Below are 56,493 nucleotides of genomic sequence, written 5' to 3'. Positions count from 1 at the left end.
CGATGCCCGCATCAACGAAGCTTTTCAGCCAGGCAGCACCGGCGCGACCTTGGAAGAGGTCCGGGCCACCGTCTTGCAGGTCGATGCGCAGCTTGTTGTCGTAGTTGTCGGCGGGGATGCGGACGAAGTTGATCGTCACACCGTCGATGAGGTTGTTTTGCGAGATGTGCTCCCAGAGCGGGATCTCCTGCTCACGCCAGGAGTAGAGGGTCAGGTCCTGGGCCGCGGCCTCTACGGCGAAGCTCGCCATAAGCCCTGCCAGAACGAGTTTGCCAGTATGTGCAGTCACGGATCGGGTCCTCCCTTGGATCTAATTGGCATTACAAAGGTATCTAATTTGTGCAATCACGCAAGCGGGAGGTTTCCGGCGCTGCCTGAATTGGCGCTTTACCACTGTTTTGAAAGAAAATAATTCAACGTCAACTTGGCCGCAAGAGACATCCCCGCGACCTATTGGTATTTCTTTTTGCCATATTGGTATTTATTCACAAGAAGCTGTCACGAGGTGAGGCGGCGGAATCAATCACCAATTTCAACGTCAGGTTGGGCCGCCAGATCCCGCGCAACGAAGCAGGCCTCAGCGTTGTCCAAACCGGGCACAGGGGCGAAGCCGAGCTTACCGTAGAAGCGCAGCGCACGGGCATTCTGCGCGGCGACGCCAAGGTGGATGCCCCCGGCCCCGGCCTGCGCAAGGGTCTGCATCAACTGCAGCATCAGGGGCGCGGCGACGCCTTTGCCTTGGGCGCGGGGCAGCAGGTCGATGTGCCCATGGGCAGGCCAGCGCGAAAGCGATGCCGGGGCCTGCGGTGGGCGGTGCACCCAGTTGCGCAGCCAATCGCTGCGCCCCCAGGCAGCAGGGTCTGCACCGGGGTCAACGCAACCCGCGCGCAAGGAAGGCCACCAGTGCTCCGCCTGCCAGGCCTCGAAGGCCCCGGTATCAGCCACCCCCACCGTATAGCCGCAGGGGCCCAGCGCATCCTCCAACACGAAGGCGAACTGAGGCGCGAAGGCCAGATAGGGGTCGAGAAAGATCGCGGGCAAAAGTTCCGGCGCTTCTTCGACAGCGCGCGCATCCTCTCCGGCGGCACCGGTGCGGATGCAGATGTCGGACAGCGCCTCTGCATCCCCCGCCTGAAACACACGTATCTGGCTCGCCATAGCGCCCCCTTTCGTCCAATCACCCCCGCTCCATCCGCCCAGCGCCGCGCGGTGTCAACCGGCAGGGGGAGGACCGCTTTGCCAACAGACGGGCATGGGATAGCCTCTCCGCAGGAAGCTGACGAGGGGCAGGATATGAGCGCACGCATCGAAGATACCGACGTCCTCGTGATCGGCGGGGGCACCGCAGGCTTCGGCGCTGCCGTTGCCGCCGGACGCAGTGGGCTGAGCGTCCTGCTTCTGGAGGCAAGTTCGAAGATTGGCGGCGTGATGGCCTTTTGCCCGGGGATGCCCTGGGGCGGTGCCTATCCGGTTGACGAGATCATCGGCGGGTTGATCGAGGAGGTAACGGAGCGGCTTGCCGCAATGCGCCCGCCCGCCGCCGTCAAACGGCCCTGCAACCTCGCCAATTTCGGCCCCGAAATCCTCTATGACCACGACATCGCAACCTTCACGATGTTCGAAATGTTGGAAGAATCCGGCGTCCGCCTGCGCCTCAACGCGACAGCCGGCACCCCGATCATGGACGCAGGCCATATTACCGAGGTGCTTTGCCATGATCGCAATGGCACATTCACCGTGCGCCCGCGCATCGTGATCGATTGCTCTGGAGACGGGGACATCTCGGCCAAGGCGGGGGTGCCGTTCAGCCTGGGCGACGCCTCAGGCAATATGATGGCGGTCACGATCTCCTTCCACATGATCGGGGTGGACTGGGACGCCGCTTTCGTCGATCCCGATCCCTATTTCACCCGCTATGCATCCGCCGGCGTGGCCGATGGCAGGCTGCATCCCGATCTGTCCCAGCTCTACCTCATGAAGGGCTTCCATGCCGGAAGCGTGTTCTGCAACTCCGTGCATGTGCGCGGGGTGGATGGCACTGATCCCGTCGCGGTGGCCGCCGCAACGCAGGAAGGCCGCCGCCGCTGTGTGGCGCTGGCGCGTTTCCTGCGCAGCGATGTGCCGGGCTTTGAAGGCGCGCATATGGCGATGCTCTCGCCCACGGTCGGCGTCCGTGAAACGCGCAAATTGCGGGGCGTCTACCAACTCACAGGCACCGATCTGGCGGCCGCCGTCAAATTCCCTGACGGGATCGTCAGCTGCGACAATCCCGTGGACGACGTGATGCGCGCCGAAGGAGACATGACGAATGAGGCGGCGCTGACGGCGGGCGGCTACTACACGATCCCCTTTCGCAGCCTGCTGCCGGAGCATATCGACAACCTGATGTTTGCGGGCCGCATCCTGTCGGCGGATCCGGTGGCCTTCGCCTCGGTGCGGGGGATGCCCCAGTGCATGGCGATGGGTCAGGCCACAGGAACTGCAGCCGCGCTCGCCCTGCACCACGGATGCGCGGTGCAGGACGTCGACATCGACGCGCTGATCGCAGCGCTTCGGGCGCAGGGCGTGAACCGGATCGGCGGCGCAACGCCCTGACACCAGAAACGCGTCAGATGATCTCGTCCTCGTCGAACATCGGATCATCCTCGAGCTGGGCTTCCAGATCCTCGACCGCGCCTTCCGCGCGTTCCATGGATTTCACCCGGCCCACGTGGAACACCGCATCGCCCTCGTTGACGATGGGCATCACCGCGCGGCCCACGATGATCCCGTCGAATGTGGCGCGGATGTCGGTTTCCTCCTCGCCGAACGGGTCAGACACCGTGGCCAGCAGATCGCCTTCGCGCACCAGCGCGCCGTCGCCCTTGTAGATGCGCAGCAGCCCACCCATGGGCGCGCGCAGCCATTTGCTGGAGGGGCAGAACTGCGGCGGCGCTTTGGGTTTGGACACCCCGCGCGCCGCGATCATCCCCATCTGGCGCATCACCCGCATCACGCCGGCCACGCCCGCGCGCACGGAAAACTCGTCAAACCGCAGGCCTTCGCCCGCTTCATAGAGCAGCACCGGCGTGCCGACGCCCTTGGCCGCCTGCCGCAAGGAGCCGTCGCGCAGGGGCGAGCGGATGGTGATCGGCGCGCCAAAAACCTTCGCCAGCTCCTCCATCTGCGCGTCATCCGGCGAAATCCGCACCTGCGGGTAGTTCGTCCGGTGCACGGCGGCGGAGTGCAGATCGATCCCCATATCGGCGGGGGCCACGACCGAAGTCAGGAAGCGGTGCGCGAGCCGCGCGGCCAGCGAGCCGCCCTCGCTGCCGGGGAAGCAGCGGTTGAGATCGCGGCGGTCCGGCAGGTAGCGGGAATGGTTGATCAACCCGTAGGCGTTCACGATCGGCACCGCCAGCAGCGTGCCCTTCAGCGTTTTCAGGGCGGGCGAGGCCAGCACGCGGCGGATGATCTCCACCCCGATGACCTCGTCGCCATGAATGCCGCCCGAGACAAACAGCACCGGCCCCGCCACCTTGCCGTGCACCACATGCACCGACATGGAAACGGGCGTGTGATCCGACAGCACGCTGACGGGCAGGTCCACCGTGCGCCGGCTGCCCGGCGCAACGTTGGTGGTGCCAATCGCGAAGCCTTCGCGCTTGGCCATCAGCCCTTGCCCTTGGTGCGGGTCGCGCCGGGCTTGGCGTTCTTCTCGAGGTACTCGATCATCTTGCCCGCGATATCGAGGCCGGTGGCTTTCTCCACACCTTCGAGGCCGGGCGAGGAGTTCACCTCCATGATCACCGGGCCATGGTTGGCGCGCAGCATGTCCACACCGCAGGCGTTCAGGCCCATCGTCTTGGCGGCGCGCACGGCGGTGGCGCGTTCCTCGGCGGTGAGTTTCACAAGGTTGGCGGAGCCGCCACGGTGCAGGTTGGAGCGGAACTCGCCCTCGGCCCCGGTGCGTTTCATGGCCGCGATCACCTTGCCGCCCACCACGATGGCGCGGATGTCGGTGCCGCCGGCTTCTTTGATGAATTCCTGCAGCAGGATGTTCACGCCCGCACCGCGGAAGGCTTCCACCACGGATTTCGCCGAGCGGTCGGTGTCGGCGAGAACCACACCGATGCCCTGCGTGCCTTCCAGAAGCTTGATCACGATGGGCGCGCCACCGGCGAGCTTCAGCACTTCCTCGGTTTGCTTCGGATCATGGGCGAAGGTCGTCACCGGAAGGCCGATGCCGTCGCGCGCCAGCAGCTGCATGGAGCGCAGCTTGTCGCGCGAGCGGCCGATGGCGACGCTTTCGTTGAGCGGGTAGACGCCCATCATCTCGAACTGGCGCAGCACGGCCGTGCCGTAGAAGGTGACGGAGGCTCCGATCCGCGGGATCACGGCGTCATAGCCGGTCAGCTTTTCGCCGTTGTAGTAGATCTCGGGCCGGCGGGCGGCGATGTTCATATAGCAGCGCAGCGTGTCGATGATGTCGAGCTGGTGGCCACGCTCTTCTGCCGCCTCCTTCAGCCGCTGGTGCGAATAGAGTTTGGCGTTGCGAGCAAGCATTGCGATCTTCATCAGGTATCCTTTCTGCTTTGCTTGTGAGGGTTGTCAGAGATCAGGTAGGCCCGCTTGGTGTGAACGGCGACGGCGTGATTCTTCAGCGCCGAACGACCTATGATCATCGGAAACGTCATGTTGCTGCGATCGGCAAGCGAAAGATCGATCGTCCACAGCCGATTGCCGAATTTGGCCTTGCTGCGGATCACGATGCGCTCTTCCGGGATGCCGCTCGTGTTCTTGATCCAGCGCATACTGGCCACGCGCGCCTCGATGGTGCGCATGTGATCCGCATCGAGCGCGCCCGCAAGCGTACGGAAGCGCACCCACTCCTTGCCATCGCGCTGGAAATGCTCGATCCGGGTGGCATGGAGCGCGGTTGTGCGCGCGCCGGTGTCGATCTTGGATTTCACCCCATTGAGATCAAGTTCGGGCAGATCGATGGATTCCATCCAGCCGATCACGGTCAGATCGGTGCCCGCCGAAGGGACAGTCGTGGCCATGTCAAACATCCTTACAGCAACCAGGGCATCATGAGCGTGGCGAAGCTTAGAACGAAGAAGAAACCCGCCATATCGGTGATCGTGGTGAGCAGCGGGCCGGAGGCCGCGGCCGGATCCTGCCCGAGGCGTTTGAGCAGCAGCGGCACCACGCCACCGATGGACACGGCGAGCATGGTGTTCAGCGCCAAGGCCGCGCCGATCACAAGGCCAAGCGCGGGGTTGCCCTTCCAGATCCAGGCCACGATGCCGATCAGGATCCCAAGCGCGATGCCGTTGATCAAACCGACGGAGATTTCCTTGATCCAGACGCGGAAGGCGTCCACCGGGCGCACGAGGCCAAGGCTCAGCTCGCGCATCGTCACGCCCACGGCCTGGTTGCCCGAGCAGCCGCTCATGTCCGACACCATCGGCAGGAAGACGGCCAGCGCGATCACCGCGGCGAGCGTTTCCTCATAGGCCGAGATTACGCTAGCGGCGATCACGTTCAGCACGATATTGGCCGAAAGCCACGCCAGACGGCGGCGCGAGCGCAGCCAGAGCGGCATGGAGCGCAGCTCGTCGCCCACCACACCCTGCCGCTTCAGGCTTTCGCTCTCGCTGCGTTCCAGCACGGCATCGGCCACGGCGGAGCGCGACACGACGCCCACCAGAAGGCCCAGATCGTCCACCACGGGCACACCAAGGAAAGGGTGCTCGTCGAAGATGTCTTCCAGATCGGTCAGCAGCGTGTGCACCGTCACCGTGATCGGCTTGACCATGATCTCCGAGAGCGCCGTGCTACGCTTGGCGGTGAGCAGGCCGCGCAGCGACACCACGCCCACCGGGCGCCCCTCGGCGTCGGTGATATAGGGGTGCTGGCCCCGGTAGCGCTCGAAATCATCATCCTCGGAGGCCAGATCGCGCAGCACCTTGCCCACGGTCTGGTTGACGGTGAAGCGGAACACTTCCGACATCATCAGGCCACCGGCGGTGCCGTCGTCATAGGCGGCGAGGCGGCGCACGTCGGCGGCGTCCTCTTCGTCCATCTCCTTCAGGATGGCCTCGGCCTCTTCCTCATCCATCTCGCCGATCACGTCGGCCTGAATGTCGGAGTCGAGTTCCTCAAGGATCTCGGCGGCGCGCTCGGGCTCCATCCGCTCCACGAGGTCCACGGCCATCTCGTTGGGCGCTTCCTCGATCAGCTCGGCCGCAAGCTCTGCCGGCAGGAGGTTGAGCACCTTGTCTCGGTCTTCGCGAGGCAGGGACAGCAGTTCGCGCAGGGCCTCGCTGTAGGGCAGCGGGTCCAGCAGCTCGGCCAGCATGGCCGCGTCGTTCTCGTCCACCGCCTTGCGGATCAGCGGCGCGATGTCCTTTTGCGGGGGATCTTGAAGCTCAAGCTCGTCCATACCCTGCCCTTTCCTGTTTACGGCAGCCCTACAAGTGTGATAGTTTTTTGTCTATAGCTAATTTTTAACACGACATGGCAAAATGAACCACGAAGACACAGCCGAAAAGCTCGCCGCCCTCTACTCAACGGAATTCGGCGGCAAGCCCTCGGGGCGGTTTCGCATCCCGGAAAAACTGCTGCGGGAGATGATGGGGCGGCGGCGGCTTTATGAGAGCGACATCACCGCACTGTCCCGCGCCCTGCTGGAGCGCGGCCATGTGCTGATCGACATGGACAGCTTCTACGTGGTGATGAGCGCGAATTCCTTCGTGAACTATCGCCGCGTCGGCAAGGATCTGGTCTGAGAACGAAAAAAGCGCCGTAAAAAACGGCGCTTTTTCAATGTGGTACTCCAAGAACAGCGGCGTACTTCAAAGCCCTCGCAGATCCTCGGGCAGCAGGGCCTCGGGGATATTCTGGTAGCTGACAGGCCGCAGGAAGCGGCGGATCGCCAGCGTGCCCACGGAGGTTGCACCAAAGTTGGTGGAGGCCGGGTAAGGCCCGCCGTGCACCATCGCATCGGCCACTTCCACACCCGTGGGAAAGCCGTTGGCCAGCACCCGGCCCGCTTTACGCTCCAAGACCGGCATCAGGGCGGCGGCTTGCGCTGTGTCAGACTCCTCCATCTGCAGGGTGCAGGTGAGTTGCCCGTGCAGCGCATGGGCCACAGCCTGCATCTCTTCCCGGTCCGAGACCTCCACGACCATGCCCATCGGCCCGAAGACCTCCTCGCCCAGCGCTGCGTTGGCCAGCCACGCTGCGCCGGTGGTGGCGTAGAGATAGGGCGTGGCGTTGCGCATGTCGCAGGTGGTTGTGAGCACCTCACGCACGCCGGCGCTGGCCGCGATCTTGCTCGCGCCGGAGCGGTAGGCCGTGGCGATGCCATCGGTCAGCATCACCTGCGGGCCAACCTCAGCCAGCGCGGCGCGGGCGGTTTCAAGGAAGCTCTCAGCTTCCGCGCCTTTTTCCACAACGACAATGCCGGGATTGGTGCAGAACTGGCCCACGCCCATGGTCAGCGATCCGGCCCAGCCCTTGGCGATCTCCGCGCCGCGCGCGGCCAGAGCGCCGGGCAGCAGGAACACCGGGTTCACGCTGCCAAGCTCGCCAAAGAAGGGGATCGGCTCAGGCCGGGCGGCGCAAAGATCAAAAAGAGCGCGGCCTGCGCCGAGCGAGCCGGTGAAGCCCACGGCGCGGATCAGCGGGTGCTGTACGAGCGCGGCGCCCAGTTCGTTGGTGTTGCCCTGCACAAGGCTGAACACGCCCGGATGCACACTGCAGGAGGCGATGGCGGCGGCGATGGCCTCTGCTACGATCTCGCCGGTGCCGGGATGGGCCGGGTGGCCCTTCACCACAACGGGGCAGCCCGCCGCCAGCGCAGCCGCCGTGTCGCCCCCGGCGGTGGAGAAGGCGAGCGGGAAGTTCGATGCGCCGAACACGACGACGGGGCCGATGGGGCGCTGCACCATCTTCAGATCGGGCCGGGGCAGCGGCGCACGGTCGGGCAGCGCTGCGTCGTGGCGCACGTCGAGATATTTCCCTTCGCGCACATGGGCCGCGAAAAGGCGCAGCTGGCCCGTGGTGCGTCCGCGCTCGCCCTCAAGGCGGGCGGCAGGCAGGCCGGTTTCGCGGGTGCCGATGTCGGTGATCTGCGCACCGCGCGCTTCGATCTCGTCGGCGATGGCGTCGAGGAAGGCCGCGCGGCTTTCCCGGCTGCTATAGCCGTAGCTCACGAAAGCGGCTTCCGCCGCCTCGCAGGCCCGCGCGGCCTCCGCTGCGCCGCCATTGGCGATGTCAGAGGCCGGCCCTTCGAGCGGTTGGGAGAGGAAAGTGCCCGAAGAAGCGACCCAGTCGCCGGCGATCAGGTGTTTGCCGGTAGGCGAATACATGGAAAACCTCGTGTTACTTGCCCCAGCGCAGGGCGATCAGATCCAGTTCGCGCGAGAGCGACAGGAGCCGTTCCCTTGTGCGCGGTGTCATCGGCTTCAGCGGATGACGCACGTGATCGGATCCGATCACCCCGCCCTCCATCATCACCGTTTTTGCCGCGCGCAGACCGCATTGGCGGTTTTCGTGGTTGATCAGCGGCAGGCACAGCTTCCACTGCGCCAGTGCCGCATCCGTGTTGCCCGCGCGGAACTCGGTGACAATCGGGCGGATCTTCTCCGGCTGCAAGGCGGAAGTCATCGTGCCGGTGCACCCTGCGTCAAGATCGGCCAGCAGGGTGGCTGCTTCCTCACCGTCAAACGGCCCGACGATGTCCTTTCCGCCCGCCTCGATCAGAAGGGCGAGCTTGTCGGCGGCGAAGGGCATTTCCATCTTGAAGTAAGAGACATTCTCGATCTCCTTCGCCATACGTACCAGCAGCGGCACGGAAAGCGTGCAGCCTGAAAGCGGCGCATCCTGCACCATGATCGGGATGGAGACCGCATCCGACGCCGCAGCGAAATGCTCGAAGATTCCCGCTTCCGAGGGCACCAGCCCGACGCCGTGATAGGGCGGCATCATCATCAGCATCGACGCGCCCAGCGCCTCGGCCTGCCGCGCGCGGGCGGTGACGATCCCCGTAGCAAAATGGCTGATCGTCACGATCACCGGCACCCGGCCCGCCACATGCTCAAGGCTCACGCGGGTGAGTGTGGCGCGCTCCTCATCCGTCAGAACGAACTGTTCGGAGTAATTGGCGAGGATGCAGATCGCGTCCACCCCCTGATCGATCATGCAATCAAGCACCCGGCACATGCCTTCGGGATCGATCGATCCATCGGCATGGAAAGGCGTGGGGGCAACGGGAAGGATACCGGTGAGCGGCGTTTTCATATCAGCTCTCTTCAGGTTTGGGCAGCCGCGGCTACCAGTGGAACGGCGCGACGCTCACACGGCGGCCAAGGGTGAAGGCATCGGCCACGTGGCGCATGGGAGCGAGATCCATGTCGATCCCCCCGGCCTGCACCAGTTCGGCCATCTGCGCATAGAGGCGCGGGTATTCACCCGTCAGCCCCGCAGGCGCGCTTTCAGGCGCAGCGCCGTTGATCGTCAGCTTCGCGCCGCCGTTTTCCAGCAGCATGTGGCCGGCTTCGGTTTCGGCCTCGATCGTCCATTCGGGCGTGCCTTGGGCGAGCCAGTCGAAATGGGCGGATACCTTGGCGCCTTGCGGGTGGAAGAAGTCCATTTCGGCGGCAATCGGCGTTTGCTTGTTCTCCGGGCAGCCCAGCTCTGCGCCAGTGAGGTGGATCGGATCGGGCAGGATCTCGGTGACGATGGAGAGCGCGTTGATGCCGGGATCGAACACGCCCATGCCGCCGGGCTCGAAGATCCAGTCCTGCCCCGGATGCCAATACCGCACGTCCTCGCGCCAGCGCACCTCCAGCCGTTTCAGCGGCGCTGCGGCGAGGAAGGCCTTGGCAGCGGCCACCTGCTCGGCCTGACGGGAATGCCACGTGGCATAGAGCGAAACGCGGTGCTTTGTGGCCAGCGCCTCCAGCGCGTGGCACTCCGACAGCGTCGCGCCGGGGGGCTTCTCCAGCATCACGTGACGGCCCGCGCGGATCGCTTCGGCGACATAGGCGTAGCGCGGCACCGGCGGCAGGCAGAGCGAGATCACACGGATCTCGGGGCGCTCAGCGAGCAGGGCGGTGAAATCCGTGTAGGCGGGCACGCCAGGCACGCTTCCATTGCGCGAGACGGTGGCGGCGAGTTCCCAATCCGGGCTGGCGTTGATTGCGGGGACATGCTGGTCCACCGCGATCTTTCCGATTCCGACGAGGGCGATTTCCATCAATGCGAATCCTTTCCTACGGCCGAACCCCGGCAGCCCTTGAGGAAATCCAGATCCGCGCCTGTGTCGGCGCCTTCCACATGAGCCTGGTGCAGCCATTCATACCCTGAAGGCGGCACCGGATGGGTGGGTGCCCAGGCCTCCAGACGGGCGGCCAGCTCGGCCTCCGCGATATCGAGGTGCAGGCGGCGGGCGGCAACGTCAAGCTCGATCATGTCGCCATCGCGCACCACGGCGAGCGGGCCACCGGCGGCGGCCTCGGGCGAGGTGTGCAGGATCACGGTGCCGTAGGCGGTGCCGGACATGCGCGCGTCCGAAATCCGCACCATATCGGTGATGCCCTTGCGCAGCACCTTGGGCGGCAGGCCCATGTTGCCCACCTCGGCCATGCCCGGATAGCCCTTCGGCCCGCAGTTCTTGAGCACCATCACGCAGGTCTCGTCGATGTCGAGACCCTCATCGTTGATGCGCACCTTGTAGTCGTCGATGTCCTCGAAAACCACGGCCCGGCCCCGGTGTGTCAGCAGGTGTTCCGAGGCGGCAGACGGTTTGATCACCGCGCCTTTGGGCGCGAGGTTGCCCTTCAGAACGGCAATGCCGCCCTGCGCAGTGAGCGCCTTCTCCACCGGGCGGATCACGTCCGGGTTCCAGTTCACCGCGTCCTTCACATCGTCCCAGATCGGGGTGCCGGCGACGGTGAGGGCCTCCTTGTGCAGAAGGCCCGCCTCGCCGAGGTGCTTGAGCACCACGGGCAGGCCGCCGGCATAGAAGAACTCCTCCATCAGGTATTCGCCGGAGGGCATCAGGTTGACGATGGTGGCCACGTCGCGGCCGCAGGCGTCCCAATCCTCCAGCGTGAAATCCACCCCCACGCGGCCCGCGATGGCCAGCAGGTGGATCACCGCATTGGTGGAGCCGCCGATGGCCCCATTGGTGCGCACGGCGTTCTCGAAGGCCTGCTTCGTCAGGATGTCGGAGGGCTTCAGATCGTCCTTCACCATCTGCACGATGCGGCGGCCCGACATCTGCGCCATCACCCGGCGGCGGCTGTCCACGGCAGGGATCGCGGCATTGCCCGAAAGCGCCATCCCCAGCGCTTCGGCCATGCTGGCCATGGTACTGGCCGTCCCCATCGTGTTGCAGGTGCCACTGGAGCGGCTCATGGATTGCTCTGCTTCAAGGAATTCGTCCTGCGTCATCTCCCCGGCCTTCACGGCTTCGGAGAATTTCCACAAATGCGTGCCCGAGCCCACGCGCTCGCCCCGGAAATAGCCGTTGAGCATCGGCCCGCCGGTGACGACGATGGAGGGGATATCGGTGGACGCCGCCGCCATCAGCAGCGAAGGCGTGGTCTTGTCGCAGCCCACCAGCAGCACCGCGCCGTCGATCGGCTGGCCGCGCATCTGCTCTTCGATCGAGAGCGCGGCGAGGTTGCGATACATCATCGCCGTGGGGCGGAAGGTGTTTTCGGAGGCCGAGAAGGCAGGCACCTCCACCGGGAAGCCGCCGGCCTCCCAGATCCCGGCCTTCACCTTTTCGGCAAGCTCGCGCAGGTGGCCGTTGCAGGGGGTGAGATCGGACCATGTGTTCATGATCCCGATCACCGGCCGCCCGTCGAAAAGATCATGCGGGTGGCCCTGATTTTTCAGCCAGCCGCGATGATAGATCGTATCGCGCGAGTTGCCGCCGTACCATTCCTGGCTGCGCAGCTTGCGCGGCCATTTTGCGGGTTTGAAACTCATTACCTAGCCCTGCTTGCTCTTGTTGTAGACGTCGAAGATCACGGCGGCGAGGAGGACGAGGCCCTTGATCATTTGCTGGTAGTCGATGCCGATGCCCATGATCGACATGCCGTTGTTGAGAACCCCCATCAGGAAGGCGCCCACGACGGCCCCGACGATCTTACCCACGCCACCCGACATCGAGGCCCCGCCGATAAAGACGGCGGCGATCACGTCCAGCTCCAGCGCGAAACCGGCTTTCGGCGTGGCGGTGTTGAGCCGCGCGGCAAAGACAAGCCCGGCGGCGGCGGCGAGGATGCCCATGTTGACGAAGGCGAGGAAGGTGAGGCGCTCGGTTTTGATGCCCGAAAGCTTCGCGGCCTTCTCGTTGCCGCCCAGCGCGTAGATGCGGCGGCCCAGCGTCGTTTTCTCGGTGAGGAAGGCGTAAATGATCGTCAGCACGCCCATGGTGATCAGCACGTTGGGCAGGCCCCGGAAGGTGGAGAGCTTGTACATGATGAACACCAGCGCAAGGCTCACGATGGTGGTGCGGGCGACGAAGAAGGCGCGGGGCTCGTCCACGATGCCATAGGCCTTGTTGCGCGCGCGTTTGCGCAGGCCCATGTAGACGATCACCGCTGCCGCGATCACCCCGGTGCAAAGCGCCAGCACGTTTACCTGCCGTGCGTCAAAGATCGGTGCGAGGCTCTGGCCAAGGCCAGCGGGGAAAATGTCCGGCACGAAGCCATTGGCCAGCACCTGGAACTCCTTGGGGAAGGGGCCAACAGACTGGCCTTCCAGCAGCCAGAGCGACAGCCCCCGGAACACGAGCATGCCTGCGAGCGTCACGATGAAGGAGGGGATCTTCCAATAGGCGACCCAGTAGCCCTGCGCCGCACCGATCACGCCGCCCACCACGAGGCAGATGGCGATGGTGGCGAAGACCGGCATGTCGTGGTTCACGATCATCACCGCGGCCAGCGCGCCGATGAAGCCCATCACCGAGCCGACCGAAAGATCGATATGCCCGGCTACAATGACGATGAGCATGCCCAGCGCCATGATGATGATATAGCTGTTTTGCAACAGCAGGTTGGTGATGTTGACCGGGCGCAGCAGCGTGCCGCCCGTCACAATCTGAAAGAACGCCATGATCACGATCAGGGCAATCAGCAGCCCATATTCGCGCAGGTGGCTCTTGAGGTATTCGCCAACACCCTTGGGCGCGGCGGCGGTGTCCGTGGTCTCTGCCATAGCCATCCCCGGGGTCTCCTTATTCGGTCACGATGAGCGACATGATGCGCTCCTGGCTGGCCTCTGCGGCGGTCAACTCGCCCACCAGAGCCCCTTCGTTCATCACGTAAATGCGGTCGCACATGCCCAAGAGCTCGGGCATCTCGGAGGAGATCATCAGCACGCCTTTACCTTGGGCGGAAAGCTCGTTGATGATCCCGTAGATCTCGAACTTCGCGCCCACGTCGATGCCGCGTGTCGGCTCATCGAGGATCAGCACCTCCGGCCCGGCAAAGAGCCACTTGGACAGCACCACCTTCTGCTGGTTGCCGCCGGAGAGGTTCATCACCTTCTGGAACACGCTGGGTGTGCGGATGTTCATCGCGGCGCGGTATTTCTCGGCCACGGCGGTTTCTTCGTTCTCGTTGAGGATCCCGCCCGCCGAGACGCCCGCCAGATTGGCCAGCGTCACGTTGCGCTCGATGGATTCCTCAAGGATCAGTCCGAGGCTCTTGCGATCCTCGGTGACGTAAGCCAGCCCCGCGGCGATGGCCTTGGGCACACTGGAGAGATCCGCCGCTTGCCCGCGGATCTTCGCCTCGCCTGAAATATTGCGCCCGTAGGAGCGGCCGAAGAGGCTCATCGCCAGCTCGGTGCGCCCCGCGCCCATCAGCCCGGCAATCCCCACGACCTCGCCCGCGCGCACGTTGAAGGCGGCCTCGCGGATCACTTGCCGCTCGGTATGCTCCGGGTGCCAGACGTTCCACCCCGTGACCTCCAGCAGCATCTCACCCGCGCGCCTCTCGCGCTCCGGGTAGCGATGCGCCATGTCCCGGCCCACCATGTCGCGCACGATGGCGTCTTCGGTGATCGGCTGGCTGCGCGCATCCATCGTGGAAACGGTGGTGCCGTCGCGGATCACGGTGACGGTATCGGCCACCCGGCGCACCTCGTTCAGCTTGTGGCTGATGATGATGCTCGTCACGCCCTGCGCCTTCAGCTCCAGCAGAAGATCCAGCAGCGCCTGGCTGTCGGATTCCGACAGCGCCGCCGTGGGCTCGTCGAGGATCAGCAGCCGCACTTCCTTGGACAGCGCCTTGGCGATCTCCACAAGCTGCTGCTTGCCGACGCCGAGCTTGTCCACCAGCGTCGTCGGCGCCTCGCTCAGGCCGACCTTCTTCAGCAGCCCTTCGGTGCGCCGAAAGGTGCCCTGCCAGTCGATCACTCCGCCACGGGCCTGTTCGTTGCCGAGGAAGATGTTCTCCGCGATGGACAGAAGCGGCACCAGCGCCAGCTCCTGGTGAATGATGATGATGCCCTGTTTCTCGCTGTCCGCGATGTCGCGGAAGGCGGCCACAGCGCCATCATAGTGAATTTCGCCCTCGTAGCTGCCATGCGGGTAGACCCCGCTCAGCACCTTCATCAGCGTGGATTTGCCCGCCCCGTTCTCGCCGACCAGCGCGTGGATTTCCCCTTCGCGGACGGTGAGATTGACCTCATCAAGGGCTTTCACCCCCGGAAAGGTCTTGGTGATCGAGCGCATTTCAAGAAGCGCGGCCATGCCCCTGCTTGCTCCGTCTTGTCGGCCCGCCCGGGTGAGGCCGGGCGAGCCTTGTGGTTGCCTTGCGCCTACTTGATCTGATCCATGGTGTAGTACCCGGAGCCGATCAGCAGCTCTTCCCAGTTCTCAACCGTCACGGGAAGCGGTTCGAGAAGGTAGGAGGGCACCACTTTCACGCCGTTGTCGTAGGTGGAGGTGTCGTTGATCTCCGGCTCACCGCCCTTGAGCAGCGCGTCGACCATGCCCACGGTCACACCAGCCAGCGAGCGGGTGTCCTTGAAGATGGTGGAATATTGCTCACCGGCGAGAATGGATTTCACCGAAGGCACCTCGGCGTCCTGCCCGGTGACGATCGGCATCGCCAGATCGCCGGAGCCGTAGCCCACGCCCTTGAGCGAGGAGAGGATGCCGATGGAGAGCCCGTCGTAGGGCGACAGAACCCCATGCACCACGGCGTCGGTGTAATGGGCAGAGAGCAGGTTATCCATGCGGGCCTGCGCCACCGCGCCGTCCCAACGCAGGGTGCCGACGGTGTCCATGCCCATCTGGCCGGAGACGATATTGACGGAGCCGTCATCGATCAGCGGCTGCAGCACGCTCATGGCGCCGTCGTAGAAGAAATAGGCGTTGTTGTCGTCCGGCGAGCCGCCGAACAGCTCGACGTTCCACGGTTTCGCATCGGCGAAACGCTCGTTCAGACCATCGACCAGCGTGGTGGCCTGCTGCACGCCCACCTTGAAGTTGTCGAAGGTGGCGTAATAGTCGACGTTGCCGCTGTCGCGGATCAGGCGGTCATAGGCGATGACGCGGATACCGGAGGCGGCGGCGTTTTCCAGCGCATTGGAAAGCGTGGTGCCGTCAATCGCCGCGATCACTAGAACATCCACACCCTTGGTGATCATGTTCTCGATCTGGGCGAGCTGGTTGGGGATGTCGTCTTCGGCGTATTGCAGATCGGTCTCGTAGCCGGCGGCGGTGAATTGCTCCACCATCGAGTTGCCGTCCGAGATCCAGCGGGCCGAGGATTTGGTGGGCATGGCGATGCCGACGGTGCCGTCGGCGTAAGCGGCGGTTGCGAACAGCAGCGCGGTGCCGGCCGAGGCCAGAATCGATTTGAGTTTCATGTGTCTCCTCCACGTGGATGCGCCTGTGTTTTGTTGATTTGGCGGCGCGGTCTCCCTTTTGGGCCGCTTGGGCCCGAGAAAAGGGTTAACAACCGCTTTGCATAACAAGCAATTCGCATTACTGGTAATCTGCATAACCGTTTTGGAATGCACTACCGATGGACCTCGCCCGCCGCCTGAAACCCAACCAGTTGCGATTGCTCCTGAAAATCGCGGAGACCGGCCAGTTGCAGGCCGCGGCGCATCTGACGGCGATTTCGCAGCCCGCCGCCTCGCGCACGCTGGCCGAAGTGGAAACCGCCCTTGGCGGCGCGCTGTTTGAGCGCCACCCCAAGGGGATGGAGCCCACCCCGCTTGGCGCGATTTTCCTGCGCCATGCCAAGGTGATCCTTGAAGAACTGGATCTGCTGCAGGCCGAGGCACAGCGCTTTGCCACCGGCGACATGGGCCGCGTGCGGATCGGCACCGTCACCGGCCCGGCCGTGGGCTCGCTCATGCCCGCCGTGCGCGAGATCAAAGCCGACGCCCCCGACATCGAGTTCACCATCGAGGTGGCCCCCTCCACCGAGCTGATGCGAGGCCTCGTGGAAGGGCGCTATGATTTCGTCATCAGCCGCCTAGCGCCCGGCTACGACGCGCGGGAGTTCCGCCTGCACCCGGCACGCGGGGAGGTCGTTTCGCTGCTGGTGCGCCCGGAGCATCCGCTGGCCGGCCAGCGCGCTCTGCAGCTGCAGGCTCTCCTTGCCCATGAATGGGTGGTGCAGGACATCGGCTCGCCGATCCGGCAGGCGGTGGAGGAAGCCTTCCACGCGCAGGGGCTTTCGGTGCCGCGCAAGGTCACCAACTCCTCCTCGCTGCTGATTGCGCTGGCCTTCCTGCAGGGCACCGACACCATCGCGCCGCTGACCCATGAGGTGGCCAACATGCTGTTGCAGGATCCGCTCAGCACGCAGGTGGAGGTGCTGGATCTGGCGACGCCGATCACGGTGTCGCCCTGTTTCATCATCCAGAACCGGGGCCGCCAGCTCAGCAGCGCGGCGGAGCGGGTGCTGGCGCGGGTCTTCGCGCATCTGTAGCGGCACACCCGCCTGCCCTGCCGCCACGGCAATTGCCCATTGCACGGGGCAATGTTTTTTTTGCATTGTGCGCCCAGCCAAGCCCCGGCCAGACGCGGCCAGTCGCGGGGCATGCCAGCAGATGGGCCAGCCGATGGGGGAGCGGGGTTTGACACGGGAGATCACAGCCGTCGAGGTGCGCCGCTTCGATGTACCGCTGGCGGAGGTGCTGACCGACGCCAAACACGGCGACCACACCCATTTCGAATTGATAACCGCCACCGTGCGGCTGGCCGATGGCAGCGAAGGCACCGGCTACACCTATACCGGCGGCAAGGGCGGCCATGCGATCGAGGCGATGATCCGCCACGATCTGGCCCCCTTCCTCATCGGGCGCGATGGGCGCGAAGTCGAGGCGCTTTACGAAGCGATGCAATGGCACGTGCATTACGTCGCGCGCGGCGGCATCGCGAGCTTCGCCATTTCCGCCGTGGATATTGCCCTTTGGGATCTACGCGGCAAGCGCGAGGGCCGTGCGCTCTGGCAGATGGCCGGGGGCGCTGCGGATCGCTGCCGCGCCTATGCGGGCGGGATCGATCTGAACTTCCCCCTGCCCAAGCTTCTGGACAGCATTCGCGGCTATCTGGCGAAGGGCCACAACGGGGTGAAGATCAAGATCGGCCAGCCGACGCTGGACGAAGACGTGGCCCGCATCAAGGCCGTCCGCGCGTTGATCGGCCCCGATGTGACCTTCATGGTGGACGCCAACTACTCCATGACCGAAGCGCAGGCCATCGCGGCGGCTGAAGCCTTCAAACCCTACGGCATCACATGGTTCGAAGAGCCGATCATCCCGGATGATTACAAGGGCTATGGCCGCATCGCTCAAGCCACAGGCATGCCGCTCGCCATGGGTGAGAACCTGCACACGATCCACGAGTTCGAATATGCGGTGGCCGATGCAAAGCTCAGCTACCTGCAGCCCGATGCCTCCAACTGCGGCGGCATCACCGGCTGGCTGCAAGTCGCGGCCTTGAGCGCGGCCCATGACATTCCGATCTGCTCGCACGGGATGCAGGAATTGCACGTGAGCCTCGTTTCGGGCCGTGAAAACGCGGGCTGGATCGAAGTCCATTCCTTCCCGATCGACCAATACACAACCCGTCCTCTGGTGATCGAAGATCACCTCGCGGTCGCCCCCAACACCCCCGGCACCGGCGTCTCCTTCGACTGGGAGAAACTGCGCCGCGCCCATCAGGAGATGCATGCATGAGCACCCAAACCGTCACCGCCGCCGTCTATCGCGGCGACAAGACCTTTTCCGTGGAAGAGCGCACCGCGCCTGAGCCAGGGCCCGGCGAGGTGCGACTCGCCATCGCCTATTGCGGCATCTGCGGCACCGACATGCATGTCTACCACGGCAACATGGACGCCCGCGTCGGCTTTGACCGGGTGCTGGGCCATGAGATGTCGGCCGTGGTGGAAAGCCTCGGCGAAGGCGTGGAGGGCTTTACGCCCGGTCAGCGCGTCGTGGTACGCCCGCTGCAGCCCTGCGGTGAGTGCCCGGCCTGCACGGCGGGCCACAGCCACATCTGCCACAAGCTGAAGTTCCTCGGCCTTGATACCGACGGCGCGCTGCAGGGCCTCTGGAGCGTACCCGCCCACACGCTGCACCACCTGCCGGACGGACTGGCGCTGGCCCATGCCGCGCTGATCGAGCCGCTGGCTGTGGCCTGCCACGACGTGCGGCTCTCGGGCCTGACGGACGGTGAGGATGCCGTGGTGATCGGCGGCGGCCCCATCGGCGTGCTGGTGGCCATCGCGGCACGTGCCGCTGGCGGCAATGTGGTGATCTCGGAGGTGAACGAACACCGGCTTTCCGTGGCGCAGGCCATGGGGTTTAACACGATCAACCCGCGCGAGGCCAACCTCGCCGAAGCAATCAACACCCGCACCAATGGCAAGGCCGCCGAAGTTGTGTTCGAGGTCTCCGGCACGCAGGCCGGGGTGGACGCGATGACAGCCGTTGCCGGCACCCGCGCGCGTATCGTCATGGTCGCCATCCACGCCCAGAAACCGCAGATCGACCTGTTCCAGTTCTTCTGGCGCGAGCTGAAGCTGATCGGCGCGCGCGTCTATGAGCCGGAGGATTACGAACGCGCCATCTCGCTTTTGGCGCAGGGCGCTGTGGATGCAGAACGCTTCATCACCGATATTTCGCCGCTCTCCGAAGTGCAGGCCGCTTTCGAGGCGCTGGACCGCAGCCCGACGGCGATGAAGAGCATGATCAAGGTCGGCGATTTCGACTGAGCCACCTTCTGGCACGGGGCCAATCGGCAACGGTTGGCGGTGAACTTGGCCTGACATCCGGGGCGGCGCTGCCGCCCCGCTTTCTTTGTGCTATCTGTAAGGTTGTATTTTATCCCCCAATTGGGCGCCCAACCGCGGGCGGAAGACCCGCGGAGCGCGCCAAGGCAGCATCGAGGAGCTTTCCATGAAAGCCGCATTCCCCCTTCTTGCAACAACCGCGCTCGCCCTGCCCTCTGCGCTCTGGGCGCAAGGCACTTCCGGTATCGAGTTCTACGGCCATTTCAACCCGGCGTGGCAAAGCGTCGATGACGGCGGGCAGACGAAAGACACCTTCGTCGACAACTCCAACTCCAACAGCCGCTTCGGCTTCAATGTCACCGGCGATCTGGGCGACACCGGCAACAGCTTCCTGTTCAACTTCGAAACCGGGCTGGGCTTTCGCCAGTCGGGCGCGGTGAGCCAGCTGAGCGAGCCGGATTTCTGGGACATCAAACGCACCGACCTGCGGAAGTTCGAAGCGATCTTCTCCACCGGTTACGGCACCTTCTACGCAGGCCAAGGCTCCATGGCGAGCGACGGTGTGGTCGGCTCCGATTTCACCGGCGTTGGCGTGGTGGCGGGCAGCGCCATCGGCGATCAGGCCGGCGGCTTCCAGTTCCGCGACACCGGCGGCACGCTCTCGGGCATCGCCATCTCCGATGTGTTCAAGAATTTCGACGGCAGCCGCCGCTTCCGCCTGCGCTACGACACGCCGCAATACGGCGGCTTCAAAGTGGCCGCCGCCTACGGGATCGAAGTGCTCACCTCCGGCGATGACCGCGATTTCTACGATCTGGCCGTTTACTACTCCGACACCTTCGGCGACGTGGAATTCGCCGCCTCCGCCGGCTACTCCGACACCAGCGACAGCAACGCCGGGGCCTATGCGGGCTCGGCCGGGATCCTGCACACCCCTTCGGGCGTGAGCTTCACCCTGATCGCAGGCGGCGCGGACACCGATGCCTCCTACGCCATGGCCCGCCTTGGGCTTGAGCGTACCTTTACCAGCTGGGGCAGCACGGCAGCGGCGCTGGATTACTACGCCGGGCAGGATTTCGACACCTCGGGCTCGGACTCCGATCTCTGGGGCGTGTCTTTCGTGCAGAAGATCGACGCCGCGAATATGGAGCTCTACGCGGGCTACCGTGACTACAGCTTCTCCGACACCAGCGGCACGCTCTATCAGGATATGGACTCCTGGCTGCTGGGCGCGCGCTGGAAGTATGATTTCTAAGGGGCAGCGCCCCCGACACCAACACCTGAAACAAAAAACGCGGCCCTGATCTTGGGGCCGCGTTTTTCATTTTGAAGACGCGCAGCCCGAGGGCTGCGCGCCGGGATTAGTTGCGCGCCGGGACCGTGAGGCTGTCGAGGTAGGCCGCGATCTGCTCCTCGGTCGGCTGGGGCTTCATCATGCCCGCCTGCCCAAGATCGGGCAGCTGGTGGGCGATGCCCTTGTGGCAGTCGATACAGGTCTTCTCGCCCGTCACGAGGAAGCGCTCGTGGGCTTCCACCGCGCGTTGGGACTGGCGGGTGAAATCCATGTAGTCTTCCGAGTGGCAGTTGCGGCATTCGAGCGAGTCATTGGCCTCAAGCCGCGCCCATTCATGCTGCGCCAGCTCAAGCCGCTTTTCGAGGAACTTCTCGCGCGTGTTGATCGTGCCGAAGATCTTGCCCCAGACCTCCTTGCTGGCCTGCATCTTGCGCGCGATCTTGGGCGTCCACTCGTGCGGCACGTGGCAATCCGGGCAGGTGGCCCGCACGCCGGAGCGGTTGGTATAGTGGATCGTCGTCTTCAACTCTTCAAAGACGTTGTCGCGCATTTCATGGCAGCCGGTGCAGAACTTCTCGGTGTTCGTCACCTCCAGCGCGGTGTTGAACCCGCCCCAGAAGATGATCCCCATCAGAAAGCCGCTCATGCAGAGGAAGCCGAGGGAGTAGTGGACGCTGGGCCGGGCGATGGTTCGCCAGAGGCCCTTGATCCAGTTCCAGAGTCTGGCAAACATCAGTCGCTGCCCCCCTGGCTTTCTTTCAGGTAATCGAGCACGTGGTCGACGTCCACGAAGGCATTCTCGACCAGCTCCTTGGCGTCATGCTGCACCACGTGGCACTGGTTGCAGAAGTAGCGGCGCGGCGACACCGAGGCCAGCACCTGCCCGCCACGATCCATGAAATGCGTGACCGAGATCATCGGCGCCTGGCTGTCCTCCACGGCGCTGCGCGCGTGGCAGGTCAGGCATTTGTTCGCGTTCTTGTCGATCTGGTAGCCTTCGATCTTATGCGGGATCAGCGGCGGCTGTTCCGGGTAGTTCCGCGCCTTGCGGATGTCGTTGTTCACCTCGTTGGCGATCACCGGCGGCGTGCTCTCTTCGGCGAGGTCAACCTCGCCGCGCAGCGTGGCCACATATTGCTGGGCCGAGGCCGCGCTGAAGGACAGCGCCACGACGGCTGCGCCAAGAAGGGGGATCAGGATACGTTTCATCTCACACCTCACACAGCTTCGATGCGCACGGCGCATTTCTTGAAGTCGGTCTGCTTGGAGAGCGGATCGGTCGCGTCCAGTGTGACCTTGTTGATCAGCTGGCTGGCGTCGAACCACGGCACGAAGATCAGGCCGCGCGGCGGCTTGTTGCGCCCACGGGTTTCAACCCGCGTTTCCATATAGCCCCGGCGCGAGATCACCTTGATCGCGCTGCCCCGACGCAGGCCCATCTCTGCGGCGTCATCCGGGTGCATGTAGCACAGCGCATCCGGCACCGCCTTGTAGAGCTCGGGCACCCGCTGGGTCATCGAGCCCGAGTGCCAATGCTCCAGCACGCGCCCCGTGGAGAGCCAGAACGGGTATTCCTCATCCGGGCTTTCCGCCGGCGGCTCGTAAGGCAGCGCGAAGATGTTGGCCTTGCCGTCCTTGTTGCCGTAGAAATCCCAGCCCTCGCCCTTGGCGTAGGGGTCATATTCGGGATTGAAGCGCCACTTGGTTTCCTTGCCGTCCACCACGGGCCAGCGCAGCCCGCGCACCTCGTGATAGGTTTCAAACGGCGCCAGATCGTGGGCATGGCCACGGCCAAAGGCGGCGTATTCCTCGAACAGGCCTTTCTGCACGTAGAAGCCGAAGTGATCGGATTCCTGGTTGGCGTAGTCCTTGCTGGTTTCCTCGAGGCCGAAGGCATCCACGTTGCCATTGGCATAGAGCACCTCAAAGAGCGTCTTGCCGGCCATCTCGGGGGCCTTGTCCAGCAGCTCCTGCGGCCAAACGTCCTCCACCGTGAAGCGCTTGGAGAACTCCATCAGCTGCCAGAGGTCGGAGCGGCTTTCGCCGGGCGCATCCACCAGCTGGTGCCAGAACTGCGTGCGACGCTCGGCGTTGCCGTAGGCGCCTTCCTTCTCCACCCACATGGCGGCGGGCAGGATCAGGTCAGCCGCCTGCGCGGTGACGGTGGGATAGGCATCAGAGACCACGATGAAGTTGTCGGGGTTGCGGTAGCCCGGCAGCCCTTCCTCCATCATGTTCGGCGCAGCCTGCATGTTGTTGTTCACCTGCACCCAGTAGCAGTTGATCTTGCCGTCTTTCAGCAGGCGGTTCTGCAGCACGGCGTGGGCCCCGACCTTCTCGGGGATGGTGCCTTCGGGCAGCTTCCAGATGCCTTCCGCGATGGCGCGGTGCTCGGGGTTGTTGACGACCATATCGGCCGGCAGGCGGTGGCTGAAGGTGCCCACCTCGCGCGCCGTGCCACAAGCCGAGGGCTGGCCGGTGAGCGAGAAGGGCGAGTTGCCGGGGGTGGAGATCTTGCCCGTCAGCAGGTGCAGGTTGTAGATCATGTTGTTGACCCACACACCGCGCGTGTGCTGGTTCACACCCATCGTCCAGAGGCTCATCACCTTGGTGTCGGGATCGGCGTAGAGCTTGGCCAGTTCCTCGATCCGGGTCTCCGGCACACCGCTGGCTTCAGCAGCCATTTTCAGCGTGTACGGCTTCACGAATTCGGCGAATTCCTCAAACGTGATCGGATCGGACGCGCCCGAATCCGGGTTGGCCGCCGCCGCCTGCAGCGGGTTCTCCGGGCGCAGGCCGTAGCCGATATCCTGCGCGCCCTTCTTGAAGTTCACATGTTTCTCGACGAAGTCCATGTTCACCGCGTCGTTCTCGATCAGGTAGTTCGAGATCGCGTTGAGCAGGATCAGGTCGGTCTGCGGCTCGAACACCATCGGGATGTCGGCCAAATCGAAGCTGCGGTGCTCGAAGGTGGAGAGCACGGCCACTTTCACATGCGGGTGGCTGAACTTGCGGTCCGCGATGCGCGTCCAGAGGATCGGGTGCATCTCGGCCATGTTCGAGCCCCAGAGCACGAAGGCATCGGCGGCTTCGAAATCGTCATAGCAGCCCATCGGCTCGTCGATGCCGAAGGTGCGCATGAAGCCCACAACGGCCGAGGCCATGCAGTGGCGCGCGTTGGGGTCAATGTTGTTGGAGCGGAAGCCCGCCTTCATCAGCTTGGAGGCGGCATAGCCTTCCCAGACGGTCCACTGGCCGGAGCCGAACATGCCGATCGCCTCGGGGCCCTTCGCCTTCAGCGTGGCTTTCCACTTCTCGGCCATGATGTCGAAGGCTTCATCCCAGCTTACGGGCTCGAAATCGCCGTTCTTGTCGAACTTGCCATCTGTTTTGCGCAGCAGCGGCTGGGTCAGACGGTCGCCGCCGTACATGATTTTGGACAGGAAATAGCCCTTGATGCAGTTGAGGCCCTTGTTCACCTCGGCCTCGGCATCGCCGTGGGTCGCCACCACGCGACCCGCCTTCGTGGCCACCATGATCGAACAGCCCGTGCCGCAGAAGCGGCAGGCCGCCTTGGACCATTTCAGCTCCGTCAGCTCTGCATCCGTGACGAGGTTCTGCGCCCCCGCCGGGAGGCCCGCTGCGGCGGCTGCCGCGGCGACGGCCTTGGCCTTGATGGCCTGTCTGCGTGTCAGTTTCACCATGCTGTTCACCCGCTTTCTTATGACTCACTCAGAGGTTCGGCACCTTCGTCCATCTGGTGATAGACGAGCGCCGCACTTACAACGCCCTCAAGAACCTGAATACGATCGAGGGCGTCCACGATCGCTTGTTCGCTGTCGGTCTCCATCGCGACGACAATCTTGCCCGCCGGATCGGTCATAGCGACCTCCGCTGCAGGCTCACGTGCAATGGCTTCGGCCACCGCCGCCATCAGATCGGGCTTGGCGGTGACGAGAAGGCTTGAAATATGAACGGGGGCGGCATGGGCATTCATGCGCGGGCCTCATGTTTTAGGGTGTCTGGCTGCCCCGCTCGGGCGGGGACGTGCTGGAAACGGACCTCGATGGCCGACGTCGGGCAAGGCGCGATGCAGGCACCGCAGCCTGTGCAGGCCTCCGCCTCAAGGCGGATCCCACCGGCGGGGCGGATCGCATAGTCAAAGCGCAGTGCGCGGGCGTCGCAGTGATCGGCGCAGAGGCGGCATTCCACGCCCGAGGTCATCAGACAGGCGTTGCTTAAGGTCACGACATGGGCGAAGGCTTCCGATTGGGGCCGCGTTCCGTCAGGCCCGGCGGGTGCGAAAACATCCGCCTCGCAAGCCACCGCGCAGGCCCCGCAGAAGGTGCAGGCCGTTTCGGAGAAATCAACGAAGGGCTGGCCGTCGGGATCTGCGAGCAGGATGGCTTCCGGGCATGCCTCCATGCAGGCCCCGCAACTCGTGCAGCCTGCGGAAACAGACGCCTCCGTGGCCCAGGGCGGGCGCACGGCACGGCTCCGCCCTGCCTCAGCGACGCGCCCCATCAACAAGCTGCGGCGGCCGAGATCTGTGCCCTCAGCGCGCGCCATGGGTTAATGCGCGCCCGGGGGGCCGAAGATGAGCTGCATCATCCAGATGAAGAAGCCCCAGCCGCCGACGATACCGACAGACAGAACCGGCGCCATCACGACGACGAGCAGGAAGACAGCGAGACGTTCCGACGATTTCGGTGGTGCCTCAGCCTTTGGATCGGCTTGGGTTGCCACGAGTTTCCTCCAACAGCGCAAACAAGACGTTGAAACAACTGGTATTTTTGGTCTCTTAGTTTGACCTTAACATAGATCAAGGTGCGGTCAAAAAAATTTGAGATGTTTATTTTTCGAGCAAAATCAAAACGTTCCGCGCCATGCTCACATGGCGCGGAACGCATACGTAACCCAATACCGCGAGGGAAAGGCCGGTGCATTGCACCAGCCGCGACTCATCCGCCTGCGCTGGCCAAAAGCGCGGCATTGCCACCCGCTGCGGTTGTATCCACGCAGACGTGACGCTCAAGGCGGCAGCGTGCGGCCAGATCGCCCTGGCAGGCCAGCGGCACCATGGCACCGCTGCGGGCCGCCAGCGCAATGCGGCAGGCGCGCGCCGGGTCACCGCCGCCCCAGTAGGCCACAAGGTCTACGCCTTTGAGGCTGGTGAGCGCCTCGGCCCCCAGCACCCCATCCACGTCACCACCGGGCGCAACCGTCACCGCCGCGCAGCCTTCGCGGCGCGCGATCTCGGCTTGTGCTTTCGCGGCCTCCAGCGTCGGCCCGAGGCACAGAACGGTGCCGCGCCCAAAGACCGACAGCCGGTTGGATTCCCCCGTCGGCCCCGGCAGGCTTTCTGTGCCCAGCAGAAGCCCGCCTCTGGGGCGTGCCGCGTCCAGCGCAGCCTGCACCTTGGCCACATCGGCCACAGGGCCAGCCTCGGCCCCTGCCACCTGCGCTGCCTCTGGTCGGGTGAACCGCGACAGGTAAGCCGGGCCCCCCGCCTTGGGGCCGGTGCCGGAGAGCCCCTCGCCGCCAAAGGGCTGGCTGCCCACGATGGCCCCGATCTGGTTGCGGTTGACGTAGATATTGCCGACACGGATCTTGCGCACCAGCTCATCCACGCGGCTGTCGATGCGCGAATGCACCCCGAAGGTCAGACCGTAGCCCGAGGCGTTGATCTCCTCCACCACGCGCTCCAGCGCATCGGCGCGGAAGGTGGCGACATGCAGCACGGGGCCGAAGATCTCCTTCTCCAGATCCGCCATGCCCGACACGCGGATCACGGCGGGGCCAACGAAGGTGCCTTCGCTGGGGGCTTTAAGCTGCTTCACCAGCCGGCCCTTCTTGCGCGCGGCCTCCACATGAGCATCGATCCCGGCCTTCGCAGCGGCGTTGATCACCGGGCCAACATCCGTTGCGGCCTGCCACGGATCGCCCATCACCAGCGCATCCATCGCGCCCGACAGCATCTTCAGAATCGCGGGCGCGACATCTTCCTGCACATAGAGCAAGCGCAGGGCCGAGCAGCGCTGGCCAGCGGATTGGAAAGCCGAAGCCACAATGTCGCGCACGGCCTGTTCTGGCAGAGCGGTGGAGTCCACGATCATCGCATTGAGCCCGCCTGTCTCGGCGATCAGCGGCGCATCCGGGGAGAGCGCTTCGGCCATCGTGCGGTTGATGCTCTGGGCGGTCGCGGTGGAGCCGGTGAAGCAGACGCCGGAGACATTAGCGCTGCCCGTCAACACCGGGCCGATCTCCCGCCCGGCACCGGGCAGGAGTTGCAACGCGGCGCGCGGCACCCCGGCCTCATGCAGCAGGCCCGTGGCGAAGGCGGCGATGGCATTCGTTGTTTCCGCCGGTTTGGCGAGCACGGCATTGCCCGCGGCCAGCGCGGCGGAGAGCTGGCCCGTGAAGATCGCCAGCGGGAAGTTCCACGGCGAAATGCAGGTGACGGTGCCCAGCGCTCCGTTTGGCTCCAGCTCGGCGCGGGCGGCGTAGTAGCGCAGGAAATCAACCGCCTCGCGCAGTTCCGCGATGGCGTCGCGCCAGCTTTTGCCTGCCTCCCGCGCCAGCAGCGCGAAGATCTCGCCGAAATGGGCCTCATAGAGGTCAGCGGCCTTCTCCAGCACCGCGCGGCGCTCGGCGACCGGAGCCGCCCAGACGCGCGCGGCGGCAACAGCGCTTTCGGCCAGCTCCGGCGAGGCAAGCTGCACCGTGCCGATCACATCCTCAGACCGGGCCGGGTTGCGGATCTCAAGGCTTTGACCTTCCGGGGCCGCGACGCCCTCCGCCAGCAGCGGCGCCACGGCGTAGGTCTTCTGCGCAAAAGGCGCGCGGGCGGCCTCGATCTCGGCGGCGTGGAGCGGATCGTTCACATCCCAGCCGCGCGCATTGGCGCGTTCGGGGCGGAAGAGATCCGCAGGCCTCACCACGGCGGCGTTGCGGCCGGCTGCATCTAGCGCCTCGAAAGGATCGGCGGCCACGGCGGCGGCGGGCACCGCCTCATCCACGATCTGGTTCACGAAGGAGGAGTTCGCGCCGTTCTCCAGCAGGCGGCGCACGAGGTAGGCCAGCAGATCGCGGTGCGCGCCCACCGGCGCGTAGATGCGGCAGCGGGTGCCCGCGCGCTGCTTCACGATGTCATGGAGTGCCTCGCCCATGCCGTGCAGGCGCTGGAACTCGAAGGCCTGCAGATCCTGCGCCATTTCAAGAATGGCGGCGACGGTATGGGCGTTGTGGGTGGCGAATTGGGGATAGATCCGGTCCGTCATCCCCAGCAGTTTCTGCGCATGGCAGATATAGGCCACATCGGTGGCCACCTTGCGGGTGAAGACCGGAAAGCCCGGCAGCCCCTCGGCCTGCGCGCGTTTGATCTCGGTGTCCCAATAGGCGCCCTTCACCAACCGCACCATGATGCGCCGGTCCTGCGCCTCGGCCAGCCCGTGCAGCCAATCCAGTACCGCGCCCGCGCGCTTGCCATAGGCCTGCACCACAACGCCGAAGCCCTCCCAGCTTTTAAGCGCCGGATCGCGTAGCACCGCCTCGATCACGTCGAGCGAGATGTCCAGCCGGTCGGCTTCCTCGGCGTCGATGTTGAAACCCATGCCCGCATGGGCGGCCATCTTGGCCAGCTCCTTCACGCGCGGCACCAGATCGGCCATCACGCCCTCGGCATGGGTGTATTCGTAGCGCGGATAGAGCGCGGAGAGCTTCACCGAGATGCCCGGGTTCTCGCGGATGTCGTCCGAGGTGCACTGCGGCGAGAGCGCGTTAATCGCCTCGGCATAGGCGGTGAAGAAAGCATCGGCATCGCGCGCGGTGAGCGCCGCCTCGCCCAGCATGTCGTAGGAATAGGTATAGCCCTGCGACACCCGCCCCTGCCCGCGCTTCACAGCCTTCTCGATGGTTTCGCCCAGCACGAACTGATGCCCCATTTCGCGCATGGCGCGGCCCACGGCCACCCGGATCACCGGCTCCCCCACGCGCCGGATCGCCCCGCGCAGGACGCTCGCCAGCCCCTCGCCGTCCGACAGCACCTTGCCGGTGAGCATCAGCGCCCATGTGGAGGCGTTCACGAGGTGCGAGCTGGAGTGGCCAAGGTGTTCACCCCAGGCCGAGGGCGCGATCTTGTCTTCGATCAGCGCGTCCACCGTTTCGCTGTCAGGCACCCGCAGCAGGGCCTCGGCAAGGCACATCAGCGCGATGCCCTCCTTGGTCGAAAGCCCGTATTCGGCGAGGAAAACCTCCATCAGCCCCGGCTCGGCCTGCCCCCGGATCGCTTCCACAAGCCCCGTGGCCCGCTCATGCGCCTTCGCGCGCAGAGCCTCGCTCGGCGCGTTGGCGGCGCGCAGATCGGCCAGCAATACATCTTCGCCGGTGAAGTGAAGCGCACGGATGGTTTGGCGGATTTCGGCAAGGGGGGCGGTCATGGCTGGCTCTCCTAAAAGCGTTGGCCGCAGGATAGCAGACGGCCCGCAGGTAAAATGCCCGAGTTGAGCCATTTGACAGGCCAAACGCCCAAAGATAGCCTGCAAGCAAGCTCAAATGGATCGCAAAATGACAGAAATCAGCCCACTTGACCGATACGACACCAAGATCATCGCCGCGCTCAGTGAAAACGGGCGGCTCAGCGTCACAGACCTCGCCCAGCGCGTCGGGCTGACGAAAACCCCCTGCCAGGTGCGGCTGAAGCGGCTGCAGGCGGAGGGCTACATCCTCGGCTTCCGCGCCATCCTGAACGCGCGCAAGCTGGGGCAGGATCACGTGGCCTTCGTGGAGGTGAAGCTGGAAAGCACCACCGAAGCGGCGCTGACGCGGTTCAACAAGGCGGTGAACGCGATCCCGGAAATCGAGCAATGCCACATGATCGCAGGCGCGTTTGACTACCTACTGAAGGTCCGCACGAAAGACATTCAGGCCTATCGCGCCATCCTCGGCGAGCAGATCTCGGCGCTGCCCTTCGTGGCCAATACCTCGACCCATGTGTCGATGGAATCAGTGAAAGACACAGCATTCTAGTCAGGCCTCGCGCCGCAATCGCCCGGACAAAGGTCGGATCGTCTCACTGCACCGGCCGGAATGCTGTTACCATTCCGCCATTCAGGGCAATAAACAGAAACGGATTTTTCAGATGACAGAGGAAAGTACGGATCCTCAGGGGATCCCGGAGCCAGAGGGCACCAGCCACACCATCGACACCGATTACGAGATCGGGCAGGACAACGTCACCGCCAGCATCGGCCCCTTCGGACTGGATTTTCACAACCCGGTTTTCGTGATCTCAGGGCTTTCGGTCGTGGCCTTCGTCTTCTTCGCGCTGGCTTTGCCCGAGGTCGCGGAGTCGATCTTCGGCGCGCTCCGGCCTTGGCTGACATCGAATTTCGCTTGGTTTTTCTTAAGCGCGGGCAACATCTTCGTGCTGTTCTGCCTCTTCCTCATCGTCAGCCCCTATGGCTCGGTGCGGCTGGGCGGCTCCGAGGCGACGCCGGATTACAGCTACATGGGCTGGTTCGCGATGCTCTTTGCCGCCGGCATGGGCATCGGCCTGATGTTTTACGGCGTCTCCGAGCCGATGAGCCATTTCTCCGCCTCGCTCGCCGGGGTGACGGAAGAGGGCGGCGTGCGCACCGACTGGGCCCCGCTTGGCGCGGCGGCGGGCGATCAGGCCGCGGCGCTGGAACTGGGCATGGCCGCCACGCTCTACCACTGGGGCCTGCACCCCTGGGGCATGTATGCCGTGGTGGCGCTGGCGCTGGCGCTGTTCAGCTACAACAAGGGCCTGCCGCTCACCATCCGCTCGGCCTTCTACCCGATCTTTGGCGAACGCGTCTGGGGCTGGTGGGGCCATGTGATCGACGTGCTCGCCGTTTTCGCTACGCTCTTCGGCCTCGCCACTTCGCTGGGCTATGGCGCGACACAGGCCAACGCCGGGCTCAACATGCTCTTCGGCCTGCCCATGGGCACCACGACGGAAGTCATCCTGATCACCGCGATCACCGCCGTAGCGCTGGTTTCGGTGGTGCGGGGGCTTGATGGCGGCGTGAAGGTGCTGTCGGAGCTGAACATGGGGCTCGCCTTCCTGCTGCTGCTCTTCGTGCTGATCGTCGGCCCGACAGCCGCCATCATCTCGATCTTCGGCTCCTCCATCGTGGCCTATATCGGCGATCTGCCGGCGCTCTCCATGCCCTTTGGCCGGGAAGACACCAACTACATGCACGGCTGGACGGCCTTCTACTGGGCCTGGTGGATCTCCTGGTCGCCCTTCGTGGGCATGTTCATCGCCCGCGTCTCCCGCGGCCGCACCGTGCGCGAGTTCATCATCTGCGTACTGCTGATCCCGAGCTTCGTCTGCGTGCTGTGGTTCTCAGTCTTCGGTGGCACCGCGCTGACGCAATTCACCGAACAGGGCATCACCGCCGCGAGCGAAGCACCACTGGAGCTGAAGCTCTTCGAGATGCTCGCGGAACTGCCGCTGGCGTGGTTCACCTCGCTCATTGGCATCATCCTCGTGATCGTCTTCTTTGTGACGTCGTCGGATTCCGGCTCGCTGGTGATCGACACGATCACGGCGGGCGGCAAAATCGACGCGCCGATGCCGCAGCGGGTGTTCTGGTGCTGCTTTGAAGGCGCGGTGGCCATTGCGCTGCTGGTTGGCGGCGGGCTGGCCTCGCTGCAGGCCATGGTGATCTCCACCGGGCTGCCCTTCACCATTGTGCTGCTGCTGATGTGCTGGGCGATCCTGAAGGGGCTGGCCGCCGAGCGGCGGGTGCTCTGAAACAGCCCCATGCTTAAGCAAAGACGGGCGGTGCGGAAGCGCCGCCCGTCTTCCGTTCGCCCCACGCAAGTGCCGCATTGAACCGAACTGCGGCCTTTGCAACTCTGCCACCAGCAGACCCCAACGCGAGCCGCCCCCATGCCCGATATCCTGACCCTCACGCTGAACCCGGCGCTGGACATCGCCACCCATGCGCCGCAGGTGGTGCCCGGCCCCAAGCTGCGCTGCGCCGCACCGCAGGTGGATCCGGGCGGCGGCGGCATCAACGTCTCCCGCGCGATCCGCAACATCGGCGGCCAAAGCCGCGCGCTGGTGGCAGCGGGCGGCGCGACGGGCGCGGCCCTGATGGATCTGCTGCGCAAGGAGGGGATCGACGCCGTCGCCCTGCCCGCCCCCGGCGACACCCGCCAGAGCCTTTCTGTGACGGATGAGAGCACCGGCAAACAGTTCCGCTTCGTGATGCCCGGCCCCACATGGAGCCCTTCCGAGATCGCGCGCTTCCTGCAGGATGCGCTGGCGCTTGCGCCCGAAGGTGGGCTGGTGGTGCTCTCGGGCAGCCAGCCGCCGGGCCTGCCAGACGATTTCCCCCGCACGCTCAATGCCGCGCTCGGTGAGCGGAAGGCGCGGCTGATCCTTGACACCTCCGGCGCGCCGCTGCAGGCCATCGCCGAAGGGGGCCCAACGCCCGTGGCCGTGTTGCGGATGGATCAGGAAGAGGCCGAGGCGCTGGCGGGCCGCGTGCTGCCCACCGCCAAGGCGGCCGGCGCCTTCGCGCAAGAGCTTTGCGCGCGCGGCGCGGCGGAAACGGTGATCCTCGCCCGCGGCGCGGAAGGGGCGGTGATCGCGCAAGCCGACGGCACAGCCATGGCCTGCGGCAACGCGCAGGTGCCGGTGGCAAGCAAGGTCGGCGCGGGCGACAGTTTCGTGGGCGGCTTCACCCTTGCCCTGAGCCGGGGCCTGAGCGCCATAGAGGCGGTGCGCCATGGCAATGCGGCGGCCTCGGCAGCCGTCATGACCCCGGCCACGGATCTCTGCCGCGCCGAGGATGTGGCCGCCTGCCTGCCGCAATGCACCTTGCGCGCGCTTTAACCCACCACCAGCGCAGCCCCAAGGCGGCCCAACTCGTCGGAGCATTTCGCCCCCTTGCCGCAGCCCGCAGTGGCCACTGCGACGCGGTCGCTGAGGCGGCGCAGGATGGGTTGGCCGTCGGCGGAGAAGCTCGTCATGCAGGCGTCCAGCCGTTGGGAGGCGATCTCCAGCCCCGGCATGAAGCGCTCGATCCAGCCGCGCAGATAAGCCCCGACTTCGGGATCGCCGCCCGAACGGAACCACGCGCCGATCTCCTGCTGGCTGCGCAGGGGCTTGTCGACCGGATCACCGCCGAGCTTGAGGTAGAGCTTGCCGTCCGGGTAGCGGATCGGCGGCAGCAGGTAGGGATCGCGCCCCGATGGCTCCAGCAGCACCACCGAGGGCATCCCGGCGAGTGCGGCGGCCTGCGCCTCGGAGACCTCGAACAGCGCCACGGTGCGGGCATAGACCTTCACGGGGGCGATCTCTGGCAGCAATGCGGAACTGTAGCCCCCGGCCGCCACCAGAAGCCGCTTGCAGGTAGCAGGGCCGCCAGAAGTCTCCACCCGCACACCTTGCGCCTCCTCGTGGATCGCCAGAGCCTCATGGGGCAGCAACAGCGCCCCGGCCCGGCGGGCGCTTTCCGTCTGCGCGGCCACGAGGCGGCGTGGGCTGATATGGCCGGCGTGCACCGGCTCATGGCAACCGGCGGTGCCGGGCAAGAAGCGAAATGCCGGGAAGCGCGCCGCCAGCGCGTCCGGCCCATACGCCTCATGCGGCAGGCCGTCGGCCTTGGCCACGGCCCTCACGCGCGTAAGGAAATCACTGCCTTCCGGCCCGGCGACGAGCGCACCGGCCTCGGTGAAAAAGGAGATGCCGCCTTGGGCCTCGATCTCGCCATAGCGCGCGATGGAGGCGCGGGAGGCGGCGCTCCAGAAAGGATCGGGATCAAGCGCGCGGGTGATGCGGCCCTCGTCATAGTGGCTGCCGAAAGGGCCCGCGTGATCGGCCCTCTGCGCGGGTTCCTCAGGGCCGATCAGCACCACGGAGTGCCCCGCCCGCGCCAGATGCCGCGCGGCGGCAGCGCCGATCAACCCGCGCCCGATGATTGCGATCTCTGCCTGTTCCATGCCCCCCCTTTTGGCCTGTCCTTTAGCCTGCCTAGTCCTGCAACACCGCGTCTTCCCACTCCGCCAGAAACCGCGCCCGCTTGAGACTGTCCAGATAGACGAGCAGCCCCGGCCCCATGCGGATCGGGCGGCGCGCCGTCTGCTCTGAAAGGTCAATCGCGGGGAAAGGATAACCCGCCGCCGCGCCCTGCCCGCCACCACCCCAGGCCGCGCGCAGCAGGTGATCCACGAAAGCCCCGGCCTCTTCCGGGGCCTCGGCGGTGCTGGGGATCAGCACCGAGCGTAGCATCACCGTGGTGAAATCCTCCGGCTCGATGATCTCGATCCGGTCCGCCAGATCGGCCCGCGCCGCCGCGTAGCTGCCCAGCACGTTATAGGCGATGGCGATGCGCCCGCTGGCGACATCCTCGATCATGTCCGACGAGCAGCAATAGAGCCGCGCCTTCAGCCCACCCATGACCTCCGCCAGCCGCCAGAAGCCCTCGGAGGCCCGCGAATCCTGCGTCGCAAAGAGGTAGCCAAGGCCCGACTGGCGCACGTCATAGGTGCCGATCCGGCCCCGGAAGCGCTCCTGATTCTCGCGCAGCAGCGTGATCAACGCCTGCCGCGTGCGCGGGATCTCCAGCCCCTCGAAATGGGCCGGGTTCACCACGATGGTGGCGGGCTCCTGCGTGAAGGCAAACAGCGTGTCGCGCCAGTTGGCCCCCTCCGGCACGCGCTCGGTGGCGGCCGAGCGATGGGCACGGGCAAACCCGTCGTTTGCGAGCTTCGTCTGCAGATCCATCGCCGAGGAAATCGCGATGTCGAAGGCCGCGCCGCCGGTGATCGCCTTGTTGATCTCGCCGCTGCTGGCCGCCGCATAGTCCACCGCAACCCCCGGATTCTGCGTCTGAAACGACAGGATCAGCGGCGCGAACAGATCGGTATCGGCGGTGGAGATCACCGATAGCTCCGCAACTTGCGCCCCCGGCGCGGGAAAGCGGCGCTGCTCTTCGATCTCGAAGGCCCCCAAAAGCCCCGGCCAAAGTGCCAGAACGCCAGCGACGCAGGCCCTTAACCTACTGGAAACACGAGCGAAACACATGCGCCGCCTCCTTCCCTGTTCTCCATCATCAGGCTGCCGCCATGGGCCTCGGCCACCTCCTTGGCGATGGTCAGCCCAAGACCCGAGCCCACGGTGCCCGACACGTTGCTCCCCCGCGCAAACCGCGCCGTGAGCTGTTCGGCCCCCTCCGGAAAGCCCGGCCCCTCATCCTGCACTTGCAGGCGCAGGGCACCCGGCGGCGCGTCGATTAGGACCGTCACAACGCTGTCGGCGGGCGAATATTTGATCGCATTGTCCAGCAGATTGCGGATGGCATTCTGCAGTAGAATGGCATCGCCCTCCATCGCGCCCGGATCGCGGGCCTCAAGCTGCAGGGAGATCTCCTTGAGGTCGGCGACGGGGCCAAGCCGGCCCACCAGATCCTCGGCAAGTTCCGCCAAGATGAGCGCCTCCCGCTCAAGGCTGTCGGTGCGGAAGGTGACCATGGCGTGATCCAGCAGCTGCCCCGCTGCGCGGGAGCTTTCATCCACCGCGCGGATCATCTCCTTCAGGGCCTTGCGATTTTCGGGGCGCTCCACCCGGCGCAGGGCGATCTCGGCCTGCATCCGCACGGTGGCAAGCGGGGTACGCACGCGGTGCGCGGCCTCCGCGATGAAATCCTCAGACCGGGCGAGAGAGACTTTCAGCCGGGCGATGAAACCATTGAGCGAAACCACCAGCGGGGCCATTTCGGAGGGCACCGGCGCCACCACCGGGCGCAGATCCTTCGGCCCCCGCCGCGACACCGATCCGGCAAGATCGTTGAGCGGCTTCACGGCGGCCTGCGCGGCCAGAATGGCCAGTGCCGCCGAGACAAGGAAGAAGCCCACACCCAGCACCGCGGCGATGGTAGAGATCCGCTCCAGCGTCGCTGCCTGCCCGTTGCGCGTTTGCGCCACGGAGGCCGTGACCCGCGTGGGTGCCCCCTGCACCGAAACGATCCGCGCCGCGCTTGCGAGCCGCAGGCTTTCCCCCTTGTAGTCGGCGGTCAGGAACAACGTTTCCCCGGCGCGGGGCTCCTGCTCTGTGCGCGGCAGATCGGCATAGCCCGTCAGATCCGCTCCAGCGGCCCGGATCGCGTAAAACACCCGGTCATTGCTCACATTTCCCAACATAGACAAGGCTGCATAGGGGATATCTGCCGTCAGCGCCCCGTCCTGAACGGCGACGGATTCTAGGATCGACGTGAGGGAGGCGGTGAGGATGTTGTCCTGCGATTCTTCCGCCACGCGACGGGCGAAGCCCAGCACCAGCAGGAACAGCAGAACCGCCAATACCGCCGCGCTGCCCACCAGTTGCAGGGTAAGCCTGCGGCGGATCGAACCGCTGACCAGCGCTTGCGGCTTCATGCCACTTCCAGACGGTAGCCCAGCCCGCGCACGGTGGCGATGGAGACCTGCGAGCCCGCCAGATGCTTGCGCAGACGGCCCACATAGACCTCGATTGCGTTCTCCGAGACTTCCTCATCGTAGGAGAACAACCGGTCCACCAGCTTGGCCTTGGAAAAGAGCACCCCCGGCGCGCCCGCGAGGATCTCCAGCAGGCGCAATTCGCGGTTGCGCAGCGCGATGCTGCGCCCCCCCACCTGAAGGCTGCCAGCGAGCGCATCAAAGGTCACATCGCCCAGCTGGCGGACGTTATGAGCCCCACCGCCGCGCCGCCGGATCACAGCCCGGCAGCGGGCTTCAAGCTCGGCGAAGTCGAAAGGTTTGGTAATGTAATCATCCGCCCCCAGATCCAGCACGCCCACGCGGTCGCTCACCTCGGAGCGGGCGGTGAGCACGATCACCGGCGTGTCGTCCTGTCGGGCGCGGTGCTGGGCAAGAAACGTCCGCCCGTCCCCGTCGGGCAGCATGATGTCGAGCAGGATGAGATCGTAGTCGGTGGTGGCAAAGAAGGCCTCGGCGGCGGCAACATCCCCGGCAAGATCGACCACATGGCCATCGAGCCTGAGGCGGTCCAGCACCGCCGCGGCCAGATCCCGATTGTCCTCCACCAGCAGAAACCGCATCCGCCCCCCGAAAGTTTTTTCGCGCGTGACAGGTCCGTGTCAGCTTCGCGTGTTCCCTTCTAGTCATGCGCGGTGCGTCCGCGACTTGTCAAATGGGAGGACAACATGACGAGATTCAACATGACCCGCCGGGCGATGGCCGCCGCGGCGGCCGCCACGATGGCCTTTGGCACCCCGGCGCTGGCGGATGGTCACCAGGTTGTGGACAGCATCCACTTTCTGATCCCCGGCGGTGCCGGCGGCGGCTGGGACGGCACCGCGCGTGGCACCGGTGAGGCGCTGACGAACGCGGGCCTCGTGGGCACGGCATCCTACGAGAACATGTCAGGCGGCGGCGGCGGCAAGGCGATCGGCTACCTAATCGAGAACGCCGACAGCCAGCACGGCACGCTGATGGTCAACTCCACGCCGATCGTGATCCGCTCGCTCACCGGCGTGTTCCCGCATAGCTTCCGCGACCTGACGCTCGTTGCCGGCACGATCGGCGATTACGCTGCGATCGTGGTGGGCAAGGACAGCCCGGTGAACTCGATGGAAGATCTGCTGGCCGCGTTTGACGCCGATCCGAATGGTACCGCCATCGGCGGCGGTTCGGTGCCGGGCGGCATGGACCACCTCGTGGCCGCGATGGTGTTCGAAGCCGCCGGCAAGGACGCGCTGGGTGTGAAATACATCCCCTACGACGCGGGCGGCAAAGCCATGGCCGCGCTGCTCTCGGGTGAGATCGCCGCACTGTCCACCGGCTTCTCCGAAGCCGTGGACCTCGCCAACGCAGGCGAAGTGAAGATCATCGGCGTGACGGCGCCGGAGCGCGTGGATGCCTATGCCGACGCACCGACGATGGCGGAACAGGGCATCGACACCACCTTCGTCAACTGGCGCGGCTTCTTTGGCGCCCCGGGTCTGCCCGAAGACAAGCTGGCGATGTACCAGGATGCCATCGCGAAGATGTATGACACCCCCGAGTGGGAAGAAGTACGCGCGCGCAACGGCTGGGTGAACATCTACAACAACGGCGACGACTTCAAAGCCTTCCTGGAAGATCAGGAAAAGGTCATCGGCGATCTGATGAAGAAGCTTGGCTTCCTCTAATCCCTGACAGGCGTGGCGGGCCGTAAACGGCCCGCTCGAAGCGAGGGCTCTGCCCTCGCGCTCCCGAGGTATTTGAAGCAAGAGGAAAGGGGGCGGTGTGCCCCCGATCCCGGCAGAAGGCCCGCAGAAACGGGCTTTCCCCTCGCGCGGTCATCGGCTCCTCAGCCTGTACCGCTCCGCAAGACTAGCCATGATTGGTTAATCAAGTCTTTCCTCTTGCTCCAAATACCTCGGGGGAGTCGCGCGGCACGCGCGGCGGGGGCAGCGCCCCCAACCCGTTTTACACCCGCATTCTCGGAGGGGACAATGGCACTGGACCGCTGGATCGCACTGATCCTTCTCGGCATCTGCCTGATCTACGGCTACACCGCCTTTTTCACCATGGACGCGGGCCTGCCGCCGTTCATGCAACGCAACCCTGTCTGGCCCTCCACCTTTCCCAAGGTGCTGTCGGTGCTCGCCACCGCGGCCTGTCTGGTGATCCTGCTTGGCCTTGAGAAGGGCGACGGCACCGAGAAGGCGCCGGAGATCAACTATCGCCGCCTTGGCGACTACAAGATCGGACAGGCCGCTGCGCTTCTGGGGCTGATGGTGGCCTATGCGTTGCTGCTGCGCCCTGCGGGGTTCCTGCTGTCGACGGTCGGGTTTCTTGTCTTTGGCGCGATGATCCTCGGGGAGCGCAAGTTTCACGTGATGATCCCGATTGCCGTGATCGCGGCCGGCAGCGTCTGGTATCTGGTGCAGGAGGTGCTTGGCATCTTCCTGCGCCCTTGGCCCTTCTTCCTGGCGGGAGGCTGACATGCTTGAAGGACTGATGATCGGCCTCACCACGGCTTTTTCGCTCACAAATATCCTCATGGTCATCGGCGGCTGCCTGATCGGCACCTTCATCGGCATGCTGCCGGGGCTGGGGCCGATGTCCATCATCGCGATCATGATCCCGGTCGCCATTTCGATCGGCGATCCTTCTGCCGCACTGATCCTGCTTGCCGGCGTTTATTACGGCGCGATCTTCGGCGGCTCGACCTCCTCGATCCTGATCAATGCGCCCGGCGTGGCCTCGACCGTGGCCACGAGTTTCGACGGCTATCCGCTCGCCCGGCAGGGCAAGGCGGGCAAGGCGCTGACAGTGGCGGCCATCGCCTCCTTCTGTGGCGGCACCATCGGGGCGATCCTACTGATGATCTTCGCCCCGGCGCTTGCCACAGTGGCGTTGCTGTTCCACTCGGCCGAATACTTCGCGCTGATGGTGGTGGGGCTTTCGGCTATTGCCGCCTTTGCCGGGACAGGGCAGGTCGCCAAGGCGATCCTGATGACGCTCCTTGGCTTGATCATGGCCACCGTGGGCGAAGGCGCGCTGTTCAACCTGCCGCGGTTCACCATGGGCATCATGGATCTGCAATCGGGCTTCGGCTTCATCACGCTGGCCATGGCGATGTTTGCCCTACCAGAGGCGATCTTCCTCGTGCTGGATCCGAAACGCTCCAACACCGAAGGCGGTGGCGAGATCAAGGATCTGCGCATCACCCGCGAGGAGGCCCGGGCCATTGCCCCCGTCATCGGTAGGCAATCGGTGCAAGGCTTCCTGATCGGCGTTCTGCCGGGCGCTGGCGCCACAATCGCCTCCTTCCTCGGCTACGCCGTGGAGCGCAATATCGCGCCGAAGGAAGAGCAGGACCAATTCGGCAAGGGCTCCGTGAAGGGCCTCGCCGCGCCGGAAAGCGCCAACAACGCGGCCTGCACCGGCTCTTTCGTGCCGCTGCTGACGCTTGGCATTCCGGGCTCGGGCACGACGGCCATCCTGCTGGGCGCCCTGATCGCGCTGAACGTCACGCCGGGGCCGCGGCTGATGGTGGATTCGCCGCAGATTTTCTGGGCGGTGATCGTGTCGATGTATATCGGCAACCTGATCCTTCTGATCCTGAACCTGCCGCTGATCCCCTATATCGCCAAAGTGCTGGCGGTGCCGCGCAACTATCTGATCCCCTTCATCCTCTTCTTCACCTTGATGGGGGCCTATATCGGGCAGAACAACGCCACCGAATTGCTGATCCTCGTGGGCTTCGGTGTCGCCGCCACCGTGCTGCGCTTTGCGGATTACCCGCTCGCACCGCTGCTGATCGGCTTCATTCTGGGCCGCATGCTGGAAGACAACTTTGCCCGTTCCATGCAGCTTTACGATGGCATCGGCTTCATCCTTGAACGCCCGATGACGCTGGGCTTGCTGGCCGTGGCCGTGTTGCTCGTCGTCCTGCCGAGCTACCGGGCGCGCAGGGCGCGGCTGCGGGCGGAAGGCACCGCCGATGGCGACTGAGGCCACCAAACCTCTCTCCGGCGTGCGCGTTCTTGATCTGACGAACGTGCTCGCCGGGCCTTTCGCCTGCCATCAGCTCGCCCATCTGGGGGCAGAGGTGATCAAGGTGGAAGCGGCGGGCCGGGGCGATCTGGCCCGCAATCTCGGGGCGGATCCCGATTTGAACGCGCGCGGGATGGGGATCAGTTTTCTGGCCCAGAACGCCGGGAAGAAGAGCCTCGCCGTCAATCTCAAGACGGATGCGGGCAAGGCGCTCCTGAAGCGGCTTGTCAGATCCGCCGATGTGCTGGTGGAGAACTTCCGCCCCGGTGTGATGAAGCGGCTCAGCGTCGAGTACGAGGTGCTGAAGGGCGAAAACCCGCATCTGATCTACTGCGCCATTTCGGGCTTCGGGCAGGACGGCCCTTGGATCCACCGCCCCGCCTATGACCAGATCATTCAGGGGGCATCCGGCGTGATGTCGATCACCGGCGATGGCGAGAGCGCGCCGCTGCGCGTGGGCTACCCGATTGCCGACACCATCGGCGGGCTCACGGCGGCCATGGCGATTGCCTCCGCCCTGAACGCGCCGGAGCGTGGCGCTTTCATCGACATCTCGATGCTGGAAAGCGTGCTGGCGACGATGGGCTGGGCGGTGTCGAACTATCTGATCGGCGGCGTGCTGCCCACGGCCAATGGCAATGAGAACCTCACCTCGGCCCCCTCCGGCGCGTTTCAGGCGTCCGATGGGCTTTTGAACATCGCCGCCAACAAGGATGAGCAATGGGAGATCCTCGCCCGCCATCTGGGCCGCGAGGATTTGCTGGCCAATGCCGATTACGCCAACCGTGAGGCGCGCAAGGCCAACCGCTTCCGGCTGAAGGCCGAGCTGGAAACCGTGCTCACCACCCGCCCCGCGCGGGACTGGGCGCGGGAGTTGAACCGGCTGGGCGTTCCGGCGGGCGCTGTGCTGAGCGTGCCGGAAGTGCTCGCCCACCCGCAAATCGCAGAGCGCGGGCTGATCGCGGAGTTCACCGAGACGCCCGGCGTGGACGCGCCCATCAAGGCGCTGCGCACGGCGGTGAAGATCAACGGCATTGCGCCGGGCGTCGAAACGCCGCCGCCCGCACTGGGGCAGCACACCGACACCCTTCTGGCCGAGCTGGGCTACAGCGCGGGCGAGATCGCGGACATGCGCGAGAAAGGCATCCTATGAGCGACGTTTCCGACTGGTGGCGCACCTCGATCATCGACATGGAGCCGGGGCGGATCGACATTCGCGGCACGCCCATTCAGGAGCTGATCGGCACGCTCTCCTTTCCGGGCATGATCTGGCTGATGCTGCGGGGCGATGCGCCCACGGAGGCGCAGGGCAAGCTGTTTGAGGCCGCTCTGGTGGCCTCGGTCGATCACGGCCCGCAGGCACCCTCGATTGCCGCCGCGCGCATGGCGATCACCTGCGGCGTGGGGCTCAACAACGCAATGGCGAGTGCTGTGAACATGCTTGGCGATGTCCATGGCGGCGCGGGCGAGCAGGCGGTGGAGATGTATCACTTCATCGAGGGGTTCGACGGCCCGTTGCCGGCGGCGCTGGATGCGTGGATCGAGGACCACGGCAAGATCCTTCCGGGCTTCGGCCACCGCTTTCACACGCCCACCGACCCGCGCAGTCCCCGGCTGATGCAACTGGTAGAAGAAGCCCGGCAGGCGGGCGCGGTTGAAGGCCGATACGCCGATCTGGCGCAGGCCATTGAGGGGGAGATCTCTGCCCGCAAGAAGCGCCCCTTGCCGATGAACATCGATGGCGCGACGGCGGTGATCTTCGCCGAACTGGGCTTCGCACCGCCGCTCGCACGCGGGATCTTCTGCCTGTCGCGCTCCGTTGGCATCCTTGCCCACGCCTGGGAGCAGCAACAGCAGGGCGGGCGCAACAAGGGGCCGACGCCCCCTGCCTACCGCTGGACCTATGACGGCTGAGCCAGAGCCACCACCTTGGGCGCGCCACTTCCTGAGAGCGCTTCCCAGGCGTCGTTTTGCGACAGGAACACGCGGCCATTGAGCGCTTCGATCAGATGCGAGCGCTTCAGCCTGTCCATCACCGGGCCCTTCACTTCAGAGAAATGCAGCCCAACGCCCATGTCGGTGAGGCGCTGGTTGATTGCCTCAAGGCTTTCGAGTGCGGAGTAGTCCACCTCGTTCACGGCTGAGAACATCAGCACCACATCGGTGATCTCGCAGCCTTCGGTGACGCGCGCCTGAATCAGATCCTCCAGAAAACGGGCGTTCACGAAATAAAGGCTCTCATCCACCCGTAGGCTCACCAGATGCGGTGCGGTTTCCACCGTATGGCGGTGGATGTTGCGGAAATGCTGGCTGCCCGGCACCCGGCCCACTTCGGCCACATGGGGGCGGGAGGTTTTGTAGAGATGCAGCGCGATGGAGAGCAGAACGCCCGAAGCCACGCCGATCTCCACGCCCATGCCGAGCGTGAGCAGGATCGTGGCGGCAACGGCGGTGAAATCGGCTTTTGAGTAGGCCCATGTTTTGCGCAGGATGGAGAAGTCCACGAGGCTCAGCACGGCCACGATGATGGTCGCCGCAAGCGTGGCCTTGGGCAGGAAGAAAACCAGCGGCGTCAGGAAGAGCGCGGCAACGGCGAGGCCCAGCGCGGTGAAGGCCCCGGCGGCGGGCGTTTCGGCCCCCGCATCGAAATTCACCACCGAGCGCGCAAAGCCGCCCGTCACCGGATAGCCGCCGGTGAAAGCCGCGCCAAGGTTGGCGGCACCCAGCCCGATCAGCTCCTGATCCGGGTCGATCCGCTGGCGCTTCTTGGCCGCCAGCGTTTGCGCCACGGAGACGCTTTCGACAAAGCCGATCACCGAGATCAGGATCGCGGGCACCAGCAGCGCTTCGATGAGATCCAATGACAGGCCCGGCAGCGTGAAGGGCGGCAGGCTTTGCGGCACCGCGCCGACGATCTGCACGCCGTCCGTTGACAGATCGCCACCCCAGACGGCGAGCGTCGTGGCAACGATCGCCACCACCGGGCCTGCCTTGGTGGCGATGTCCGCCGGTTTCGCGCCAAGGCCAAGCCGTATCAGAAAGGGTTTGAGCCCTTTGCGCACCCAGAACAGGAAGCCCGTGGCAGCCAGCCCGAGGGCCAGGGTGATCAGGTTCGTCTGGTCCAGATGCGCCGCGAGCGAGGCCAGAAGCTCCGGCAGGGTGTGGCCATGGGCCTCCACGCCGAGGATGTGTTTGAGCTGGCTCGCCGCGATCAGGAGGCCCGAAGCGGTGATAAAGCCAGCGATAACCGGATGGCTCAGGAAATTGGCCAGAAACCCGAGCCGCAGCAGCCCCATGCCCAGCAGGAAGATCCCGGAAAGAAAGGCCAGCGTCAGCGCCGCCACGGCATAGCCCGCCGTCCCCGCCTCCGCCACCTGCCCCACGGCAGAGGCCGTGAGCAGCGAGACAACCGCCACCGGCCCCACCGCGAGCGAGCGGCTGGTGCCGAAGACGGCATAGAGCAGGATCGGCACGATGGAGGCATAGAGCCCGGCCTCAGGCGGCAGGCCCGCGAGCAGCGCATAGGCCAGCGATTGCGGGATCAGCATGATCGTCACGATCACGGCGGCCATCGCGTCGGAGGCGAAATCCGAACGGGAATAGGCCCGGCCCCAATCCAGAATGGGGAAATAGTTGCGCAGCTTCGGCATGGGTCTGTCTTCTTCGAAAACGGATTGGCGGCGGGGCTAGATCGCCCCGGCACACCAAACCAGAGAAACACCCGTGAGCGGGCGATGGGGAGAGGCGCGGCCTATTCGGCCGCGACCTTGATCTGTTCGGGCTTGGCCATCCACTCCTTGCCCTTCAGCATGGCCTGCCAATAGATCGGCGGCAGCATCTTTTCCTTCAGGAACCACGCCGCGCGCGTCGGCTTGGTGCCATCCAGCAGCCAGCGCGGGAAGGAGGGCTTCAGCACCCCGCCATAGCCAAACTCGGCCAGCACGATCTTGCCGCGTTCCACGGTGAGCGGGCAGGAGCCGTAGCCGTCATAGGCCGCCACGGGGGAGCGGCCCGCGATGTCGGCGATGATGTTGTCGGCCACGGTGGGGGCCTGCTTGCGCGCGGCGGCGGCTGTCTTGGCGTTGGGCGCGTTCATCACATCGCCCAGCGCCCAGATGTTGGCATGGCTCTTGTGGCGCAGCGTTGCCTGATCCACATCGACCCAGCCCGCCGCATCGGCCAGCGGCGAAACGCGGATGAAATCCGGGGCCACCTGTGGCGGGCAGACATGGATCATGTCAAACTCCGCCGTCACCTCCGTGGCCTCCGCATCCGGCTTGGCCACCTTGAAGGTGGCCGTTTTGCCCGGTCCGTCGATGGCCACGAGGTTGTGGAAGAAATTCAGTGTGGCATCGTATTTCTGCACGTAGTCCATAAGCGCGGGCACGTAATCCTTCACGCCAAAGAGCACACCGCCCGCGTTCATGAACTGGATGTCGATATCCTTCAGCACGCCGCGCCGAAACCAGGCATCGCCCGAAAGATACATCGCCTTCTGCGGCGCGCCGGCGCATTTGATCGGCATCGGCGGCTGGGTAAACAGCGCCCGGCCCCCGCGCATCTCCTGCACCAGCTGCCAGGTATAGGGCGCCAGATCGTAGCGGTAGTTGGAGGTCACGCCGTTGCGGCCCAGCGTTTCTTCCAGCCCCTCGACCTGCCCCCAGTCGAGCTTCAGCCCGGGACAGACGACGAGGCGGTCGTATTTCACCACCCGACAGCCATCAAGGATTAATACGTCATTGGCGGGCTCAAAGGCGGCCACGGCGGCCTTGATCCACGTCACCCCGCGCGGGATCAGGCTGCCCATCGTCTTGGCCGTCTGCTGGGCTGTGAAGATGCCACCGCCCACCATCGTCCAGCCGGGCTGGTAGTAGTGGACATCCGCCGGATCGATCACCGCGATGGACAGATCGCCCTTGCGCGCCTTCAGGCTCGCGGCCACCGAGATCCCCCCGGCGCCTGCGCCCACGATCACCACGTCGAACTTGGCATCGCCCGTGTCTGTCGGCGTCTTGCCGCCATTGGCGATGCGGCGTACGACGCCCGACATGTCGTAGCCCGCGCCCTTCGTGGCGGCGAGGATCCCCGGCATTGGGTCGGTTTTCGCAGCATGGAAGGACCAGAGCGTAGCCGAGCGCGTGCCGGTGCGGCAATAGGCCAGCACCGGGCCGGGCAGATCGCCCAGCGCGGCGGCGAAGGCCGCTACATCCGCGTCGTGCACCATGCCCGATGCCACCGGCACGTAGCGCGCCGAAAGCCCTTCGGCTTTGGCAGCGGCTTCGATCTCCTCGAAGCCCGGCTGATCCGCGCCCTCGCCGTCGGGGCGGTTGCAGAGGATCGCGCGGTAGCCTGCGGCTTTGATCGCGGGCATGTCTGCAGCCATGATCTGTGGGCTCACCGCCAGCTGCGGGGTGATTGATCTGATGTCCATGTCTGATGTCCTTTTGGCGGCCGGAGGCCCGGCTATGAGCCCTGTCAGAGGCCGTTGACCGGCACTTTGAGCATCGGCTTTCCGTCCTTGTCGGTCGGGATCTCACCGGCGCGCATGTTCACCTGCAGCGAGGGAATGATCAGCCGTGGCATGGCAAGCTGTGCATCCCGCTCGGTGCGGAACCTGATGAACTCCTCGCGGCTCTTGCCTGCCCCCACATGAATGTTGTGGGCCTTCTCCTCGGCCACCGTGGTTTCCCACTGGATATCGCGGCCGTTGGGGCCGTAATCGTGGCACATGAAGAGTCGCATCTCGTCGGGCAGCGCCAGAACGGTCTGGATCGAGTCATAAAGCGTGCCGGCATCGCCACCGGGGAAATCGGCGCGGGCGGAGCCGCCATCGGGCATGAAGAGCGTATCGCCCACGAAGGCCGCGTTGCCGATCACATGGGTCATGCAAGCCGGCGTGTGCCCCGGCGTGTAGATCGCGAAGGCGTCCATGTTGCCGATCTTGTAGGTGTCCCCATCCTCGAACAGCTTGTCGAACTGGCTGCCGTCGCGCTGGAACTCGGTGCCTTCGTTGAAGATCTTGCCGAAGACGTCCTGCACCACGAGGATCTGCGCTCCGACGCCGATCTTGCCGCCGAGCTTCTCCTGAATGTAGGGCGCGGCGGACAGGTGATCGGCGTGGACATGGGTTTCGATGATCCACTGCAGCTCGCAGCCGCATTCCTTTATGCGCGCGATCAGGGCGTCGGCGTGCTCATAGGTGATGCGGCCGGCGGCGTAATCGATGTCCATCACGCTGTCGATGATCGCACAGGCGTTGGAGGTCGGATCCTTCACGATGTAGCTGATCGTGTTGCTGTCGTCGTCGAAATAGGCTTCGACCTCGGGGCGGATGCCCATGTTTACCGGGTAGGTCATCTCGGTCTCTCCAGAAGCGGTTATGAAAGCGGGCGCAGAGCGCCTCGCGCGGTGTTTTCAGTCTGACGCTGTGAGGCGCTCAGCAGTCCTTGCAGGTCTTGAGGCCGAGCATGGAATAGAGCGGGCACAGGCTGAAACTGGCGGTTGCCAGCATCACAACACCCACCAGAGCGGCCAGCAGCGCCAGTGCTGCGCTCAGCCCGCCAAAGATCGCGACGGCCAGCAGCACAAGCCCCAGCACAGCACGCAGCGCGCGGTCGATCGTTCCCATGTTCTTTGTCATCGCTGGACCCTTTCTGTTCGGTCACTCCCTAGGTAGGGCCTGCCCGCCACCGCTTCTGTGACTTTGTCACGCTGGCCCTGCCACCTGCCATGATGCACCTTCCGCACGCGTCTGAAAAGGCTTCATATTCAATCTGTTGAATTTCATGAGGCGCAGAAATTATTTTTGCTGCGCCAGCGCCTCCAGCGCCGCGCGGTCCTGAACCGCGATCCGGCCCCGCGACTGTTCGATCCAGCCCCTGCGCTGGAATTCCGTCAGTTGGCGGGAGATCACCTCCCGCGCGGTGCCAAGCTCTGTGGCCAACTGCTGGTGCGTGGCCTTCAGCGCGCCTTCCGTATCCGCAAGCGCCACGAGCCGGGCCGCAAGCCGCACGTCGATCTTGCCGAAGGCCACGTCGTCCACCACCCGCAGCAAATCCAGCAGCCGTTTGGAATAGGCCGCGAAGACGAAGCTGCGAAAGGCGGGGGAGTCCGCGGCAAGCTGGTCAAAGGCGCTGCGGGCGAGCGCGATGGCCACCAGATCGGTTTCCGCGATGCCTTCCGCCGAATAGGCCTCCTCGGCAAGAATACAGGCGGTTGTCAGCACGCAGCTTTGCCCGGCCTCCACCCGGTAGAGCACGATTTCCCTGCCGCTGTCGGAAGTTTGGGAGACGCGGATCCGCCCCTCCACGAGCAGCAGCAGGCTGTCGGGCAAACGCCCCGGCGCAAAAACCGTGTCACCTGCGCGGAACCTTTGCACGCGAGCCAACCGCAGCAGCCTGTCGCGCAGATCGCGCGGCAATCCGCGCGTGCCGTCAAACCGTTCCGTCCAGTCTCCGATGGGCTGATGCAAGGGCGTCCCTCCATTGATCCGCCCAATCTTCCGCGAAATGGCGCGCGGCGCAATGCAGTGCGCCGCGGCCCTGACCGAAAGTTGGGGGGATCGGGATTCGTAGGATTTTTCCAGTCTCGCCTTGTTTATCGCCTTGCCTTTCAGAGACTGTCGTCGACGTTGCTTTGGTTTGTCTCCCCAAGGCCCGATTGGCCTCGCCACGCAGGGCTTGGTGCCAATCGCCGCTTGCGCTAAAGCGGTGGTATCGGAGCGAAGTGCCTCATGTCCAAACTCAAACTCGAACATCTGCGCACCTTTCTGGCGGTTGCGAAGTTCAGGAGTGTAAGCCGCGCCGCAGAGGCGTTGCACCTGACGCAACCGGCTGTCACTTCCCGGATCAAGGCTCTGGAAGACAGCCTTGGCACCGCGCTGTTCGATCGCACCACCGCAGGCATGCATCTGACCAAGCGCGGCGATATGCTGTCGCAATATGCCGAGCAGTTTCAACATCTTGCGGAACTAGTCGAAGAGCATGTCGTCGATTCCAGCGGTGTGGACCGGCTGATGCGGCTGGGGGTGTCCGAGACGATCGCGCAAAGCTGGTTGCCCGATTTCGTGGGCGCCTTGCACAGCACCTTCCCGCAGCTGAAAATCGAAATCAGCGTCGATATCTCGATCAACCTGCGCGAACAGCTTTTGGGGCGCGAAATTGATCTTGCGATCCTCCTTGGCCCGATCTCAGACTACACGATCGACAATGTGATCCTGCCGGAGGTGCCGCTGGCCTGGTATTGTGTGCCGGGGGCGGATGCGGATGGGCCCGTCGATCTCGCGACCATTCCGATCGCCACCTATGCCCGCAACACGCGCCCCTACCGTGAATTGCGCGCCGAGCTTTTTGCCCGCTTCGGGCCCGAGGTGTCGATGTTTCCCTCCTCCTCACTCTCCTCCTGTTTTCGTATGGTGGAGGCGGGTCTGGCCGTTGGCGCGCTGCCCATTTCGCTGGGCGCGGCGCTGGAGCGGGACGGCAAGCTCGCCCGGTTCGACCCCGGCTGGACGCCCAAACCGCTCAGCTTTTCAGCCTCTTATCTCGGCGAGCCCCGCAGCCACCTGATCGAAACGGCGGCGCGGCTTGCGGAAAAGATCGCGCGGCACGGCCTATAAAAATCTGTTATATCAAAACCCAAATTATTACTATTTGATTTTATGTCGCCTGAACCGGATCGTATCTCCAACGAGGGGATTCGACCGTGAAACAAGACTTCAACACGCTCAAGAGCCAATCCACGCAGGCCGTGCGCGCCCAGATCCGGGCCTGCCTCTACGACGGCCACACGGCCGGCCTCGGCAAGAACATGTTGCAGGCCAATCTGGCGATCCTGCCGGAGTCCCACGCGCTGGATTTCATGCGCTACTGCCAGCGCAACCCCAAACCCTGCCCCCTCGTTGGCGTTTCCGACACGGGCAACCCGATGATGACAACACTCGGGCGCGACATCGACATTCGCACGGATATTCCGGCCTATTACGTCTACCGGGACGGCGTCAGAGCCGAAACCGTGACCGACATCACCGATCTTTGGCAGGAGGATTTCGTCGCCTTTGCGCTTGGCTGTTCCTTCACCTTCGAACACGCGCTGGAGCGGGCGGGGTTTGAGGTCTGGCACATCACCCACAACACCACGGTGCCGATGTTTGCCTCCAACATCCAGACGGTGCCCGCAGGCCCCTTCGGCGGAGCCACCGTTGTGAGCATGCGGGCGATCCCGGATGCACGCATCGACGAGGTGATCGCCATTTCGCGGCAGTTTCCGATGGCCCATGGCGCGCCCGTGCATGTGGGCGATCCGGCCAAGCTGGGGATCAGCGACATCATGGCCCCCGATTGGGGCGATCCTGCCCCCGTGCCTGCGGGCACCACGCCCGTGTTCTGGGCCTGTGGCGTCACCCCGCAGGTGGCGATCATGCAGGCCAGGCTGCCGCTCTGCATCACCCACAAACCCGGCGCGATGTTGATCACCGATGTGGCCGACGACGCCGAAACAACGATCCTAAACCCATAAAGAAACCCAACAGGAGAGAACGACATGAAGAAACTGACAACAGCCCTCGGCGCTCTGGCCCTTTCGGCCACGGCCGCCGTTGCCGACAACCCGGTGGTGCTCAATGCCGTCGGCACGTGGTCCAGCTTGACCAACTACCAGAAACACGAAGAGCCGTTCTTCAACACCCATCTGGCCGAGGCCTCCGACGGGGCGATCATCGGCAAGATCCAGTCCCAGTCGGGCCTTGGCCTGAAAGGCTTCGAGATCATGCGTCTGGTCAAGAACGGCGTGTTCGACTTCGCCTTTGGCCTACCCGGCTACGTGGCGGCGGAGAACGCCATCTTCGAAGGCGCGGACCTGTCGACGCTGACCCAAGACATCGAGACCCAGCGCGCAGTATCTGACGCCTATTTCGCCACGCTCGAAACCGCCTTTGCCGACATCTACAACGCCAAGCTGCTGATGCTCTACCCCTTCCCCAGCCAGACGCTTTGGTGCAACGGGGAAGTGAACGGCATCGCCGATCTCGCAGGCAAGAAGATCCGTGTCTACTCCACCACGCTCGGTGATTTCGTGGAAGGCGTCGGCGGCACCTCCGTCACCGTGGCCTTTTCCGAGGTGATCCCCGCGCTGGAAAAAGGCGTTGTGGACTGCGCCATCACCGGCACAATGTCGGCCTATACAGCCAACTGGAACCAGGTCGCGACCCATGCCTTCACCCTGCGTGTGGGCTGGGGCCTCGCCTTTGGCGCGATGAACATGGACAAATGGAACAGCCTCTCGGCTGAACAGCAGGGCTTCCTGACTAGCGAGATTGCCACGCTGAACGACGCGATGTGGGCCGAAACCGCGACGGAGGATGAGATCGCGATCTCCTGCATCACCGGCGGGGCCTGCGACGTGGGCGAGCCCGGCAACATGGTGCTGGTGGAGCCTTCGGCCGAAGATCTTGCCCTGCGCGATCAGATCGCGACCGACGTCGTGCTGGCCCGCTGGGCCGAGCGCTGTGGCGCGGAGTGTGCCGCCAACTGGAACGAAACCGTTGGCCCGATCCTCGGCCTGACGGCGGCGGCGGAATAAAGCACGCATCTGAGAGGGCGGCGGCACCCGTCGCCCTGTCACGCAACACATGCTCTTGGGGTAAGAAACATGCTGGACCGGCTTTTCAACGGCACCCGCCGTGTGAGCCTTTGGCTGACGTGGCTGGGGGGGATCCTGATCGTCCTGTCTGCCTTCCTTGTCACTGTCGAAGTGCTTCTGCGCAAATTCCTGAACGTCTCGATCGGTGGCGCGGATGAGATCTCGGGCTACGCCTTTGGCGTCGCAACGGCGCTCGCGTTTTCCTATGCCCTGTTCGAACGGGCCCATATCCGGGTGGATGCTCTTCTGGGCAAGTTTCCCAAGGCGCTGCGCCCGATCATCAATTTCCTTGGCCTCGTGCTGCTGGTCGGGTTCGCGCTGGTTGTCGTTGTCATGGTCTGGAGCCTTGTCGCCGACACGCTTGCGAACGGCTCCCGCTCGATCACGCCGATGCGGGTGCCCCTCGCCATCCCGCAAATCCCGTGGCTGATCGGCTGGATCTTCTTTGTCTTCTCCGGCGTGCTGATCGGCCTCATGGCGATCCGGCAGTACTTCCGGGGCGATGAGGCCGCTGTGCAGGAACTGATCGGCGTCAAATCCCTCGATGAACAAATCCAAGACGAAACCGTGTGATGCTGATCAAGACCCTTCTTATCCTGCTGGCCCTGATCGGGCTGGCCGTGCCAATCGCCGCCTCCCTCGGCTGGCTGGGCCTGATCCTGCAATGGACCGACAGCCCCATGCCGCTGCACCGCGCGATCTCGGACATGGCGTGGCAGACGGGCACCGATTTCCTGCTCGTGGCGATCCCGATGTTCGTCATGATGGGCGAAATCCTGCTGCGCGCCGGCATCACCGAGAAGATGTATGATGGCATCGTCAAATGGCTGGGCTGGTTGCCCGGCGGCCTGATGCATTCCAACATCGGCTCCTCCGCCCTTTTTGCCGCCACCTCCGGCTCCTCGGTGGCCACGGCGGCCACCATCGGCACCGTCGCCGTGCCGCAGATCGAGAAGCGCGGCTACAACGAAAGCCTGTTCCTCGGCACCGTGGCGGCGGGCGGCACTTTGGGCATCCTGATCCCACCTTCGATCAACCTGATCCTCTACGGCCTGCTGACCAACACCTCGGTGCCAGAGCTTTACCTGGCCGGTTTCATCCCCGGCTTCCTGCTCGCGCTGCTGTTCATGGCTACGGTGGTGATCGCCTGCATCATCAAGCCCGGCTGGGGAGGAGAAAAGCTGCTGTACACATGGGGCGAGCGCCTGCGGGCCCTGCCCGCGCTGATCCCGCCGCTGGGCATCTTCATGGTGGTTGTCGGCTCCATCTACGCCGGTTGGGCCACCCCCACCGAGGCCGCTGCGCTTGGTGTTGTCGCCTCCATGATCCTGGCGGCCGTCAACGGCAAGATGTCGATCGACATGATGCGGCAGGCCATCGAAGGCACGATGCGCACCACGGCTATGATCATGCTGATCATCATCGCTGCGGTGTTCCTGAACTTCGTGCTCTCCATCATCGGCCTGACACAGGCGCTCACCGATTTCGTCACCGGGCTCGGCTGGTCGCCAATGCAAACGATGCTGATGATCGTCGCGGTGCTCATCCTGATCGGCTGCTTCATGGAAACGCTCTCCATGCTGCTCACCATGGCCCCGCTGATCACGCCGATCGTGGTGGCGCTGGGGTTTGATCCGGTCTGGTTCGGCATCCTTCTGATGGTGCTGCTCGAAACCGCGCTGATCACGCCGCCCATCGGGATCAACCTTTACGTGGTGCAGGGCATCCGCAAGGCCGGGCCCATGACCGACGTGATCCGAGGCGCATTGCCCTTCGTGCTAACGATGTTCGTGATGCTTGGGCTACTCCTGATCTTCCCGCAACTCGCGCTCTGGCTTCCGTCCTTGTTCTACTAAGGGCAACCCTTTCAATCCATTGAGAAAATCATGCAGGCCCCGCCTGCAAACAGAGGAACTTTGAATCATGTGGCAGTTTTGGGTCGATCGTGGCGGCACCTTTACCGATATCGTGGCACGCAAACCTGACGGCACCTTGCAAACGCATAAGCTGCTGTCGGAGAACCCCGAACGCTACAAGGACGCCGCCGTGCAGGGGGTGCGCGAGTTGATGGGACTTGAGGCGGGGGCCGAGATTCCGCAAGGCGCGATCAGGGCCGTGAAGATGGGCACAACAGTGGCCACGAACGCGCTGCTTGAACGCAAGGGCGAGCGCACTGTTCTGTTCATCACCAAGGGCCTGAAGGATCTGCTGCGGATCGGCTACCAGAACCGCCCGCGCCTGTTCGATCTGAACATCCAGCTCCCGGAGCTTCTCTATGAAGAAGCAGTGGAAGTGGAAGAGCGCCTGAACGCGGATGGCAGCGTCGAGCTGGCGCTGGACACGCAGCAGGTGCGCACCGCCTTGTGCGAGGCTTATGGCAAGGGCTACCGCTCCATCGCCGTGGCGCTGATGCACAGCTACCGCTTTCCCGAGCACGAAAAACAGATCGGGGCGATGGCCAAACAGGCGGGCTTTACCCAGATCTCGCTCAGCCACGCCGTCAGCCCGCTGATCAAACTCGTCGGGCGCGGGGATACGGCGGTGGTGGATGCCTATCTCTCCCCGATCCTGCGCCGCTACGTGGATCAGGTCGCCGCGGCCTTGGGAACGGATCAGGGCGGGTGCGAGCGGTTGATGTTCATGCAATCAAACGGCGGGCTGACGGACGCGCGCCTGTTCCACGGGCGCGACGCGATCCTCTCCGGCCCGGCAGGCGGCGTCGTGGGCATGGTGCGCACGGCGGCGGACTTGGGGCTGACCAAGCTCATCGGCTTTGACATGGGCGGCACCTCCACCGACGTTTGCCACTTCAAGGGCGACTACGAACGCTCGTTTGAGACCGAAGTTGCGGGCGTGCGGATGCGCGCGCCGATGATGTCGATCCACACGGTGGCAGCCGGTGGGGGGTCCATCCTCTCCTATCGTGACGGGCGCATGCAGGTCGGCCCGGAAAGCGCCGGTGCCAATCCCGGCCCCGCCGCCTATCGCCGGGGCGGGCCGCTGACAGTGACGGATTGCAACGTGCTTCTGGGCAAATTGCAGCCTGATCAGTTCCCCAGCGTCTTTGGTCCAAATGGCGACCTGCCGCTGGATGTCGGCGTGGTCCGCGAGAGGTTCACCGCGCTGGCCGCCGATATCGGCAGCGACAATTCCATCGAGGACCTGGCCGAGGGCTTCCTGCGGATCGCGGTGGAGAACATGGCCAATGCGATCAAGCAAATCAGCGTGCAGCGCGGCTATGATGTGACCAAATACACGATGAACTGTTTTGGCGGCGCGGGCGGGCAGCATGCCTGCCTAGTGGCGGATGCGCTGGGGATGGAAAGCATCTTCATCCACCCTTATGCGGGGGTTCTGTCGGCCTTTGGCATGGGGCTCGCAGACATCCGCGCGATGCGCGAGCATCAATTCCAGGGGGATCTGAACGACCCGGAGGCCGCCGCGATCCTTGACAGGCTGGCCGAGGAAGCCAAGGCCGAAGTCTGCGCGCAGGGCGTATCTTCGGCCGACATCGCCACGACGCAAACCGTGCACATCCGCCCGGCAGATGCGCAGCGCAGCCTCGAGGTGCCCTTTAGTGCCCCCGATGCCATGCAGGCCGCCTTCCTTGCCGCCCACAAACAACGCTTCGGCTTCCTGCCGCAAACCGACCAGTTGATCATCGACATGCTGGTGATCGAAGCCGCGGGCAAGACGGGCGAAGCCGTCACACTGCCTGACCCGCAAGGCACAGGCGCGCAGCCCGCTCAGGCCCGGCTCTACACGCAAGGCGCATGGCAGGATGTGCCGCTGGTGGACCGCACCACGATGGCCTTGGGGCAAAGCGTCAGGGGTCCCGCGATCCTGACCGAACCCACCGGCACCAATATGATCGAGGACGGCTGGGAAGCGACCTGCGAGGCGGGCGGCAACCTCCTGCTGCGCCGGATCGTGCCGCTGCAACGGGCCGAGGCCATCGGCACCACCGTCGATCCGGTGATGCTCGAGGTGTTCAACAATCTCTTCATGTCCATTGCCGAGCAGATGGGCGCGACGCTCGCCAACACCGCCTATTCGGTGAACATCAAGGAGCGCTATGATTTCTCCTGCGCGATCTTCGATCAGAACGGCGATCTCGTGGCCAATGCCCCGCATGTGCCGGTGCATCTGGGCTCCATGTCGGAAAGCGTGCGGACGATACTGGATCAGAACGCAGGCAGCATCCGGCCGGGAGATGTTTACATGATGAACAACCCGTTTAACGGCGGCACCCACCTGCCGGATGTGACGGTGATCACCCCGGTGTTCGACGAGGCAGGCGAAAAGATTATCTACACCGTCGCCTCGCGCGGGCATCACGCGGACATCGGGGGCAAAACACCGGGCTCAGCTCCCCCGGACAGCAAGACGATCGGGGAGGAAGGCGTCCTGATCGACAACTTCCAGCTCGTGAAAGAAGGCGTTTTGCAGGAAGCCGCCGCTCGGGCCTTGCTGGCCTCCGGCCCCTTCCCCTGCCGCAACATCAATCAGAACATGGCCGATCTGGCCGCCCAGATTGCGGCAAATGAAACCGGCGCGGCGGAGTTGCGCAAGATAACCGCGCAATTCGGCGTGGAGGGTGTGCACGCCTATATGGGCCATGTTCAGGACAACGCCGAGGAAAGCGTGCGCCGGGTGCTCGACGTGCTGCGAAACAGCGCCTTCACATATCCGCTGGACGACGGCGCGCAGATCGCGGTCAAGATCACTGTGGATCAAGCAAGCCGGAGCGCGACGCTGGATTTCACCGGCACGTCGCCTCAATCGCCGCTGAACTACAACGCGCCGCTGGCGATCTGCCGGGCGGTCGTGCTCTATGTGTTCCGCACGCTTGTGGGCAGCGACATTCCGATGAACGAAGGCTGCATGAAACCGCTCAATCTGATCGTGCCGGAAGGCTCGATGATCAACCCGAAGGCCCCTGCGGCGGTGATCTCCGGCAACACCGAGGTCAGCCAGGCGATTGCGGATACGCTCTACGGCGCGCTCGGCGTCATCGCGGGCAGTCAGGGCACCATGAACAACTTCGTCTACGGCAACGACAGGTTCCAGAACTACGAAACGATCTGCGGGGGGACAGGCGCGGGCCCCGATTTCGATGGCACAAGCGCCGTCCACAGCCATATGACCAACACCCGAATGACGGACCCCGAAGTGCTGGAAACACGCTTCCCCGTGCGCGTGGAGGAATTCTCCATTCGCAAGGGCTCTGGTGGCCAGGGGCGGCACACCGGCGGTGATGGCATCGTCCGGAAGCTGACGTTCCTGGAGGAAATGACGGTCACGGTCCTGTCCTCCCACCGTGTTTGCCCGCCCTTTGGGTGCAACGGCGGCCTGCCGGGCAAGACGGGCTCAAACGCCATCCTGCGCACAACAGGGGCGCATGTGCAGCTCTCCGGCAACGATCAGGCCACGCTGGACGTTGGTGACACGTTCATCATGGAAACGCCGGGCGGGGGTGGCTTCGGCTGAACCAGTTCCTGGGCGCAAGGCGGTGAACTCGCGCCTGGTCTGAACCTTCTGCGGCGTGCCATTTCTTTGTCTGTCTCATCAGCCGGAGAGGAGGCACGTCTTGTTGTAAGGGGATCAGGGGCCTGTTCTGTGGGGCTTCGTGTTTCTGGCGACCCTAAAAGCAAAAAAGCCGCCCCTTTGGGCGGCTGAATGTTTGGTTGCGGGAGCAGGATTTGAACCTGCGACCTTCAGGTTATGAGCCTGACGAGCTACCGGGCTGCTCCATCCCGCGCCAGAGTGATC

The 56,493-nt window shown here is 64.7% G+C and carries 49 protein-coding genes and 1 tRNA gene (1 of these 50 only partly in view); 20 read left to right on the top strand and 30 right to left on the bottom strand.

Features of this window, described 5'->3' with window-relative positions; translation table 11 throughout:
- Together KVX96_RS17695 and KVX96_RS17690 are read right to left on the bottom strand one after the other, a co-directional pair.
- Positions 1 to 289, bottom strand: the start of a protein-coding gene (locus KVX96_RS17695) for an extracellular solute-binding protein (protein ID WP_261196120.1). Its footprint begins 962 nt before the window's first position; 289 of the gene's 1,251 nt are visible here — the first part of the coding sequence; the start codon lies at positions 287 to 289; its stop codon lies off the left edge, out of view.
- A gap of 230 nt (positions 290 to 519) precedes the next feature.
- Positions 520 to 1,158 (bottom strand): GNAT family N-acetyltransferase, encoded by a 639-nt coding sequence (locus tag KVX96_RS17690; protein WP_261196119.1) that lies wholly within the window; start codon positions 1,156 to 1,158, stop codon positions 520 to 522.
- Positions 1,159 to 1,293: 135 nt separating this feature from the next.
- Here KVX96_RS17690 and KVX96_RS17685 point away from each other — a divergent pair, with 135 nt between their 5' ends.
- The gene (locus KVX96_RS17685; RefSeq protein WP_261196118.1) at positions 1,294 to 2,595 is read left to right on the top strand and encodes an FAD-dependent oxidoreductase; all 1,302 of its coding nucleotides are present in this window, start codon (positions 1,294 to 1,296) and stop codon (positions 2,593 to 2,595) included.
- Positions 2,596 to 2,608: 13 nt separating this feature from the next.
- On the opposite strand, the gene KVX96_RS17680 is transcribed toward KVX96_RS17685, so the two are convergent.
- Genes KVX96_RS17680 through mgtE form a run of 4 tightly spaced genes read right to left on the bottom strand, consistent with a single transcriptional unit; the run spans position 2,609 to position 6,427 of the window.
- Positions 2,609 to 3,652, bottom strand: coding sequence for a succinylglutamate desuccinylase/aspartoacylase family protein (locus KVX96_RS17680; RefSeq protein WP_261196117.1), 1,044 nt, complete (start codon positions 3,650 to 3,652; stop codon positions 2,609 to 2,611).
- Positions 3,652 to 4,557, bottom strand: a complete 906-nt coding sequence (gene rimK / locus KVX96_RS17675; protein WP_261196116.1) for a 30S ribosomal protein S6--L-glutamate ligase — start codon at positions 4,555 to 4,557, stop codon at positions 3,652 to 3,654. The genes KVX96_RS17680 and rimK overlap by 1 nt, the downstream gene beginning before the upstream one ends.
- Positions 4,557 to 5,042: an ATP-dependent zinc protease gene (locus KVX96_RS17670; RefSeq protein ID WP_261196115.1), complete on the bottom strand. Its 486-nt coding sequence runs from the start codon at positions 5,040 to 5,042 to the stop codon at positions 4,557 to 4,559. Before KVX96_RS17670 ends, rimK begins: the two co-directional genes overlap by 1 nt.
- Before the next feature lie 11 nt (positions 5,043 to 5,053).
- Complete coding sequence (gene mgtE / locus KVX96_RS17665) at positions 5,054 to 6,427, bottom strand: magnesium transporter (RefSeq protein WP_261196114.1); 1,374 nt, start codon at positions 6,425 to 6,427, stop codon at positions 5,054 to 5,056.
- An 82-nt stretch (positions 6,428 to 6,509) separates the two neighbouring features.
- On the opposite strand from mgtE, the gene KVX96_RS17660 reads away from it, so the two are divergent.
- On the top strand, positions 6,510 to 6,773 hold the full coding sequence (locus KVX96_RS17660; RefSeq protein ID WP_261196113.1) for a hypothetical protein: 264 nt from the start codon (positions 6,510 to 6,512) through the stop codon (positions 6,771 to 6,773).
- A 66-nt stretch (positions 6,774 to 6,839) separates the two neighbouring features.
- On the opposite strand, the gene KVX96_RS17655 is transcribed toward KVX96_RS17660, so the two are convergent.
- From KVX96_RS17655 to chvE, 7 genes are all read right to left on the bottom strand, one after another.
- Positions 6,840 to 8,357 carry an aldehyde dehydrogenase (NADP(+)) gene (locus KVX96_RS17655; RefSeq protein WP_261196112.1) on the bottom strand — a complete coding sequence of 506 codons (1,518 nt, stop codon included), beginning with the start codon at positions 8,355 to 8,357 and terminating at the stop codon, positions 6,840 to 6,842.
- A 13-nt stretch (positions 8,358 to 8,370) separates the two neighbouring features.
- Positions 8,371 to 9,288, bottom strand: coding sequence for a dihydrodipicolinate synthase family protein (locus KVX96_RS17650; RefSeq protein ID WP_261196111.1), 918 nt, complete (start codon positions 9,286 to 9,288; stop codon positions 8,371 to 8,373).
- 31 nt (positions 9,289 to 9,319) lie between these two features.
- Positions 9,320 to 10,246, bottom strand: a complete 927-nt coding sequence (locus tag KVX96_RS17645; RefSeq protein WP_261196110.1) for a Gfo/Idh/MocA family protein — start codon at positions 10,244 to 10,246, stop codon at positions 9,320 to 9,322.
- On the bottom strand, positions 10,246 to 11,988 hold the full coding sequence (gene araD, locus KVX96_RS17640) for an L-arabinonate dehydratase (RefSeq protein ID WP_261196109.1): 1,743 nt from the start codon (positions 11,986 to 11,988) through the stop codon (positions 10,246 to 10,248). Before araD ends, KVX96_RS17645 begins: the two co-directional genes overlap by 1 nt.
- 3 nt (positions 11,989 to 11,991) lie before the next feature.
- Entirely contained in the window at positions 11,992 to 13,227 is a 1,236-nt protein-coding gene (gene mmsB, locus KVX96_RS17635; RefSeq protein ID WP_261196108.1) for a multiple monosaccharide ABC transporter permease, read from the bottom strand.
- 13 nt (positions 13,228 to 13,240) lie between these two features.
- Positions 13,241 to 14,761 carry a multiple monosaccharide ABC transporter ATP-binding protein gene (gene mmsA, locus KVX96_RS17630; RefSeq protein ID WP_261196107.1) on the bottom strand — a complete coding sequence of 507 codons (1,521 nt, stop codon included), beginning with the start codon at positions 14,759 to 14,761 and terminating at the stop codon, positions 13,241 to 13,243.
- A 68-nt stretch (positions 14,762 to 14,829) separates the two neighbouring features.
- Positions 14,830 to 15,885, bottom strand: coding sequence for a multiple monosaccharide ABC transporter substrate-binding protein (gene chvE / locus KVX96_RS17625; RefSeq protein WP_261196106.1), 1,056 nt, complete (start codon positions 15,883 to 15,885; stop codon positions 14,830 to 14,832).
- A 158-nt stretch (positions 15,886 to 16,043) separates the two neighbouring features.
- Between chvE and KVX96_RS17620 the strand changes: the two genes are divergently transcribed.
- The 4 genes from KVX96_RS17620 (at position 16,044) to KVX96_RS17605 (ending at position 20,523) form a co-directional block, all read left to right on the top strand.
- Entirely contained in the window at positions 16,044 to 16,961 is a 918-nt protein-coding gene (locus KVX96_RS17620; RefSeq protein ID WP_261196104.1) for a LysR family transcriptional regulator, read from the top strand.
- A 148-nt stretch (positions 16,962 to 17,109) separates the two neighbouring features.
- Positions 17,110 to 18,213, top strand: a complete 1,104-nt coding sequence (locus KVX96_RS17615; RefSeq protein ID WP_261196103.1) for a mandelate racemase/muconate lactonizing enzyme family protein — start codon at positions 17,110 to 17,112, stop codon at positions 18,211 to 18,213.
- Complete coding sequence (locus tag KVX96_RS17610; protein WP_261196102.1) at positions 18,210 to 19,250, top strand: zinc-dependent alcohol dehydrogenase; 1,041 nt, start codon at positions 18,210 to 18,212, stop codon at positions 19,248 to 19,250. The genes KVX96_RS17615 and KVX96_RS17610 overlap by 4 nt, the downstream gene beginning before the upstream one ends.
- Positions 19,251 to 19,434: 184 nt before the next feature.
- On the top strand, positions 19,435 to 20,523 hold the full coding sequence (locus tag KVX96_RS17605; protein WP_261196101.1) for a porin: 1,089 nt from the start codon (positions 19,435 to 19,437) through the stop codon (positions 20,521 to 20,523).
- 106 nt (positions 20,524 to 20,629) lie between these two features.
- On the opposite strand, the gene KVX96_RS17600 is transcribed toward KVX96_RS17605, so the two are convergent.
- From KVX96_RS17600 to putA, 7 genes are all read right to left on the bottom strand, one after another.
- Positions 20,630 to 21,295, bottom strand: coding sequence for a cytochrome c3 family protein (locus tag KVX96_RS17600; protein WP_314733145.1), 666 nt, complete (start codon positions 21,293 to 21,295; stop codon positions 20,630 to 20,632).
- Positions 21,295 to 21,771 (bottom strand): nitrate reductase cytochrome c-type subunit, encoded by a 477-nt coding sequence (locus tag KVX96_RS17595; protein ID WP_261196100.1) that lies wholly within the window; start codon positions 21,769 to 21,771, stop codon positions 21,295 to 21,297. Before KVX96_RS17595 ends, KVX96_RS17600 begins: the two co-directional genes overlap by 1 nt.
- Before the next feature lie 8 nt (positions 21,772 to 21,779).
- Positions 21,780 to 24,266, bottom strand: a complete 2,487-nt coding sequence (gene napA, locus KVX96_RS17590) for a nitrate reductase catalytic subunit NapA (RefSeq protein ID WP_261196099.1) — start codon at positions 24,264 to 24,266, stop codon at positions 21,780 to 21,782.
- Positions 24,267 to 24,283: 17 nt separating this feature from the next.
- Positions 24,284 to 24,559, bottom strand: a complete 276-nt coding sequence (locus KVX96_RS17585) for a chaperone NapD (protein ID WP_261196098.1) — start codon at positions 24,557 to 24,559, stop codon at positions 24,284 to 24,286.
- Entirely contained in the window at positions 24,556 to 25,131 is a 576-nt protein-coding gene (gene napF, locus KVX96_RS17580) for a ferredoxin-type protein NapF (protein WP_261196097.1), read from the bottom strand. The genes KVX96_RS17585 and napF overlap by 4 nt, the downstream gene beginning before the upstream one ends.
- A 3-nt stretch (positions 25,132 to 25,134) precedes the next feature.
- A complete protein-coding gene (locus KVX96_RS17575) occupies positions 25,135 to 25,308 on the bottom strand; it encodes a periplasmic nitrate reductase, NapE protein (RefSeq protein ID WP_261196096.1) in 174 nt (57 codons plus the stop codon).
- Between the two features lie 215 nt (positions 25,309 to 25,523).
- Positions 25,524 to 29,000: a bifunctional proline dehydrogenase/L-glutamate gamma-semialdehyde dehydrogenase PutA gene (gene putA, locus KVX96_RS17570; protein ID WP_261196095.1), complete on the bottom strand. Its 3,477-nt coding sequence runs from the start codon at positions 28,998 to 29,000 to the stop codon at positions 25,524 to 25,526.
- A 127-nt stretch (positions 29,001 to 29,127) separates the two neighbouring features.
- Here putA and KVX96_RS17565 point away from each other — a divergent pair, with 127 nt between their 5' ends.
- From KVX96_RS17565 to KVX96_RS17555, 3 genes are all read left to right on the top strand, one after another.
- Positions 29,128 to 29,589 carry an Lrp/AsnC family transcriptional regulator gene (locus KVX96_RS17565; protein WP_261196094.1) on the top strand — a complete coding sequence of 154 codons (462 nt, stop codon included), beginning with the start codon at positions 29,128 to 29,130 and terminating at the stop codon, positions 29,587 to 29,589.
- A 112-nt stretch (positions 29,590 to 29,701) separates the two neighbouring features.
- A complete protein-coding gene (locus tag KVX96_RS17560; protein WP_261196093.1) occupies positions 29,702 to 31,345 on the top strand; it encodes a BCCT family transporter in 1,644 nt (547 codons plus the stop codon).
- 138 nt (positions 31,346 to 31,483) lie between these two features.
- On the top strand, positions 31,484 to 32,434 hold the full coding sequence (locus KVX96_RS17555) for a 1-phosphofructokinase family hexose kinase (protein ID WP_261196091.1): 951 nt from the start codon (positions 31,484 to 31,486) through the stop codon (positions 32,432 to 32,434).
- Here KVX96_RS17555 and KVX96_RS17550 read toward each other — a convergent pair.
- From KVX96_RS17550 to KVX96_RS17535, 4 genes are read right to left on the bottom strand one after another with little or no spacing between them, the layout of a single operon-like run.
- Positions 32,431 to 33,543 carry an FAD-dependent oxidoreductase gene (locus KVX96_RS17550; protein WP_261196090.1) on the bottom strand — a complete coding sequence of 371 codons (1,113 nt, stop codon included), beginning with the start codon at positions 33,541 to 33,543 and terminating at the stop codon, positions 32,431 to 32,433. The genes KVX96_RS17555 and KVX96_RS17550 overlap by 4 nt on opposite strands.
- A gap of 31 nt (positions 33,544 to 33,574) precedes the next feature.
- Positions 33,575 to 34,627: an ABC transporter substrate-binding protein gene (locus KVX96_RS17545; RefSeq protein ID WP_261196089.1), complete on the bottom strand. Its 1,053-nt coding sequence runs from the start codon at positions 34,625 to 34,627 to the stop codon at positions 33,575 to 33,577.
- On the bottom strand, positions 34,597 to 35,976 hold the full coding sequence (locus KVX96_RS17540; RefSeq protein ID WP_261196088.1) for a sensor histidine kinase: 1,380 nt from the start codon (positions 35,974 to 35,976) through the stop codon (positions 34,597 to 34,599). The genes KVX96_RS17545 and KVX96_RS17540 overlap by 31 nt, the downstream gene beginning before the upstream one ends.
- Complete coding sequence (locus KVX96_RS17535; protein ID WP_261196087.1) at positions 35,973 to 36,638, bottom strand: response regulator transcription factor; 666 nt, start codon at positions 36,636 to 36,638, stop codon at positions 35,973 to 35,975. The genes KVX96_RS17540 and KVX96_RS17535 overlap by 4 nt, the downstream gene beginning before the upstream one ends.
- Positions 36,639 to 36,743: 105 nt before the next feature.
- Here KVX96_RS17535 and KVX96_RS17530 point away from each other — a divergent pair, with 105 nt between their 5' ends.
- The 5 genes from KVX96_RS17530 to KVX96_RS17510 all read left to right on the top strand — a co-directional run bounded on the left by KVX96_RS17530 (position 36,744) and on the right by KVX96_RS17510 (position 42,000).
- Positions 36,744 to 37,730 (top strand): tripartite tricarboxylate transporter substrate binding protein, encoded by a 987-nt coding sequence (locus KVX96_RS17530; RefSeq protein WP_261196086.1) that lies wholly within the window; start codon positions 36,744 to 36,746, stop codon positions 37,728 to 37,730.
- Between the two features lie 306 nt (positions 37,731 to 38,036).
- Positions 38,037 to 38,528, top strand: a complete 492-nt coding sequence (locus KVX96_RS17525) for a tripartite tricarboxylate transporter TctB family protein (RefSeq protein WP_261196085.1) — start codon at positions 38,037 to 38,039, stop codon at positions 38,526 to 38,528.
- A gap of 1 nt (position 38,529) precedes the next feature.
- Complete coding sequence (locus KVX96_RS17520) at positions 38,530 to 40,044, top strand: tripartite tricarboxylate transporter permease (protein ID WP_261196084.1); 1,515 nt, start codon at positions 38,530 to 38,532, stop codon at positions 40,042 to 40,044.
- Positions 40,034 to 41,239 carry a CaiB/BaiF CoA transferase family protein gene (locus KVX96_RS17515; RefSeq protein ID WP_261196083.1) on the top strand — a complete coding sequence of 402 codons (1,206 nt, stop codon included), beginning with the start codon at positions 40,034 to 40,036 and terminating at the stop codon, positions 41,237 to 41,239. The genes KVX96_RS17520 and KVX96_RS17515 overlap by 11 nt, the downstream gene beginning before the upstream one ends.
- On the top strand, positions 41,236 to 42,000 hold the full coding sequence (locus tag KVX96_RS17510) for a citryl-CoA lyase (RefSeq protein ID WP_261196082.1): 765 nt from the start codon (positions 41,236 to 41,238) through the stop codon (positions 41,998 to 42,000). Before KVX96_RS17515 ends, KVX96_RS17510 begins: the two co-directional genes overlap by 4 nt.
- On the opposite strand, the gene KVX96_RS17505 is transcribed toward KVX96_RS17510, so the two are convergent.
- The 5 genes from KVX96_RS17505 to KVX96_RS17485 form a co-directional block, all read right to left on the bottom strand.
- Positions 41,988 to 43,736, bottom strand: a complete 1,749-nt coding sequence (locus KVX96_RS17505) for a SulP family inorganic anion transporter (RefSeq protein ID WP_261196081.1) — start codon at positions 43,734 to 43,736, stop codon at positions 41,988 to 41,990. The two genes, KVX96_RS17510 and KVX96_RS17505, sit on opposite strands and share 13 nt — an antisense overlap.
- A 101-nt stretch (positions 43,737 to 43,837) precedes the next feature.
- Positions 43,838 to 45,517 (bottom strand): bifunctional protein tyrosine phosphatase family protein/NAD(P)/FAD-dependent oxidoreductase, encoded by a 1,680-nt coding sequence (locus KVX96_RS17500; protein WP_261196079.1) that lies wholly within the window; start codon positions 45,515 to 45,517, stop codon positions 43,838 to 43,840.
- 44 nt (positions 45,518 to 45,561) lie between these two features.
- Entirely contained in the window at positions 45,562 to 46,443 is an 882-nt protein-coding gene (locus KVX96_RS17495) for an MBL fold metallo-hydrolase (RefSeq protein WP_261196077.1), read from the bottom strand.
- A 79-nt stretch (positions 46,444 to 46,522) separates the two neighbouring features.
- Positions 46,523 to 46,714 carry a DUF2892 domain-containing protein gene (locus KVX96_RS17490; RefSeq protein ID WP_314733144.1) on the bottom strand — a complete coding sequence of 64 codons (192 nt, stop codon included), beginning with the start codon at positions 46,712 to 46,714 and terminating at the stop codon, positions 46,523 to 46,525.
- A gap of 171 nt (positions 46,715 to 46,885) precedes the next feature.
- Entirely contained in the window at positions 46,886 to 47,557 is a 672-nt protein-coding gene (locus tag KVX96_RS17485) for a Crp/Fnr family transcriptional regulator (protein WP_261196073.1), read from the bottom strand.
- Positions 47,558 to 47,818: 261 nt separating this feature from the next.
- Between KVX96_RS17485 and KVX96_RS17480 the strand changes: the two genes are divergently transcribed.
- From KVX96_RS17480 to KVX96_RS17455, 6 genes are all read left to right on the top strand, one after another.
- Positions 47,819 to 48,700 carry a LysR family transcriptional regulator gene (locus KVX96_RS17480; RefSeq protein WP_261196071.1) on the top strand — a complete coding sequence of 294 codons (882 nt, stop codon included), beginning with the start codon at positions 47,819 to 47,821 and terminating at the stop codon, positions 48,698 to 48,700.
- Between the two features lie 86 nt (positions 48,701 to 48,786).
- Positions 48,787 to 49,599, top strand: a complete 813-nt coding sequence (locus tag KVX96_RS17475; protein WP_261196070.1) for a putative hydro-lyase — start codon at positions 48,787 to 48,789, stop codon at positions 49,597 to 49,599.
- Between the two features lie 24 nt (positions 49,600 to 49,623).
- Entirely contained in the window at positions 49,624 to 50,661 is a 1,038-nt protein-coding gene (locus tag KVX96_RS17470) for a TRAP transporter substrate-binding protein (RefSeq protein WP_261196069.1), read from the top strand.
- A 69-nt stretch (positions 50,662 to 50,730) separates the two neighbouring features.
- Positions 50,731 to 51,294, top strand: a complete 564-nt coding sequence (locus KVX96_RS17465; RefSeq protein ID WP_261196068.1) for a TRAP transporter small permease subunit — start codon at positions 50,731 to 50,733, stop codon at positions 51,292 to 51,294.
- Complete coding sequence (locus tag KVX96_RS17460) at positions 51,294 to 52,577, top strand: TRAP transporter large permease (RefSeq protein WP_261196067.1); 1,284 nt, start codon at positions 51,294 to 51,296, stop codon at positions 52,575 to 52,577. The genes KVX96_RS17465 and KVX96_RS17460 overlap by 1 nt, the downstream gene beginning before the upstream one ends.
- A 67-nt stretch (positions 52,578 to 52,644) precedes the next feature.
- A complete protein-coding gene (locus KVX96_RS17455) occupies positions 52,645 to 56,211 on the top strand; it encodes a hydantoinase B/oxoprolinase family protein (RefSeq protein ID WP_261196066.1) in 3,567 nt (1,188 codons plus the stop codon).
- A gap of 194 nt (positions 56,212 to 56,405) precedes the next feature.
- Here KVX96_RS17455 and KVX96_RS17450 read toward each other — a convergent pair.
- Positions 56,406 to 56,482, bottom strand: a tRNA-Met gene (locus tag KVX96_RS17450).
- Positions 56,483 to 56,493: the final 11 nt, after the last annotated feature.

This window comes from Pseudoruegeria sp. SHC-113 (assembly GCF_025376885.1).
Classification (GTDB): Bacteria; Pseudomonadota; Alphaproteobacteria; order Rhodobacterales; family Rhodobacteraceae; genus Pseudoruegeria.
Note: the sequence above shows the minus strand (reverse complement) of the source record. Positions and strands in the feature narration are given on the sequence as shown.

What these genes read in the sequence shown, in the direction of transcription:
- KVX96_RS17595 (WP_261196100.1), bottom strand. Translation starts at nt 21,771, where the DNA reads ATGAAACGTATCCTGATCCCCCTTCTTGGCGCAGCCGTCGTGGCGCTG.
- KVX96_RS17655 (WP_261196112.1), bottom strand. Translation starts at nt 8,357, where the DNA reads ATGTATTCGCCTACCGGCAAACACCTGATCGCCGGCGACTGGGTCGCT.
- KVX96_RS17555 (WP_261196091.1), top strand. Translation starts at nt 31,484, where the DNA reads ATGCCCGATATCCTGACCCTCACGCTGAACCCGGCGCTGGACATCGCC.
- KVX96_RS17585 (WP_261196098.1), bottom strand. Translation starts at nt 24,559, where the DNA reads ATGAATGCCCATGCCGCCCCCGTTCATATTTCAAGCCTTCTCGTCACC.
- KVX96_RS17470 (WP_261196069.1), top strand. Translation starts at nt 49,624, where the DNA reads ATGAAGAAACTGACAACAGCCCTCGGCGCTCTGGCCCTTTCGGCCACG.
- KVX96_RS17600 (WP_314733145.1), bottom strand. Translation starts at nt 21,295, where the DNA reads ATGTTTGCCAGACTCTGGAACTGGATCAAGGGCCTCTGGCGAACCATC.
- KVX96_RS17505 (WP_261196081.1), bottom strand. Translation starts at nt 43,736, where the DNA reads ATGCCGAAGCTGCGCAACTATTTCCCCATTCTGGATTGGGGCCGGGCC.
- KVX96_RS17490 (WP_314733144.1), bottom strand. Translation starts at nt 46,714, where the DNA reads ATGGGAACGATCGACCGCGCGCTGCGTGCTGTGCTGGGGCTTGTGCTG.
- KVX96_RS17650 (WP_261196111.1), bottom strand. Translation starts at nt 9,288, where the DNA reads ATGAAAACGCCGCTCACCGGTATCCTTCCCGTTGCCCCCACGCCTTTC.
- KVX96_RS17560 (WP_261196093.1), top strand. Translation starts at nt 29,702, where the DNA reads ATGACAGAGGAAAGTACGGATCCTCAGGGGATCCCGGAGCCAGAGGGC.
- KVX96_RS17500 (WP_261196079.1), bottom strand. Translation starts at nt 45,517, where the DNA reads ATGGACATCAGATCAATCACCCCGCAGCTGGCGGTGAGCCCACAGATC.
- KVX96_RS17660 (WP_261196113.1), top strand. Translation starts at nt 6,510, where the DNA reads ATGAACCACGAAGACACAGCCGAAAAGCTCGCCGCCCTCTACTCAACG.
- KVX96_RS17685 (WP_261196118.1), top strand. Translation starts at nt 1,294, where the DNA reads ATGAGCGCACGCATCGAAGATACCGACGTCCTCGTGATCGGCGGGGGC.
- KVX96_RS17680 (WP_261196117.1), bottom strand. Translation starts at nt 3,652, where the DNA reads ATGGCCAAGCGCGAAGGCTTCGCGATTGGCACCACCAACGTTGCGCCG.
- KVX96_RS17645 (WP_261196110.1), bottom strand. Translation starts at nt 10,246, where the DNA reads ATGGAAATCGCCCTCGTCGGAATCGGAAAGATCGCGGTGGACCAGCAT.
- KVX96_RS17455 (WP_261196066.1), top strand. Translation starts at nt 52,645, where the DNA reads ATGTGGCAGTTTTGGGTCGATCGTGGCGGCACCTTTACCGATATCGTG.
- KVX96_RS17670 (WP_261196115.1), bottom strand. Translation starts at nt 5,042, where the DNA reads ATGGCCACGACTGTCCCTTCGGCGGGCACCGATCTGACCGTGATCGGC.
- KVX96_RS17535 (WP_261196087.1), bottom strand. Translation starts at nt 36,638, where the DNA reads ATGCGGTTTCTGCTGGTGGAGGACAATCGGGATCTGGCCGCGGCGGTG.
- KVX96_RS17620 (WP_261196104.1), top strand. Translation starts at nt 16,044, where the DNA reads ATGGACCTCGCCCGCCGCCTGAAACCCAACCAGTTGCGATTGCTCCTG.
- napF (WP_261196097.1), bottom strand. Translation starts at nt 25,131, where the DNA reads ATGGCGCGCGCTGAGGGCACAGATCTCGGCCGCCGCAGCTTGTTGATG.
- KVX96_RS17545 (WP_261196089.1), bottom strand. Translation starts at nt 34,627, where the DNA reads ATGTGTTTCGCTCGTGTTTCCAGTAGGTTAAGGGCCTGCGTCGCTGGC.
- napA (WP_261196099.1), bottom strand. Translation starts at nt 24,266, where the DNA reads ATGGTGAAACTGACACGCAGACAGGCCATCAAGGCCAAGGCCGTCGCC.
- rimK (WP_261196116.1), bottom strand. Translation starts at nt 4,557, where the DNA reads ATGAAGATCGCAATGCTTGCTCGCAACGCCAAACTCTATTCGCACCAG.
- mgtE (WP_261196114.1), bottom strand. Translation starts at nt 6,427, where the DNA reads ATGGACGAGCTTGAGCTTCAAGATCCCCCGCAAAAGGACATCGCGCCG.
- KVX96_RS17605 (WP_261196101.1), top strand. Translation starts at nt 19,435, where the DNA reads ATGAAAGCCGCATTCCCCCTTCTTGCAACAACCGCGCTCGCCCTGCCC.
- KVX96_RS17520 (WP_261196084.1), top strand. Translation starts at nt 38,530, where the DNA reads ATGCTTGAAGGACTGATGATCGGCCTCACCACGGCTTTTTCGCTCACA.
- KVX96_RS17495 (WP_261196077.1), bottom strand. Translation starts at nt 46,443, where the DNA reads ATGACCTACCCGGTAAACATGGGCATCCGCCCCGAGGTCGAAGCCTAT.
- chvE (WP_261196106.1), bottom strand. Translation starts at nt 15,885, where the DNA reads ATGAAACTCAAATCGATTCTGGCCTCGGCCGGCACCGCGCTGCTGTTC.
- KVX96_RS17610 (WP_261196102.1), top strand. Translation starts at nt 18,210, where the DNA reads ATGAGCACCCAAACCGTCACCGCCGCCGTCTATCGCGGCGACAAGACC.
- mmsB (WP_261196108.1), bottom strand. Translation starts at nt 13,227, where the DNA reads ATGGCTATGGCAGAGACCACGGACACCGCCGCCGCGCCCAAGGGTGTT.
- KVX96_RS17540 (WP_261196088.1), bottom strand. Translation starts at nt 35,976, where the DNA reads ATGAAGCCGCAAGCGCTGGTCAGCGGTTCGATCCGCCGCAGGCTTACC.
- KVX96_RS17465 (WP_261196068.1), top strand. Translation starts at nt 50,731, where the DNA reads ATGCTGGACCGGCTTTTCAACGGCACCCGCCGTGTGAGCCTTTGGCTG.
- KVX96_RS17515 (WP_261196083.1), top strand. Translation starts at nt 40,034, where the DNA reads ATGGCGACTGAGGCCACCAAACCTCTCTCCGGCGTGCGCGTTCTTGAT.
- KVX96_RS17530 (WP_261196086.1), top strand. Translation starts at nt 36,744, where the DNA reads ATGACGAGATTCAACATGACCCGCCGGGCGATGGCCGCCGCGGCGGCC.
- KVX96_RS17690 (WP_261196119.1), bottom strand. Translation starts at nt 1,158, where the DNA reads ATGGCGAGCCAGATACGTGTGTTTCAGGCGGGGGATGCAGAGGCGCTG.
- KVX96_RS17460 (WP_261196067.1), top strand. Translation starts at nt 51,294, where the DNA reads ATGCTGATCAAGACCCTTCTTATCCTGCTGGCCCTGATCGGGCTGGCC.
- KVX96_RS17550 (WP_261196090.1), bottom strand. Translation starts at nt 33,543, where the DNA reads ATGGAACAGGCAGAGATCGCAATCATCGGGCGCGGGTTGATCGGCGCT.
- araD (WP_261196109.1), bottom strand. Translation starts at nt 11,988, where the DNA reads ATGAGTTTCAAACCCGCAAAATGGCCGCGCAAGCTGCGCAGCCAGGAA.
- putA (WP_261196095.1), bottom strand. Translation starts at nt 29,000, where the DNA reads ATGACCGCCCCCCTTGCCGAAATCCGCCAAACCATCCGTGCGCTTCAC.
- KVX96_RS17525 (WP_261196085.1), top strand. Translation starts at nt 38,037, where the DNA reads ATGGCACTGGACCGCTGGATCGCACTGATCCTTCTCGGCATCTGCCTG.
- KVX96_RS17565 (WP_261196094.1), top strand. Translation starts at nt 29,128, where the DNA reads ATGACAGAAATCAGCCCACTTGACCGATACGACACCAAGATCATCGCC.
- KVX96_RS17480 (WP_261196071.1), top strand. Translation starts at nt 47,819, where the DNA reads ATGTCCAAACTCAAACTCGAACATCTGCGCACCTTTCTGGCGGTTGCG.
- mmsA (WP_261196107.1), bottom strand. Translation starts at nt 14,761, where the DNA reads ATGGCCGCGCTTCTTGAAATGCGCTCGATCACCAAGACCTTTCCGGGG.
- KVX96_RS17510 (WP_261196082.1), top strand. Translation starts at nt 41,236, where the DNA reads ATGAGCGACGTTTCCGACTGGTGGCGCACCTCGATCATCGACATGGAG.